The following is a 57,304-nucleotide window of genomic DNA, read 5'->3' as shown; positions in this document are numbered from 1 at the left end:
CGGCGCATCCTTGGGCACCACCAGGGCGTTGGGCACCATGGCCGTGCGGGTGATCGGCGCGAAGTCCTTGATGGCGTCATAGGGCATGGATTTGTACAGGCTGGGATTGATGGCGTGCGTGCCGATCGTGCCCATCACCAGCGTGTAGCCGTCGGGCGCGGCGCGCGCCACCTGCGCGGTGCCGATGTTGCCGCCCGCCCCCGGCTTGTTTTCGACCACCACGGACACGCCCCAACGCTCGCCCAGGCGCTGGCCGATCACGCGCGCCAGGATGTCCGTCGTGCCGCCGGCGGAGAACGGAACGCTGATGGTGACCGGTTTGCTTGGATAGCCCTGCGCGCCTTGGGCCGCGGCCACGTTCGCGGTGCCCAAGAGGGCGGCCAGGCCCAGCGCCGCCCAGGCCTTCAGTGATTTGTTTCGCGCCTGGGATGCGGACGCGTCGCTATGGTTTGTATTGAACATTGTCTCCTCGCTCGTTGTCGGTTTTTCTTGGAGCGGCCCGCTTCAATCCAGCAATGCGAGCTCTTGCCCCTCTCCCACCTCGTCTCCGACCGCCACCAGGACCCTGGCGATACGGCCGTTTGCTTCACTTTCGACGGGAATCTCCATTTTCATGGACTCGACCTTGAACGCCTCGTCGCCCGTCGCGACTTGCGCGCCCTCTTCCACGCAACAAGCCACGATGCGGCCCGCCACGCTAGACACAATCTTCTTCATGCTCGCTCCTTCGATGCCTGTGTTGAGATCAATGCCTGCAGACCATCCACGGTCATGGCGCCCGCCCCGAACCGCTCGGACCGCAGCACCTGCAGGATCATCGGGATATTGGTCTTGATGCCTTCCACCCGCGTGGCATCCAGCGCGTCGATCAGAGCCCGCGTGGCGTCTTCGCGGGTATCGGCGTGCGCAATGATCTTCGCGACCATGGGATCGTAGTGGCTGGAAACCCGGTTGCCCGCCGCATAGCCGGTCTCTATCCGCAGGCCCGGCGCCGCGTCCGGCAGATCGAAGACTTTCAGCACGCCGGGCGACGGCAGGAAGCGCACCGGATCCTCCGCGCACACGCGCGCCTCGATGGCATGCCCCGCCAAAGCCGGCTTCCGCCCAACCACGGAGGACAGCGTCTCGCCCGCGGCCAGGCGGATCTGAGCCTGCACGATGTCCACGCCCGTGACCGCCTCGGAAATGGCATGCTCGACCTGCAGGCGGGTATTGACCTCCAGGAACGAAAAGCCGCTTTCTGGCGTATAGAGCATCTCCACGGTGCCGATGACGTCGTAGCCGATCTCGCCCAGAATCGCCGACAGCCTGCCCGCCATGTCCGCGACGGCCTTGCGGTCGATCGCGGGCGCGGGCGCCTCCTCGATCACCTTCTGGTAGCGGCGCTGCGTGGAGCAATCCCGCTCGAAGAGAGACAGCACGTTTCCGTAGCGGTCCGCCAGGAACTGGAATTCGATATGCCTGGGCGCCTTGATGAACCGTTCCAGATAAAGGGACGCGTCGCCGAACGCCTTTTCAGCCATGCCCCTGGCGCGTTCCCAGCAAGCCGGCAAGGACTGGGCGTCCTCGGCTGGGACCATGCCTATGCCGCCGCCTCCTCCCGCCGGTTTGATCAGGACCGGAAAACCCAGCGCCTCGGCCGCGCGGCAGACGGCGGCCATGTCGTCTCCCGGCAGAACGCCCGTGCTGCCGCCCGCAGGCAGCCCATGCCGCTGCATCAGCGCGCGCGCCGCGGCCTTGTTGCCCAGGGCGTCGATCCACTTGGCGGACGGCCCGATGAAGCAATGCCCGGCAGCCTCGACACGGCGGGCGAACTCCGCGTTCTCCGAAAGGAATCCATAGCCCGGGTGCAGCGCGTCGGCGCCGCAGCGCGCCATGACGCCGAGCAGCGCGTCCTGGTTGAGATAGCTGTCGCGGGCAGGGGCCGGACCGATGCAGACGCTTTCGTCGGCCTGCCGCACATAGGGCAGATCCGCGTCGGCCTCGGAATGCACCACGACGGACTGCAGGCCCAGCGCCTTCACGGCGCGCAGGACGCGCGCGGCGGCAGCCCCGCGGTTGGCGATCAGTATTTTCTTCATGGTTGGCGTCTCATGGCCGGAATCCGGTGTTCACCTGGCCCGGCTGGCGCAGCGGCGCGGCCAGGTTGGCAAACTCCACCAGCCGCGCGCGCGTGGCTGCCGGATCGATGATGTCCTCGATCACGAAGGCCTCGGCGCTGCGGAACGGCGACGTCAGGCTGCGCACCCTGGCTTCGATTTCCGCGCGCTTGGCCTCGGGGTCGCTGGACGCTTCGATCTCCGAGCGGTATGCCACTTCCAGGCCGCCCTCGATAGGCAGCGACCCCCACTGGGCCGAGGGCCAGGCATAACGGAAATTGAAGCGGCTGGAGTTCTGATGTCCGCCCGCGGCAACCCCGAAGGCGCGCCGCATGATGAGCGAGAACCACGGCACCGTCGATTGCGAAACAGCGGTCAGCGCGCGCACGCCGGCGCGCATCACGCCGTCCTTCTCCGCCTCCAGGCCAATCTGGAAACCCGCGATGTCCACCAGGTTCACGACCGGCAGATGGAAGGCCTCGGCCAAGTCCACCAGGCGGATGAATTTCTCGGCGGTATGCCGGTCCCAGCCGCCGCCGTAATGGTAGGGATTGCTGGCTGCGAACAGCACCGGCCACCCGTCGATCCGCGCCAGGCCGCCGACGATCGCCTTGCCCCAGTGCCGCCCGATCTCGAACAGGCTGCCGGGATCGAACAGGGTTTCCAGTATGGGCCTGATCTTGTAGACCTTGCGCGTGTCCTTGGGAATGGCCGTGCGCAGCCATTCCTGGTCCGCCGCGGCGGCGGGAATCGCGCCCCGCGGCGCCAGCTCGTATACCGAGGGCGGCAGATAGGACAGGAAGCGGCGGGCGGCGCGAAATGCGTCGTCCTCGGAATCCACCTCGTCGTCCACCACGCCGTTGCGCGTGTGGATGGCGCTTCCGCCCAGCTCGTTCTTGCTCAGATGCTGGCCGATCTTGGCCACCACTGGCGGCCCGGCGATGAACAGCTGCGACGTGTCCTTCACCATCACCGAATAATGACTGCCCGCAACCCGCGCCGCGCCCTGGCCCGCCACCGAGCCCAGCGCCAGCGACACCACCGGCACCTGGGTCAGGTTGCGCGCCACATAGGGCCAGATCTTCATCTTGGGCAGCAGAGCGTGCCCCATTTTCTCGATGTTCTTGACCGACCCGCCGCCGCCGGTGCCGTCGATCAGGCGCACCAGCGGGATGCGCAAGTCGTACGCCATCTGTTCGGCGAACATCATCTTGTCGCCGACGGCTCCATCGTTCGCCCCGCCCCGCACGGTGAAGTCGTCGCCCACCACCACGACGTTCTTACGGTCCAGCGTGGCGCGCCCCATGATCACGTTCGACGGCACCACGTTCGTGAGCCGGCCCTGCTCGTCGTACTCGCCGCTGCCCGCCAGCCCGCCCACTTCCAGGAAAGAACCTTCGTCGACCAGCCGTTCGACGCGCTGGCGGATGTCCAGTTTTCCCGCGTCGTGCTGGCGCTTTATCTTTTCCGGACCGCCCATGCGCAGGGAATACTCCCTGCGGCGCTCCAACTCTTCCAACTCATGAGTCCAACTCATTACCGCCTCCAATAGCGGCGCCCGCCTGTCGGCTCAGGGCGCCAATTCGATCCATGCATCGTCCAGCGTCAAGGCCACGGCGGTCCGCTCCTGCAGCGCGGCGAAATCCAGCCCCCGCGCCATCGCCTTCACGCGCAGGCCGTCCGGCGTCACGTCGATGATGGCCAGGTCGCTGTAGATCCGGTCGACCACGGCCTTGCCGGTAAGCGGATAAGTGCATTGCGGCACGATCTTCGGCCGGCCGTCCCGGTCCACGTGCTGCATCATCACGAAGATGCGCTTGGCGCCCGCCACCAGGTCCATGGCGCCGCCCACCGCGGGAATCGAGTCCTCGCGCCCGGTATCCCAGTTGGCCAGGTCGCCGTCGGCCGAGACCTGGAACGCGCCCAGTACGGTCAGGTCGATATGGCCGCCCCGCATCATGGAAAACGACACGACGTGGTCGGTGATGGACGCTCCCACATCCAGGGCCACCGGGTCCTTGCTGGCGTTGAGCAGGTCTCCGTCGATTTCCTGGCCCGGCGCCAGGCCTCGCATGCCCAGGATGCCGTTCTCGCTGTGCAGGACGACACCGGCCTCCGGCGACAGGTAGTCCGCCACCAGGGTCGGCATGCCGATGCCCAAGTTGACGTAGGATGCCGGCGGAATGTCGGCGGCGACGATCTGCGCCATGCGTTCGCGCGATAAGGTTTCAATTGGCATTGCGGCACTCGACGAGGCGTTGCACGAAGATTCCCGGCGTCATCACATGCTCGGGCGCCAGGGTTCCCAAAGGCACGATCTCATCGACCTGGGCGACGGCTAGCCGGGCGGCCATGCACATCACGGGCCCAAAATTGCGGCTGGCGTAGCGGTAGGTCAGGTTGCCCGCGCTATCGCCGCACTGTGCCTTCACGAACGCGACGTCGCCAGGCAAGGGATCTTCCAGCACGTAACCGCGGCCATTGATGCTGCGGGTTTCCTTGCCCTCCGCCAGGCGGGTGCCATAGGCGGTGGGCGTAAAGAAGGGGCCGATCCCCGCGCCGGCCGCGCGCAGGCGCTCGGCCAGCGTGCCTTGCGGCACGACCTCGAGCTCGATCCGGCCCGCCGCATACCACTCCCCGAACGCGGCGGCGTTCGGCTTTTTGGGATTCGACGAGCGGGCGAAGGAACAGATCACCTTGCGGACCCGTCCGGCGCGGATCAGCTGGCTCAAACCCTGCTCTCCGTTGCCCGCGTTGTTGTTGACGATGGTCAGTTCGCGCGCGCCCGTCTCAAGCAGCGCCTGCAGCAGTTCCGTCGGCACGCCCGACGCTCCGAAGCCGCCGATCAGCAGCGTGGCGCCGTCGGCCACCCCCGCGACCGCCGCCTCCAGGGACGGCACGATTTTGTTCAACATGGATTTCCCCAAGCAATGGATCGTTGGCCGCTACAGCGCGTCCCGGGTACCGAGGATGGCGGTGGACTGGCTGGACAAGGTTCCGCCGTTGCCGTGCACCAGCGCCAGGGCCGGATCCTTGACTTGCCGCGCGCCGCACTCGCCGCGCAGCTGCCGCACCGCCTCTACCATCAGGAACACCCCATACATGCCCGGATGCACGCAAGACAGCCCGCCTCCGTTGGTATTGACGGCCAGGCGTCCGCCCGGCGCGATCGCGCCATCATCGACGAAGGCCCCGCCCTCGCCCTTGCCGCAGAAGCCCAGGTCCTCCAGGAACAAGATCGTGTTGATCGTGAAGGCGTCATACAGCATGGCCAGGTCCATGTCCTTCGCGCCCACGCCGGCCATTTCGTAGCAGCGCCTGCCCGATTCCAATGCGGCGGTCACCGTCAGGTCGTGCATGGACGACACCTGGCGGTTCCACACCGCGGTGGCGTTACCCAGCACGTACACCGGCTGCTTGGCACAGTCCCGCGCCCGGTCCGACCGGGTCATGACGAACGCGCCCGCGCCATCGCTCACCATGCAGCAATCGCGAACCGTGAACGGAGCGCAGACCGGGCGCGCGCCCGCCACGTCTTCCAGCGAAAGCGGATCCCTCATGGTGGCTTCGGGGTTCAGCTGCGCCCATTTGCGAGCCGCCACGGCCACCTCCGACAGCTGCTTGCGCGTCGTGCCGTACTGATGCATGTGGCGGCTTGCCGCCAGCGCGTAGGCCGCCGCCGGCATGGGCGGGTCATACGGCGTTTCGTAGGGCTGCGGATCCAGGACCTTCCGCACCCGGGTCAGATCGGCGCGGTTGAACTTGGCGGTGCGCTGCGTGCTGCCGTAGCACACCAGCACGGCGTTGCATTGCCCGGACGCCAGCGCATGCATCGCCGGCAGCAAATGCGCAACATAGCTGGACCCGCCGATCATGGTGCTGTCCAGGAAGGTGGGACGGATGCCGAGATACTCGGCGACCGACATGCCCCACATGGTCGACAGGGAACTGCAGGTGGTGATCCCGTCGATGTCCCTGAGGCTAAGGCCGGCGTCGGCGATCGCGGCCATCGCCGCCTGCGTGAGAATCTCCTGCTCGGTGTAGCCCTGGGCCTGTCCCAGCCCGGCCTGCCCCACCCCGACGATGGCCGCGCGGCCCCGCAAGTCGCGCAGCGTCATGCCAGCTCCTCCGATGGTTCGAAAACGACTTGGGCGACGTCGCCCACCATTGCGATGCGGGCCGCCACCCGCATGCCGATCCGCACCTGGTCAGGCGCAAGCGACCGGACCTGGCTCATCATCCGCACGCCTTCCTGAAGGTCGACTAGGCACACGTTGTAGTCGCCGCCCTGCTCGGGCTTGCGGTATACGGTGGTGGTGGCGTAGACCACGCCCTTGCCCGAGGGAGCAAACCAGTCCAATGCAGTGCCGCCGCAATGCGGGCACACGCAGCGCGGATAGAAAACAGCCTGATTGCAAGCCGTGCAGCGTTGGATCTCGAACCGGCCCGAAGCCAGCCCGTCCAGGTAAACCTGCTCGGGCCCGGCCTCCGCCCTCGCATTGCTCCGCATCTCCACCCTCTTCTCCTGTTGTGTCCAGCACTGCGGGCCAGTGTAGGGATGCGGATTCCGGAGATAAACGGATCCTAGGGCAAATCACCTTTAACTTTCAGCGACGGAATCGCTAAGATGGCGTGGACTCCCAAGCCCGATCGCCATGTACATACTGATTGACCATCTGAAGCATGTCCTCAATTTCGTGCGCGTCGCGGACAGCGGCAGCTTCACCGCCGCCGCGCATCGGCTCGGCGTATCGCCGGCCGCCGTCAGCAAGAGCGTTACCTTGCTGGAGGGCAAGCTTGGGGTGAAGCTGCTGAACCGCACCACCCGCAGCCTGTCGCTGACCGACGATGGCGAGCTCCTGCTGCAGCGCTGCCGCCTCATCCTGCTGGAGGTCGAAGCCACCGAAGCCGAGGTAACGGGCGCCAGCCTGACGCCCCGCGGCAAGCTGCGCGTGCATGCCCCCGTCGGCATGGGAAGAAAGGTCATCATGCCCGCCCTGCTGTCCTTGACGGCGCGCTATCCGGGCCTGTCGATCAACTCGGATTTCAGCGACCGCGTTCCCAACCTGGCCGAAGAAGGGCTGGACGCCACCATCAGGATCGGCGTCACCGCGGACTCGCGGGTAATCGCCAAGACCCTTTCGCGGCTGCGCTATGTCACCTGCGCAAGCCCCGCGTATCTCGCGGCCCATGGCACGCCGGCCACGCCCGCCGACCTCGAACGGCACAACTGCCTGGCCTACGTCCAATGGCAGACCGGCCGCTACCACGAATGGGATTTCCAGAAAGGGGAAGAGCGCTACACGATCACGCCCGGCGGCAACCTGAACGTGAACCATCCCGAGGCCATCCTGGACGCCGTGGTGGCCGGCGCGGGCATCGCGCGCATGGCCAGCTTCATCGCGGAGTCCGCCGTCCTGGACGGACGCCTCCAGCTCATCCTGACGGACTGGATCGCGCCGGGCACGCCCGTGCAGCTGGTCTACCTGCCCAACCGCCATCTATCGCCGCGCATCCGCGCGTTCGTCGATGCGATGACCGAGGCCTTGCCGCCCAAGCTGCCTTGGGAAACGGCCATGGGCCTGTAGAAATGCCTGGGGCGCCCCGATGGGCGCCCCAACGTCACCAATCCGCGCGGCCGGCTACAGGAGCAGCGGCGAGATCTTGCTGCCGTCCACCGACACGCCGGCCATGAGGCCGCCATTGTTCAGAATGAAGCCGACGATGGGCTGCTGCGCGGTGTTCGTGTCGATGCTGCCGTTGACGCCTACATTGGCCACGGCGACGGTGGCGTCCGCTCCCACCGTCCAGCCGCTGCTTTTACGGAACTGGGCCAGCGCTCCGTCCGTCATGAACAGAAGCACCATGGCCTTGGACTGAGCGCCGGCCTGCAACCCGATGGAGCCCCCGGTGACGCTGTAATAGCCGCTGTCCGCACCTTCCACGCGCAGCACGCCCGTTCCGTGCTGGGCGCCCACGATGAAGCTCGCGCTCAGCACGGCGGGAAACACCAGCACGCCGCGCGCCTGCTCCACCAACTGCTTGGCCTGCGGCGAGGATTCATAGAGCTTGGAGAGCGTGGCGTTGGCCGCGGCGTCCAGTTCCTGCTTTTTCTCGGCGGCCGTGGCCGTCGATCGGGTGGTGGTGGTCGTGCATCCCGCGAACAGCAGGCTGGCGACTCCAAGCACTGCAGCGGCCGCTCCGGCCCGGCGCAGCTTCGTAAACCTGTCAAGCATGTAGCGCTCCTTTCTTGTTATCTATCCTGGCCGCCCCGGCAAGCCGGGCGGGTGCTGCAATCCTACCCGCTTTTCGGCGCCGTACGGTTTCACCGGGCCTGCACTCGCGCCCGATCCCGAGACAGACCTGCGCGCCCATGTGGAGGATTGCGCTCCCGCGCCTGTCATTGCTGCGTCACCGGCGCCAACTATAAAGCAGGCCCCCGAGTCCAATCAGGATGTTTTTGTAATGTCGAAGTTTGATGAAGCCAAGGGCTTGCCGACCGCAGCCGCCCCGAGCGCGCCCACGCGCCGCACCTTCCTGCGTGGCGGCCTGGCTGTGGCCCTGATTCCTGGCGCCGGCCTGCTGACCGCATGCGGTGGCGGAGACGACGATGATGATGACGCCCCCGTCACGGGCGAAACGCCCCAGGAGCCCGGCCCCGCCGAAGATACAAGCAAGGGCTCCCGCTTTGCATTGGCTGTGCTGCCCGACACGCAGTTCTACTCCCGCTATGCCACCCAGGCGGAGAACAGCCAGTACAGCCGGAAGTTCGGCAGCGAGCCCTTCATGGCCCAGACATACTGGATCGCCGCCAATGCCGCCGCGCTGAACATTCCATTCGTGGCGCATCTGGGCGACGTGGTGGACCAGGCGAGCAAGCCGGATCAGTGGAAGGTCGCCGACCAGGCCATGCGGGTCCTGGAAACGGCCAAGGTTCCCTACTCGGTCCTTGCCGGCAACCACGACGTGCTTCAATCGCTCGAATACGTGGACTCCTCCAGCCAGTCCAGCGGAACCGACGCCCAGCGCAACCTTAGCAACGAACCCTATCTGCAATGGTTCAACGCCTCGCGCGCCAAGCGCATGTCGACCTTCGGCGGCCGGGACGCCAGCGGCTTCCACGAGTACCACGTCTTCGAGGCGGAAGGACAGAAGTTCATGGTCCTGTCGCTCTCCTGGCGCATCTCGGACGACGGCATCGCCTGGGCGCGCCGCATCATCAGCGAAAACCCCGGCCTGCCCGTCATCCTCACCAACCACCAGCTTCTCAATATCGACCGCGATGGCGTCAGCCCGCTGGACACCGAATACGGCAACATGCTGTGGGAGCGCCTGATCCGGGACAACGACCAGATCTTCCTGACACTCAACGGCCATCACCATGGCGCCGCCCACAGGACGCGCACCAACGACTTCGGAAACAAGGTCGAGCTGATGGTCGTGGATTATCAGATGGCCTACCAGGGCGGAAACGGCCTGATGCGCCTGTACGAGTTCGATCTCACCCACAACAAGATCCATGTCCTGTCGTTCTCGCCCTGGGTCGTGCAGAAGCCACGCGACACCCTGACCCAGTTCGACCAGGCCGTATTGAAGACGCCGAACGAACAGTTCTCCATCGATATGGACTTTGCTTCGCGCTTCTCGGGCTTCAACAAGAAATTCGGGCCCGGCGCCGAATTGAGGACATCGCTGGTCGACGCCGCCAGCGCGATGATTCTTGCCGGCTATACGGAACCCGAAGTGGAGGCTTCCCGCGCTCCCGCGGATACCGAGGATTATCCGAGGGTAGGCAGCACCGTGGCGCACTGGCGTTTCGTAGGCGGCGCGGCCGGACAGGCCGTTGCCGCGGGCCATGTCATCGAAGACCGCGCCGGCATGAACCCGTTGCGCCGCGCCGCCCTGAACTCTGAAACCGGCGTGCAGACGGCGCAGCTGGGCGACCTGCTCTGGACCGACGACAAGCATTTCCTGTCGGCCGCCCCCGGCTCGGTGCGCTTTGCCAACACCGACAAGAATGCCAAGCGTCTCAGCTACTTCCTGACCGACGCCGCCGCGCCGCTCAACGCCATGGACTTCGCGGGCACGGGCTACACGGTAGAGGCGTTCGTGAAGATCGACAAGGACTGGAGCTCCAGCCTGCATGCCTGGATGAACATCATGACGCGCGATGGCCGGCGCGACGCCATCCCGGGCTACTCCGGCGGCGACGGCGAATCGCCGCCCCTGCTGTTCGCGGTGTCCAGCCTCCGCGAGATCCAGTGGGAGGTGGTCACTCCGCAGGCCGGAACCCGCTCTCCCCAGGCCAGCTGGTCGGGCGAGATCATGGCCGACAGCTGGGTGCATATCGCGCTCGTCGCCGATCCGGTGGCGCAGGAAAGCATCATGTATATCGAAGGCGCGCCCGTCCTGCGGAATTCCGGCAACGCCTCGGGCCTGGCTCCGGTAGCGGCCGCCATGCCGTGGGTCGTCGGCGCTGGCTCCTGGGACGGAGAACGCACCGACGGGTTCTTCGGCAATATTGGCGAAATACGGATCGCAAGCGAACCGCTGCCGTCCAGCAAGTGGTTGACCGCCCGCCGCAATTAGCGCGCGTCCAACGAAGCGAGCAACAGCCGCCCTTGATGGCGGCTGTTGCCCTGGCCCCTCCCGCGCCCGCCCTCTTCCCCGCCTTTCGGCAGGCGGGCGCGCACGCTATGCCATCTGCATCGCCCGCCTTGCCTGCTTGTCGGCATACATGAGCTGATCGGCGTCCTTGAGCACGGTTTCCAGTGAGCTGGCGGCCGGATCGGCGCTCACGATGCCGAAGCTCGCGCCTTGATAGTGAAAACTGCACTCGTCAAAGGTATACGTGCCGCTCAGCAGCGGCGCGAGCCGCTTGCGCATCGCTTCGACAATTTCGTCCGGATCATTGGCGCTGGACGATGCCACCAACCCGACTACGACGAACTCGTCTCCGCCCCATCGGCCCAGGATATCGCCTGCCCGCAGGCCGGCCGCCAGGCGCCGGCCCACCTCGATCAAGAATTTGTCGCCCACGTCGTGCCCGTAGGTATCGTTGATCGCCTTGAACCCATCCAGGTCGATAAACGCGACCAACACGGACCGCTGCGTCCGCTTCGCCGGGGAAAAATAGCGGTCCAGCTCGGCCAGGACAGCCCGCCGGTTCAGCAAGCCGGTCAATGCGTCATGGTTCGCCGCGTGCCGTTCGTCCTGGCGGCGCATCACCAGTTGCCCCATCGCGTGGCTGGAAAGAAAGATCAGGACCAGGCCCAACATGGCCACCAGCGCGGCCGCCAGAATGTGCTGCCTGCGCATCGGAGCCACTTCGTCCAAAGAGGCGAGCGCAAGCAACTGATACTGGGAATTCGACAGCGGCTGGCGCCGCACCAGATACGGCTTGCCGTCGATCAACCATTGATCCGCGTGGCTGGAATCCGCAATAGCGCGCACATCCATCGGATCACCCGGATCTTCGTCTCCATCCGAAGGCAGTACCGTATCTGGCGGCAGAAGCGCCGCCACATTGCGCAGCATGAAGGGCGCGGAAGAGGCCGTCGTTACTCGCCCCTGGCGATTCACGACCAATGCGATATGCCGCCCGGCCAGATATAGCGCGACATCTGGCGCATCGAACTTGACGGTTACCGAGCCTTGCGGCACATCGTCCGCATCCTCGATACGGCTGGCCACGAAATAGGATGGGCTCTTGTTGAGACGGGCGATGCCGAAGTAGCTGCCGTTGCCGTTTTGCAATGCGTCGGTAAGGTAAGCCCGGCCCGAGTAGATCATGCCCACGATGCTGTCGTCCTCGGCCCAGTTGCTGGCCGTCACCGTATCGTCGGACATATTGTTCATGTAAATACGGGCGTATCGCAGATCGGTGGCCAGCAGGTTCATGAAGTCGCCGACTTTGCGCACCAACGGGTCGCGCGTGAACAGTTCGGCCCTCTCTTCCCGAGTCAGCTCGGCGGCGCCGGGAGGATCGGTGCGGTATCGAACGGCAAGCTGGATCACCTGGCCCTGGCGCGCCACCATGTTCGCCACGCTCACCATCTCGGTAAACAAGCGGTCCATGACGCGCGCCGTGATTTTGGCCTCGTATTCGGCACTGGCCGCCAGGCTGCTCAGCCGTGATGCCACGACCTCCTGGGACAGCCATCGAGCAAGGCCGGCCACCAGCACCAACCAAGCCACCGCCAGGCCTAGCGTCGCCCGACGCGCAATGGACCACGCTTGCCGTCCCCGTCGGCCCTGCCGCGGCAAATCGTCGCTCACTCCATCCCCTGGCACAAGACAATTCCTTTAGCGATCATGGGCCCTGACGGCCATTCCGCGCCGCGCAAGCTCCGGCCGGCCGAACAGGCGCAGCGGATGCGCCCGCGGCGCTGCGCCCTATTTCCATTATGCGCAGTTTATTTCAAATAATTCCTGGCGTGTGGCGGCCCAAATGCGAGGGGCGCAAAGAAAAGCCGCCCGATATCACCGAGCGGCCTGGATCGGGTGCGACACGTCAGCGCGCGCTGGAACCCGGCGTGCTCTATCTGGCGGCATCCCGCGCAAGCGCGGCGGCCGGCTGCGCGTCCTCCGGCCCGGCCCCTTGGTAGGGCTCCAGCCTGAAGCCCATATTGAACCCCAGGCTATCAAACGGAAGCACCCACTTGGTCTCGCAGGTCATGCATTGATAGTGCTCCTGATAGCCAGACGGGAGCACTCGCCCCAGCACCCTTTGCAAGGATGCATGGAGCCGTGATTTTGGAGTGCACTCGCAAATCTCGAGGCATGCGGGACAAAGCTTCGAACTTGGAACGTTGAACCTGATGATTTGATTCATGTGTGGCGTCGCGGGATATCCTGATGCCACTCTATGACGATTCGCCCCGAGACAATCATCGTTTGGTCCGATAGTTTGTATTGGCTGGTCGGGCACTGATTGGATGCGCGACACCGCGCGAGAATGCGTCGAGCTCGCATGCGCGAATGGCCGCGCACGCCGAAACGGTCACGTTTTGGTCACAGCAGACGCCGAAAAAGAAACAGCCGCCATTGCTGGCGGCTGTAGGTGCCTGAATTAACAGGACTTTCTTGGTAGGCCCCCCGAGAGTCGAACTCGGCACCAACGGATTATGAGTCCGCTGCTCTAACCAGGCATGAGCTAGAGGCCCAGGAAAACTTACTGCCCTTCCAGGAAGCTCTTCAGCTTGTCGGCCCGGCTGGGGTGACGCAGCTTGCGCAACGCCTTCGCCTCTATTTGGCGGATGCGTTCGCGCGTGACGTCGAACTGCTTGCCCACTTCTTCCAAGGTCTGGTCGGTGCTCATCTCGATACCGAAACGCATGCGCAGAACCTTGGCTTCACGCGGGGTGAGAGAGTCTAGCACTTCCTTGACCACATCGCGCATCGAACCGTGCAACGCCGCATCCGAAGGCGCCAGCGTGGACGTGTCTTCGATGAAATCGCCCAGGTGCGAGTCGTCGTCGTCGCCGATGGGCGTTTCCATGGAGATCGGTTCCTTGGCGATCTTCAGGATCTTGCGGATCTTGTCTTCCGGCATGTCCATCTTCTGCGCCAGGGTCGCGGGATCCGGCTCGGCGCCGGTTTCCTGCAGGATCTGGCGGCTGATCCGGTTCATCTTGTTGATCGTTTCGATCATGTGGACCGGGATACGGATGGTGCGCGCCTGGTCGGCGATGGAACGGGTGATGGCCTGGCGGATCCACCACGTCGCGTAAGTCGAGAACTTGTAGCCGCGGCGGTACTCGAACTTGTCCACGGCCTTCATCAGGCCGATGTTGCCTTCCTGGATCAGGTCCAGGAACTGCAGGCCGCGGTTCGTGTACTTCTTGGCGATGGAAATCACCAGGCGCAGGTTGGCCTCGGTCATTTCACGCTTGGCCTTGCGGGCCTTGGCTTCGCCGGTGGCCATGCGCTTGTTGACGTCCTTCAGGTCCTTCAGTGGCAGCACGACGCGCGTTTGCAGGTCGATGAGCTTCTGCTGCAGTTCCTGCACGGCGGGGATCTGGCGCTCCAGCGTTTCCGCGTACGGATGGCCGGCGGCCACTTCGTCCACGACCCACTGCAGGTTCGTCTCGTTGCCCGGGAAGACCTTGATGAAGTGCGTGCGCGGCATGCCGGCACGGTCCACACACGTATGCAGGACGGCGCGCTCGAGCTGGCGCACTTCCTCGACCTGCTGGCGCAGCGTGTCGGCCAGCTTCTCGACCATCTTGGCGGTGAAGCGGATGCCCATCAGTTCGTTCTGGATGGACTCCTGGGCGCGCACGTAGATGTCCGACTTGTAGCCGTCCTTTTCGTAGGACTGGCGCATCTTGTCGAACTGCTTGCCGACTTCGTCGAACTTGGCCAGGGCCTTGACGCGCAGGTCTTCCAGTTGCTTGCTGGACATGCCGCCGGCGGGGCCGTCGTCGCTTTCGTCTTCGTCCGCGGTCACGCCGGCGCCGGCGTATTCCTCGCCGTCTTCCGGATCGACCAGGCCGTCAACCACTTCGTCGATCTGCGCCTGGCCTTCGCGCACGCGCAGGATATGGGCCAGGATCTCGTTGATCGTGGTCGGGCAGGCCGAAATGGCCATGACCATGTGCTTCAGGCCGTCTTCGATGCGCTTGGCGATTTCGATTTCGCCTTCGCGCGTCAGCAGTTCCACCGAACCCATTTCGCGCATGTACATGCGGACGGGGTCGGTGGTGCGGCCGAAGTCGGAATCCACGGTGGTCAGCGCGGCCTCGGCTTCGTCTTCGACGTCGTCGTCATTGGACGCGACCGGCGCGTTCTCGCTCATCAGCAGCGTTTCGGCGTCGGGGGCCTGGTCGTAGACCGCGATGCCCATGTCGCTGAAGGTGCTGATGATGCCGTCGATCGCTTCCGCGTCGACCAGGTCGTCGGGCAGGTGATCGTTGATTTCGCCGTACGTCAGGTAGCCGCGGTCCTTGCCCAGCTTGATCAGCTGCTTCAGGCGGTTGCGGCGGGCTTCGTATTCTTCCGGGCTCACGGGGCCGCGGGCGATCAGGTCCTTGGGGTCGGCCTTGCCGCGCTTGCCGCCGCGCTTCGGCGGCTTCAGGTCGGGCAGGACTTCGCCTTCGCCGTCCATCGTATCGTCGAAACCGTCGGAATCGTTGTTGGCGTTCTTCGCGGGACGACCCGGGCGGCGGCCGCTGGGCGCCGGGCGCGCGCTGCCGACCAGGTCGGCCAGCTTGTCTTCGGCCTTCTTGGCGCGAGCCTTCGTCACCTTTTCTGGCTTGTCAGCCCCGGCAGCAGTCTTGGCCGCCTTCTTGGCGGCCGTCTTGGCAGCGGGCTTGGCGACCTTCACCGCCGTCTTGGCGGGTGCTTTTTCCGCCGCCATGCTTACCGTGCGCTTGGCCTTCTTGGCCTCGGTTTCGGTCGCATCAATTGCAGAGGAGGATTTGCCGGTGGATTTGGTCATAGTCGCTTCCGTGGTCGTCGCAACCCGATTGGGCATGTTGCACCGCATTAAGCCACCCCGGGCGGTTGCCCAGCGCGGCGGTACTACGGGTAAAACTGGTGAATCGGCAGAGACCACGCGCCTGCGTTGTTCGCAGCGCCGGCTCTTTCGAGCCCGCCTTGCGCCGTTTGCGGTTCATTACCGTCGTGGCGTCTGGCGTGCGTGGCCTCATTCCTCGGCGGATCCCGGGCGCTGGGGGGGCTGCCTGCCTATAAATAGGCGTTGCTTGCTTATAGGGCCATTGCCCCAAGCAGCTCAGTAGACACAGCACCCAAACCACTAACGCTACGCGGAAAAAACCGCCGCCGAACTTGCCTGATTCACCGCTCAGCTATATTAATTAACTATGTAACAAATTTGACGCACGCATCCGCTTTTTATTTCGCGATTTCGCTTGCACTGCTCGGTCGCCGCGCCAAACCCTTACATCGATTAGATTCCGGCTGCCGGAATAGATTCCGCCGGCCGGATGCATTCGTACTGCCAACTTGTCCGCCATGTTCTTGCGGCCCCAGGATTGCCACCAAATTCAGAACGAATCCAGCATCAATCAACTGCAAGCACCACAATCCATAGGCTCACAACTCATAGGCTTGCCGGTATCGGATATCGGATTCAAAATCCGAACTCTACCCCGCGCCCACTACCCCACTACCGCCCCGCGGGAATCAATTGCCAAGGGAAAACCCTCCGCCCCGCGGAAAACCCTTGATTTTAGCGCATTTAGCGTATCCCAGCACCTTTGAGCACGTTCATTCGGCTGGAAAGCTCCAAATAGCGCTTGCGCCCCTCTTCGGTCGCCAAGCCGCCGGCGGCCAGCTTGGCCATCTCGGTCCTGGCGGCGTCGAATTCGATGCGGCGCAGCGCGTCGTCCCACTCGGTCTGCGGATCCGGCAGATCCTCCTGGGACAGGATGTCGGCCCTCAGGCCCTTCAGCACGGTCGCCAGGTCCGAATCGGGATCCGCCGCTTCCAGCAAGGCGCCCACATGGCGCGCGCCGCTGGATTGCGCCAGCATGATCAAGTCCCTTACAAGACCTAGATGGGGTCCGTGGTCGATGACTTCAAGCTGCTGGTCTCCCATGGAGTCCACCAGTTCGGGGTGCGCAAGAAGGAGGCCCAACAGGCGCTTGGCCAGCGACGGCATGGTACGGCGGCCTTCGAATCCGCCGACGTCGTCGTCGCGCCGCCCCTTCCAGCCGCCCTTGCCGCCTTTCCAATCTCCCTTGCCCTTCCAGTCGCCTTTGCCTTTCCAGTCGCCCTTGCCCTTCCATTGCTGGCGGCCCGGCTGCGCGGCGCCGGCACTTCCGGAGTCGCCGTCCTGCGACGGGAAATGGCCATACTCCGGGTACTCGGACTCCTCGGCGGGTATGTCGTGGAAATCGTGCCCGCCGAAGTCATAGCCCATGTCGGGCGGGCCCGCATCCTGGCCCGGCCCATGGCTGGCGGCCGGGGCCCCTTCGCCCGGCCGCGAGGCAGGCGCAAAGGGCTTGGCCGGCTGCTGCGCAAGCACCTGGGCCATTTCCTCGGGCGTCAGCTGCACGAGCTTGGCCATTTCGCGTTCGATCTGCACGCGCAGCGCGCACTCCGGAATGGAGGCCAGCAGCGGCTTGGCTTCGTGCAGGCAGCTTGCCCGCCCTTCCGCCTCGTCCATGTTGTGCCGCGACGCCAGCTCGTCCAGCAGGAAGCGCGACAACGCCACCGCATCGCCCAGACAGGCGCGGAAAGCTTCCGCTCCCAGTTCGCGCACGTACGAATCGGGATCGTGTTCCGACGGCAGGAAGAGGAAACGGATCGCGATGTCGTCGCGCAGCACGGGCAAACAAGCCTGCAGCGCGCGCCAGGCGGCGCGCCGCCCCGCTCCGTCGCCGTCGAAGCTGAATATCACCTTGTCGCTGGCGCGCAGGAGCTTCTTCACGTGATCCGGCGTGGTGGCGGTCCCCAGTGTGGCCACCGCGTTCGCGATGCCCTGCTGCGCCAGGCCGACGACGTCCATGTAGCCTTCGACCACGATCACTTGGCCTTCCTGGCGGATGGCCTGGCGCGCCTCCCACAGCCCATAGAGCTCATGGCCCTTCGAGAAAAGCGGGGTTTCCGGCGAATTGAGGTACTTGGGCTCGCCCTTGCCGATGATGCGGCCGCCGAAGCCGATCAGGCTGCCCCGCGCATTGCGGATCGGGAACATGATGCGTTCCCGGAACCGGTCGTAGCGGCGGCCGTCCTCGGATTCGATGACCAGGCCCGATTCCACAAGAACCGGATCCTCATAGCTGGGAAAGACGTGCGACAGGCCATGGCGGTCCGTGCCGGACCAGCCCAGGCCGAAATGCGCCGCGATCTCGCCGGTCAGGCCGCGCTGCTTCAGGTAGCGGATCGCCGCGGGCGACGCCCGCAACTGCTTCAGGTAATGCGCCTGGGCGGCATCCAGCACCTGCGTATGGCGGGACTCCTCGGCCTTCCGGCGCGCGGACTCCTGCTGCTGGCGTGGACTGCGGTTTTCTTCGGGGACCGTCATTCCCACCGAGGCTGCGAGCGTGCGCACGGCCTCGGGGAAACTGGTGCCCGTGTGTTCCATCAGAAAGGTGATGGCGCTGCCGTGCGCTCCACAGCCAAAGCAGTGATAGAACTGCTTGGTGGGGCTGACAGTGAACGAGGGGCTTTTTTCGTTATGAAAAGGACATAGGCCAAGCAAGTTGGCCCCGCCCTTTCTCAACTGCACGTATCGCCCGACTATGTCGACGACGTCGACTCGGGCGAGCAAATCCTGGATGAATGATTCTGGAATCAATAGATTCGGGAATCAAAGATCAATACAGGCGCGGGGGCAGTTGTTGGCTACGGATGCGCTTGTAGTGACGCTTCACAGCGGCGGCGTGCTTGCGCTTGCGCTCAGCCGTGGGCTTCTCATAGAACTCGCGCGAACGCAGCTCGGTGAGCAAACCGGTCTTTTCGATGGTGCGCTTGAAGCGACGCAGAGCGGCTTCAAACGGTTCGTTTTCCTTCAGTCGAACGATAGGCATAAAGTGATTGGCCTGCTTGTAGGGTAACAAAAGTTGATGACAAACCTGGCTTGCTTACCAGCAACGCTGCACGGATCCAGACACACGAAGACGGCCCTCGATGACATGAAAATCATACCAACAGAGGCCCGTATCGCGAATAGGGAACCGGATTCCAGCTGGCCGTTTCCGTTACCCAAAGACTACCCAAAGAGTAACAAGCCAAGTTCGGTTTAGCGATAACCAGTGATTCTAGCACGGCAGCGGCCATTTTGACTACTGGGGGGACAGTCTGGCGCCAAAGGCCGCCAGGCGCCCCACCCCGCCGGGCCACCGGATTCAGCCCTGGGAACCCTTGCGGATCCAGGCTTCCAGCTGGTGCGGACGCAGGCTGTCGTAATCTTCGAAAGGCTGGTGAATCCAGGGGTTCGTGGGCAGCTTGTCGACGTAATAGTCGGGCGTCGCCTGGGAATGCCCCTTCCACCACAGCACGGCGCTGCGCAGCTCGGTGATGTCGGTGAATTGGCTCTTGAGGTGGTCGTAGACCTTGCTGAAGGTCTTGCCGGTATCGACCATGTCGTCCACCAGCAACACACGCCCGGACAGGGTGCCGCGCGTAATGGTGATGAACTGGGCGATATCCATGTCGCCCTGCTTGGTGCCGGCTGCCTCGCGGTAGCTGCTGGTGGCCAGAATGCCCAAGGGTACGTCAAAAATCCGGGACATAACATCGCCGACGCGCATGCCGCCGCGCGCCAGGCAAAGAATCTTGTCGAACTTCCAACCCGATTGATGCACCTGCAAGGACAGGCGCTCGATCAAGCGGTTGTAGTCGTCCCACGTCACCCACAGATGGCTGTCATCATTGGTCGGCGTGCTCATAGGCAAGCATCTCCTGCTTAATAAATACGAAAAGGCCGCCGCCGGTATGAGACCGGCGGCGGCCTTGCGAATAATAACCCGATGTCAGCCCTTCAGGGGATGACGCAGCACAATGGTTTCGTTGCGGTCGGGGCCGGTCGACACGAGGTCGATGGGCACGCCGCAGACTTCAGCCACGCGCTCCAGGTAGCGACGGGCCGCCTGGGGCAGCTTGTCGTACTCGGTGATGCCGACCGTGGATTCGCTCCAGCCGGGCAGCTCTTCCAGCACCGGCTGCGCCTGCGCCACGGCGTGCGCGCCATAGGGCAGCACGTCGCGGAACTCGCCATTCACGCGGTAGCCGACGCCCAGCTGGATGGTTTCCAGGCCGTCAAGCACGTCCAGCTTGGTAATGCACAGGCCGGTGATGCCGTTCAGGCGGACCGAGCGCTTCAGCGCGGCGCCGTCGAACCAGCCGCAGCGGCGCGGACGGCCGGTGACCGAACCGAATTCCTTGCCGATGGTCGCCAGGCGGGTGCCGATCTCGTCGACCAGTTCCGTGGGGAACGGGCCGGAGCCGACGCGCGTCGTGTAGGCCTTGGTGATGCCCAGGACATAGTCGAGCTGCTGCGGACCGACGCCAGCGCCGGCCGAAGCCGCGCCCGCGACGCAGTTGCTGCTGGTGACGAACGGATAGGTGCCGTGGTCGACGTCCAGCAAAGCGCCCTGCGCGCCTTCGAACAACAGGCGCTGGCCGGCCTGCTGCATGGCGAACAGATTGCTCGACACGTCCTTGACCATCGGGGCAATGGCGGGAGCCAGCGCCATGGCCTGGTCGCGCACTTCATTGGCGGAAACCGCCTCGGCGCCCAGGTACTTGGTCAGCACGAAGTTGTGGTAATCCAGCACTTCGGCGAGCTTCTCGTCGAACAGCTGGGGATTGAACAGGTCCTGCACGCGCAGCGCGCGGCGGGCGACCTTGTCTTCGTAGGCGGGGCCGATGCCGCGGCCGGTCGTGCCGATCTTGCCGTCGCCCTTGCGCGCTTCGCGCGCCTTGTCGATGGCGACGTGGTACGGCAGGATCAGCGGGCAGATTTCGGAAATCTGCAGGCGCGAACGGACGTCCAGGCCGGCCGCCTCAAGCTCTTCGATTTCCTTGAGCAGGGCTTCCGGGGACAGCACGACGCCATTGCCGATGAAGCAGGTGACGCCGGGGTGCATGATGCCCGACGGGATCAGGCGAAGAATCGTCTTCTTGCCATTGATCCACAGCGTATGGCCGGCATTGTGACCGCCTTGGAAGCGGACCACGCCCTGGACGGATTCCGCCAGCCAGTCGACGATCTTGCCCTTGCCCTCGTCACCCCACTGGGTGCCGATTACGACTACGTTCTTGCTCATGTTACGAATCAATATCGAGTTTCTCGGGAAATCCGGAAATCTCCCCGCGGCCCCCTCGTTTCCGAGAGGGAGTTAGTCACAGCGTTCTGACCGTCCAGGCGCCGTCTTCCAGCGCCAGCTCGCGATCGCAAACGAATTCGTCCTGATCCTGCTCGTGGCCGGGCAATACCTGAACGACAATTTCCCCCGACCGGCGCAGGCGGCGAACCGCCTCGGTCAAGGCGGGGGCTTGCCCCCAGGGCGCGCGAACCGCACGCGCCCGTTCCGCCGGCGCCAGACCCGCCGCCAGCTTGCGTAAATCCAGGCTGAAGCCCGTGGCGGGACGCGCCCGGCCGAAGGCCCGGCTGACGTCGTCGTAGCGCCCGCCGCTGACCAGCGCGTCGCGCCAGCCTTCAGCGTACAGCGCGAACTTCACGCCGGAATGGTAGCCATAGCCGCCGACATCCGCGAGGTCGACACCGAACGACACGCTGGGCATCGCATCCACCACGGCCTGCAACGCATCCAGCGCGGCTGCCACGCCGGGCAGCAAGGGCAGATCGCGACGGGCTTCCTGCAACACTTCGGGGCCGCCGTACAGATTGGGCAGCAGCTTCAGGGCCTGCAGCGTTTCGGCACGCATGCCGGGCGCGCGGGCCGACAGCTCGACCAGGCCGGGAACGTCCTTCTCGCGCATCAGGAGAATGACTTCTTCCGACAACGCGGCCAGGGCGGAGTCCGACTCCAGGATGGCGCGGAGCACGCCGGGATGGCAGAGATCCAGCCTCGGGTTGCGCACGCCGGCGATCGCCACCGTTTCCAGCACGAGCTGAATGATTTCCAGGTCGGCTTCGGATCCGGCATGGCCGTAGATCTCGGCGCCGATCTGCAGCAGCTCGCGGCTGGACAGCAGGTCCGCCGGGCGGGCGTGCAGCACGTTGCCGCAATAGCACAGGCGGGTGACCCCCGCGCGGTTCAGCAAGTGCGCGTCGATGCGCGTGACTTGAGGAGTCATGTCCGCGCGCACGCCCAGCGTGCGGCCGGACAGCTGGTCGACCAGCTTGCACGTACGCAGATCCAGATCGCTGCCGGTACCGGACAGCAACGAATCGATGTATTCGACCAGGGGCGGCGCGACCAGCTCGAAGCCGTACGTGCGGTACAGATCGAGAAGTTCGCGGCGCAATTCCTCGATGCGCCGGGCCTCTGCCGGAAGTACGTCGGCAAGGCTCTCGGGCAGCAACCAGTTACCCATGAATGTTTACCTGAATAACGCCAAGTGATGCGTGGGCGTCGCCCAAACGAAAAGCGGCTGAGGGGCGTAAGCCCGCTCAGCCGCTGCGGAATGTTTTCTAGCTTACGCGGTATTGTACATGGTTCAGCGGCGAGCGCCAGCCGGAGTACCCCCCCCTACCAAACCGTCCCCATTACCCGCGCAAGCGCGCCCACCTGCCGGAAAGTGAAAAGCCCCTTGGAAAACCAAGGGGCTTCGCTTACCGCGTTACCGATACCGCCTTACTTGGCCGGCACGGTGACCGGAGCCAAGGCGGCGCCAGCCGGATCCTTCATGAACTGGAAGAAGCTGGAGCTGGGGTCGACCACCAGCACGTCGCCCGGCTTCGAGAACGAAGCGCGATAGGCTTCCAGGCTCTTGTAGTACGTGTAGAACTGCGGGTTCTTGCCGTAGGCCTGCGCGTAGATCGATGCCGCGGCGGCATCGCCCTCGCCCATGATGCCCTGGGCCTTGGCGTAGGCCTGGGCCACGATCACTTCGCGCTGGCGATCGGCTTCGGCGCGGATCTTCTCGCCTTCGGCGGCGCCGATGGAACGCAGCTCGTTGGCGACGCGGGTGCGCTCGGCCTCCATGCGGCGATACACCGATTCCGAGATTTCCGGCGCGAATTCGATGCGGCGCAAGCGCACGTCGACGATCTGCACGCCCAGGGGCTCGGCGCGCTTGGCCACATTGGCCAGGATCTCGGACATGATCTTGTCGCGTTCGGTCGACACCACGTCGCGCACCGTGCGCACGTTGACCGATGCGTTCAGCGCGTCGCGGATCAGCGCCTGCAGGCGCTCTTGCGCCACGCGCTCGTTGCCGCCCGTGGAGACGTAGTATTGCCGGGGATCCGCGATACGCCACTTCACGTAGGAATCGATCAGCAGGTTCTTCTTTTCGGAAGTCTGGATGCGCTCGGCTTCGTTGGTTTCGATGGTCAGAATGCGCTTGTCGAGCGTCACGACATTCTGGAACGGCGGCGGGGCCTTGAAATACAGGCCGGGTTCGCTGATGGTCTTGCGCACTTCACCCAGCGAGAACACGAGGGCGTAGTCGCGCTCGCGCACGACGAAGACGCAGGAAGAAAGGGCGGCCAGCACGATGAGCAGGCCGACCAGGACAGGCATGAGACGTTGCATGATCAGGACTCCTCCGGGTTAGCGCGACGTACGGTCGCGGGGCAGCGTGTTGCTACTGCTGCTGCCGGAAGATTGGGTCACCGGCGCGGCGCCGCCGCGCAGCGGGGGCTGGACGGGCGGGCTGGACAAACCGGACGAACCGGCATTGCCGGCGCTGGACTTGCTGGCGTCCTGGGCAGCCAGATGCATGATCTTGTCCAAGGGCAGGTACAACATATTGTTGTTGCTCTTGGTGTCGACCATGACCTTGCTGGCGCGCGTGAAGATCTCCTGCATGCTTTCGAGATACATGCGCTGGCGCATGACCGCCGGCGCCTTCTCGTACTCGCCGAGAATGCTGGTGAAGCGCGACGTATTACCCTGGGCATCGCCCACGACCTTGGCCTTGTAGCCTTCGGCCTGCTCCAGCATCCGGGATGCCTGGCCGCTGGCCAGCGGCACGACCTGGTTGGCGTAGGCCTGGCCTTCGTTGATCTGGCGCTCGCGGTCCTGGCCTGCCTTGACGGCATCGTCAAACGCCGCCTGCACCTGCTCGGGCGGCTGCACGTTCTGGATGGCGACGGTGCTGATCTGCACGCCGCTCTGGTACCGGTCCAGGATCTGCTGCATCAGCGCCTGCACTTGCGACGCCACGGTGGTACGGCCTTCGTACAGCACGAAGTCCATCGATTGCTTGCCCACGACTTCGCGCATGGCCGTTTCGGAGGCCTGGCGGACGGACTCATCCGGATCGCGGGTCTTGAACAGGTAGTCGGGCGCGCCATCGGCGCGCAGGCGATACTGGACGACGAACTGCATGTCGACGATGTTCTCGTCCGTGGTGAGCATCAGCGCTTCAGGCAGGACCTTGTTGCGCGCGCCGCCCCGGAAGCCGACCTCGAACGTACGCAGCTGCGACACGTTGACCATCTCGTGGCTCTGGATCGGGTAAGGCAGGCGCCACTGGAAGCCGGCTTGGGACGTGCTTTTGTATTTGCCGAACTGGGTCACGACCGCGACCTGGCCTTCCTGCACGATGTAGAAGCCGCTGGCCAGCCAGATGCCGGCCGCGACCAGGGCGACGACGCCCAGGCCGATGCGCGCACCGCGCGGCGAAGGCGGCGTCATGCCGCCCCGGTTGCCGGGGCGGTTGTTGCCGCCCCCGCCCTTGCGGCCGAACAGGGATCCGATGCGATTGTTGAAATCGCGCCAGACCTCGTCCAGGTCGGGAGGACCGTCTCCATTGCCTTGCGGCCGCTTCGGCGGCGGCTCGGAGCCATTGTTGTTCCCACGACCCCAGCCGGGGTCATTCAGATTGAAGAGTTTGATAATTCGCGGCATTGTTTCCCACAATCTGTCCGGTCTCCGCAATTGCCCCGCGCAACGCGTCCAAGCCGGCGCGCTCGGTGGCGCTTACAAATACTCGCGCAATCGTACCATGTGCATCGCGCTCCACCCGGGGTTCCAATCCTGCCCGGTCTATCTTGTTGTATACAAGAATGGTTGGAACCGAGGCTGCGCCGATTTCGGCCAGCACCTTGTTGACCTCGAAAATCTGCTCGTCCCGCTGCGGGCTGGCGGCGTCGACCACATGCAGCAGCAGATCGGCATGCACGGTCTCTTCCAGGGTGGCGCGGAACGCCGCGATCAGGCCGTGGGGCAAGTCGCGGATAAAACCCACCGTATCGGATATCACCACCGACCCGGCGCCTTCGATCCAGATGCGACGCGTCGTCGTATCCAGGGTGGCGAAAAGCTGGTCCGCGGCATAGGCGTCGGCGCGCGTCAGCGCGTTGAACAAGGTGGACTTGCCCGCGTTGGTGTAGCCCACCAGCGATACGGAAAGCGCGCCGCCCCGGGCGCGCGCCCGGCGCTGCGTTACCCGCTGGCGCTCGACCTTGTCCAGCCGCTCGCGCAGCACCTTGACCTTGGCGCCGATCATGCGCCGGTCCATTTCGAGCTGGGATTCGCCCGGCCCCCGCATGCCGATACCGCCGCGCTGACGCTCCAGGTGGGACCACAGGCGGGTCAGGCGCGTGGCCAGATGCTGCAACTGGGCCAGCTCGACCTGTAGTTTGCCCTCGTGGCTCTTGGCGCGCAGGGCGAAGATGTCCAGGATGAGCGCGACGCGATCCACCACGCGCAAATTGAAAGCGCGTTCCAGGTTGCGCTGCTGGGCGGGCGACAAAGGCTGGTCGAACAGGACGATATCGGCCAGCAGCGCCTGGGCCATGGCCACGCCCTCGTCGGCCTTGCCCGAGCCGATGAAGAATTTCGCGTCGGGGCGGTCGCGCCGCGCGGTCAGGGTGCCGACGATCTCGGCGCCAGCGCCCTTGGCCAGCATGGCGAATTCCTCGGCATGGGCCGCGAAGTCTGGGTCACCCAGATCCACGCTGATGATCAAAGCGCGCATACATGCACCATATCGGAGCCAAAGCGAAAATGCCCGCCGACGTCAGCCGTCCGGCGGGCAAAAAAGGATAAAGCTGGAGCGAGATTACTCAGCAGGGACTTCCACCTGAAAATTCACGGCGCGCGCGGGAACGACGGTGGAAATGGCGTGCTTGTAAACCATTTGCGTGACCGTATTGCGCAGCAGCACCACGTACTGGTCGAAGGATTCGATTTGCCCTTGAAGCTTGATACCGTTCACCAGGTAGATCGACACGGGGACATGGTCCTTGCGCAGCGTGTTCAGGAACGGATCTTGCAGAGTTTGCCCTTTATTGCTCATTGGCCAGGCTCCATTTGTTTGTTATTGAATGATGGCGTACTTGTGTACTGGTGGGGTACGCCGAAACATGTACTCTACAGGGTTTTCCCGGCCCGTGCTACTTGACCGGGATGCAAAAGTGACACCAGAGTTTTCCGGCTGAAAACCCCTGGCCGTCACGCTTGCAGGACCTCCGCAAGCGCCGTCAACAACAGCTCGCACTGTGCGTCGGTGCCCACGGTAATGCGCAGAAACTGATCGATGCGCGCTTGGCGGAAATGGCGCACGATGATGCTGCGTTCGCGCAAGGCGGCGGCCAGGTCCGAGGCGTCCTTCGAAGGATGCCGCGCGAACACGAAATTCGCGGAAGAAGGCAGCACCTCGAAGCCCAGCGCCTGCAGGCCCGCCGTCATCCGCGACCGGGTTTCGATCACGGCCTGGCGAGTCTTCTCAAAGTACTCCGTATCTTCCAGCGCCGCTACCGCGCCGGCGGATGCCAGGCGGTCGATGGGATATGAGTTGAAACTGTTCTTTACGCGCTCCAGCCCTTCGATGAGCGCGGCGCTTCCCACCGCAAAACCGACCCGCAGGCCGGCCAGCGAGCGCGACTTGGACAGGGTCTGCACCACCAGCAGATTGTCGTAGCGGGAGACCAGCGGAATGACGGACTCTCCGCCAAAATCCACATAGGCCTCGTCCACCACGACGACGGCGTCGGGATTGCCCGCCAAGATGCGTTCGATCTCGGCGGCATCCAGCGCCCGTCCGGTGGGAGCATTGGGATTGGGGAAGATGATCGCGCCTGCCTGCCCATTGGGGCCGGGCAGGTAATCCTCGACGTCGATACGGAAATCGGACGTCAGCGGCACCGTTTCGTATTCGATTCCGTACAGGCCGCAATAGACCGGATAGAAGCTGTAGGTGATGTCCGGGAAACGCAGCGGACGCTCATGCTTCAGCAACGCCAGGAAAACGTGCGCCAGCACCTCGTCGGAGCCATTGCCCACGAACACCTGCGCGGGCTGCACGCCGGCCGTTTCGGCGATGGCCTGCCGCAGGCGGTCGGAGGAAGGGTCCGGATAGAGCTTGAGCGCGTCATCGCAGGCCGCGCGGATCGCATCGAGCACCTTCGGCGACGGGCCGTAGGGATGCTCGTTGGTATTCAGCTTGACCAGATTCTGAAGTTTGGGCTGCTCGCCCGGGACATACGGACTGAGCGTCCCGACGACGGGACTCCAGAAGCGGCTCATGGATCAGCTTTCCTGCGTATAGGGGTTGTGCGAGGACTTGAATTCGATGCGCAATGGCGTGCCGGCCAGGTCGAACGCGTTGCGGAAGCGCGTTTCCAGGTAACGGCGGTACGAATCCGGAACGGCGTCCAGCGCGTTGCCATGGATGATGACCAGCGGGGGATTCTGCCCGCCCTGGTGCGCATAGCGCATCTTCGGACGGAAAATGCCCTTGCGCGGAGGCGGCTGCTGCTCGACGGCCGCCTGCAATTCGCGCGTCAGCTTGGGCGTGGACAGCTTAGCGAAGGCCGCGGCATGCGCCGCGTTGATGGATTTCAGCAAGGGCTTCACGCCCTGCCCGCGCAGCGCCGAAATGGTGTGCATGCGGGCGAACGACAGGAAGCGCAGCTTGCGCTGGAATTCGCGCTCGATGCGCTCCTTGGCCTCGCCATCCAGGCCGTCCCACTTGTTGATGGCCACGACCACGGCGCGCCCGGTTTCCAGCACGAAACCAGCGATATGGGCGTCCTGCTCGGAGATCTCGGTCTGGGCGTCCAGCATCAGCAGCACGACGTTGCTGGCCTCGATGGCCTGCAACGTCTTGATGACGGAGAATTTCTCGACCGCCTCGAACACCTTGCCGCGCTTGCGCAGGCCGGCGGTGTCGATCAGCGTATAGCGGCGGCCGTCGCGTTCGAAATCGATCTCGATGGCGTCGCGTGTGGTGCCGGGCATGTCGAACGCGATCACGCGCTCTTCGCCCATCAGGGTATTGATGAGCGTGGACTTGCCCACGTTGGGGCGCCCGACGATAGCCAGCTTGATGCGGTGATCGTGCTCGCCCTCTTCTTCCGCTTCCTCTTCGGCAGGCGGGCCGGCCAGGTCGTTGAGGGCCAGCTCGATCAGGTCCACGATGCCGTCGCCGTGCGCCGCCGAGATGGGATAGGGCTGCCCCAGGCCCAGCTCGTGGAATTCGGAAATCGCGGCGCCGGCGCCCATGCCTTCCGCCTTGTTCACGGCGAGCAGCACACGCTGCTGGCCGGACTTGCGCAGCAGCTTGGCGATCTCGTGGTCGTGGGCGTTGATGCCCGCACGCGCGTCCACCAGGAACACCACCACATCGGCCTCGGCGATGGCCTGCCGGGTCTGGCGAGCCATCTCCAGCAGGATGCCGTCCTTGGCGACGGGCTCGAAACCACCGGTATCGATGACGATGAAGGGGGTCTCGCCCACCCTGCCCTCGCCATAGTGGCGATCGCGGGTGAGGCCGGAATAATCGGCCACCAGCGCGGCGCGCGATCGCGTCAGGCGGTTGAAAAGGGTCGACTTTCCCACATTGGGGCGACCGACCAGGGCGACGACAGGCTTGAAAGACACGGTGTAAGGCTTTTCTATAGGATTAGTTGGCGCCGATCAGGACGAGGTTGCCATTGCCCGTCTGGACCAGCACGCCTTGGGGAGTGGTTTGCGGCGGCGAAACGACCGCCCCGCCGCCCACGGACAGGCGGGCCATCAGGCTGCCGTCGCTGCGCGACAGGAAGTGCACATAGCCGTCCAGGTCGCCCACGGCAAGCGCGCCGCCCAGCAAGGCCGGCGCAGTGAGCTGGCGGTTCTTCAGCGCAGCCTGCTTCCAGACGTTGCCGCCGTTGTCCAGGGCAAAAGCGTTGACCACGCCATTCTGGTCCGGCGTATAGGCAAAACGGTCGTCCAGGGTGAGGCCGCTCACGCTGGAAAAGTCCTTGGCCCACAGAGGACGGCCGCCAGCCGTCACGTCGAAGCAGACGATCCGGCCCTGGTAGGCCACGCCGCAAAGCAGGTTGCCCGCGAGGCGAGGCGCGCCGACCACGTCGGTCAGGCGTTCGAGGTCGCTGGCTCCGCGCGGGGTAGCCACGGTGCCTTCCCATTGCACGTTGCCGCTGTTGGAGGCGATGGCCATCAGCTTGCCGCCAGGCAGGCCGGTGATGACCAGGCCTTCGGCCAGGACCATCTGCGACACGCTGCGCAAGGCCAGCGCTGGGCCCGGGCGCTGCACGCTCCAGACCCGCTCGCCGTTGTTGGCGTCGAACGCCTGGATGCGGTAGTCGCCGCTGCGGACCACGACGATGCCGTAGCCCACGACGGGCGGAATGGTCACGTCGCTGGTGGCGCGGACCTTCCATTTCACCTTGCCGGTGTCGTCGAAGGCGATGACGTCGCCGTTCGGCGAGGCCACGGCGGTGGTGGTGCCGTCGCTGCCTGCGCCGGCCGACAACTTGCCGTCGACGCTGGCTTTCCAGATGGAACGGCCGCTCTGCAGGTCGAACTTGCCGACGGAGCCGTCCGGCGTGGCGGCATAGATGGCATCGCCCAGGACCGTGGGCGCGAAGCCCAGGCCGGAACCGCTGCCGATCGACGCCGACCAGATCTGCCGCACGGACATGCCGGCCTTGTATTCGGTCAGGGGCGCGGGATCGTAGCGGCCGTCGTCGCTGGAAAACATGCCGCATCCACCCAGGGCGAGCAGGCCCGCCAGGCAAACGGCGCCACGCCACATACGGCCAGGTGCAAATTTACGCATTACAGTCACGCTCCGCTCAGGGCATCCAGTTTCAGTTGCACAACCTGGGTCAAGGGATTCGCAGTGCCCAGGCCATCGATGGCGCTTTGCCACGCCGCCCGGGCCTCATCACGCTTGCCCTGCGCAGCGAGGATATCGCCGCGGCGATCCGCGTACAAGGCGGCGAAGGCCGCCGGCGGATTGTTGAGCTGCCCCAGCGCGGCATCGTACTGCTTCTGGTCCAGCAGCATGCCGGCCAGGCGCAGGCGCGCCACGGCCTGCATGGACGGAACCTTGCCCTGGCCCGCCAGCCATTCCAGCTGTTCACGGGCACCGGCGTCGTCCTTCAGGGCCTGCAGGGCCTGTGCCGCCACCAGCGCGCCGCGCGTGGCGTAGCCCGTGGCCGGATAATCTTCGCGCAGCGTGGCCGCCGCAGTCTTGATGCGCACGGCCGAATCGGCGCCGCCCAGGCGGGCCGCGTCTTCGAGCGCCTCGAAGTAGCCCATGGCCTGGTTGGCGCGGTGCCCTTGATAGGCCTTCCAGCTCCACCAACCGCCCCAGGCCAGCGCGACCGCCGCCGCCAGCGTGACGACCAGCGTGCCGTAACGGGCCCACCACGCCTTGATTGCGTCGAGTTTTTCCTGTTCTTCCAGATCGTATGCCATGCATTAACCCTTGATGTTCAATACGTCGGCCAACCCCGCCAACGGGACCTGCTGTTGCGCGGCTTCGCCCTGCGCATTGGCGCGCAGGAACTTGACGCTGGCGGTCTGTGCAGCCACTTCTTCGGCGCCAAGAATAACCGCAACCCGGGCGCCGCTGGCGTCGGCGCGCTTGAATTGGGACTTGAAGCTCGCCGTTCCGGCATGCACGATGACCGACAGGCCGGCGTCGCGCAGGTCTTCGCCGACGCGGGCGGCCAGGCGCTGGGCCTCTTCGCCCTGGTGCACGACATAAACCTCGCATTCCGCCGGAACCGGCGCCTGCACGCTCTGTTCCCAGAGGTCGAGCAGGCGCTCCATGCCGATGGCGAAGCCCACCGCGGGCGCCGGCTTGCCGCCCAGCAGCTCGACCAGGCCGTCGTAGCGGCCGCCGCCGCAAACCGTGCCCTGGGAGCCCAGCCGATCGGTCACCCACTCGAACACGGTGAGGTTGTAGTAGTCCAGCCCGCGCACGAGGCGCGGATTCAGGCGGTATTCGATGCCGGCGTCCGCCAGGCGCTGGCACACGCCGTCGAAGTGCGCGCGGGACTCCTCGCCCAGGAAGTCGAACAGGCGGGGCGCGCTGTCGGCCATTTCCTGCATGGCGGGATTCTTCGTATCCAGCACGCGCAGCGGATTGCTGTACATGCGGCGCTGGCCGTCTTCATCCAGGATGTCGCGGTGCTTTTCCAGGTGCTCGATCAGCGCGGCGCGGTGGGCGGCGCGTTCTGCTGGCTGGCCCAGCGAATTCAGTTCGAGGCGCACGTCGGTCAGGCCCAACAGCTTCCACAGGCGGGCCAGCATGACGATCAGCTCCGCGTCCACGTCCGGGCCGGCGTAGCCCAGCGCTTCGACGTCGATCTGGTGGAACTGGCGGTAGCGGCCGCGCTGCGGGCGCTCGTGGCGGAACACGGGGCCGATGGAGTAGACGCGCTGCGGGCGGTCGTAGAGCATATTGTGCTCGATCGAGGCGCGCACGATGCCGGCCGTCATTTCCGGACGCATGGTCAGCGATTCGCCGTTGAGCGCATCGGTGAAGGTGTACATCTCTTTCTCGACGATATCCGTAACTTCGCCGATGCCGCGCGCAAACAGGCGCGTATGCTCAAGCACGGGCGTGCGCACATTGCGGTAGCCGTAGCCGCGCAGCCAGCCGCGCACGATTTCCTCGAATTGCTCCCAGCGGGCGCTCGCCCCGGGCAACAGGTCGTTCATGCCGCGTATGGCGGCGACTTTCTGGAAAGCTTGAGTCATCTTGATCATGCCGCATCGCGCGCCGGCAAGCGCGCTAGCGGCCACACCCTTACTTTAATGAGAAGCGGGCGCGCCATAGCGGCGCGCGACGTAGTCTTCGACGATGGCCTGGAACTCTTCGGCAATATGGTCGCCCTTGAGCGTCACCGTGCGCTCGCCGTCGACGAACACCGGCGCGGCCGGCACCTCGCCGGTGCCAGGCAGGCTGATGCCGATATCGGCATGGCGGCTTTCGCCAGGCCCGTTGACCACACAGCCCATCACGGCGACGTTCATGCTTTCGACCCCGGGATACTGCGCGCGCCAGACCGGCATCTGACGGCGCAGGTATCCCTGGATGCTGTCAGCCAGTTCCTGGAAGAACGTGCTGCTGGTGCGGCCGCAGCCCGGGCACGCAACCACCATCGGCGTGAATGCGCGCAAGCCCATGGTCTGCAGGATTTCCTGCGCCACGACGGCTTCGCGGCTGCGGTCGCCACCGGGTTCGGGCGTGAGGGATATGCGGATGGTGTCGCCGATGCCCTGTTGCAGCAGCACGGCCAGCGCGGCCGTGGACGCCACGATGCCCTTGCTGCCCATGCCGGCTTCGGTCAGGCCGAGATGCAGGGGATAGTCGCAGCGGGCGGACAGGTCGCGGTAGACCGCGATCAGATCCTGCACGTGGCTGACCTTGCACGACAGCACGATGGCGTCGCGGCGCAGGCCGAGCTCCTCGGCGCGCTCCGCGTTGCTGATGGCGGACACGACCAGCGCATCGCGCATCACGGCCTGGGCCTCCCAGGGCTGCGCGCGGCGGCTGTTTTCGTCCATCTTGCGCGCCATCAGTTCGTGATCCAGACTGCCCCAGTTGACCCCGATGCGCACGGGTTTGTCGTAGCGGCAGGCCACTTCGATCATCTGGGCGAAGTTGTCGTCGCGACGCTTGCCGCCGCCCATGTTGCCGGGATTGATCCGGTACTTGGACAGCGCCTGCGCGCATTCGGGAAACTGCGTCAGCAGCTTGTGGCCGTTGTAGTGGAAATCGCCCACCAGCGGCACGTCCACGCCCATGCGGTCGAGTTGATCGCGAATCGCGGCGACCTCGCGGGCCGCCTCGGGCGTGTTCACGGTGATCCGCACGAGCTCGGAGCCGGCCTGGGCCAGCTCCTTGATTTGTATCGCCGTGGCGATGGCGTCGGCCGTGTCGGTGTTGGTCATGGACTGGACCACGACCGGGGCGTCGCCGCCCACGACGACGACGCGATCGCCCCACTTCACCGCCACCGAACGCGTGGCGCGGCGCACTGCGGCCCCCACGGCGGGAGGCGGCGCATCCTGGCAAGGCAGAGAAGATTCTTGCATCGGTGGAACCGGGTTTTACTTGGTCGGCTTCGGCAGCCAGTCGAACGGCAGCCAGTGCTGCGGCAACCAGCCTTGCCAGAAGGCATACGCCACGCCGGCCGCCAGCACCAGCACGATGGCGATGAGCCATCCCCAGGAGGTCGAGGACGAACGGTCGTCGTCGGCGCCGGACTGGGGAATGGAATGCGCCGAATGCAAGGCGCCAGGGCTGAGCTTCACCGGGCCGGTGACGCGGGCCTTGGGGTCCAGCGAGTCGACGATGGCTTGCGAATCCGCGCCCAGCAGGCGCGCATAGTTACGGACCAGGCCACGCAATGAAACGCCGGTGGGCAACGACGCCCACTCTTCGTTTTCCAGGGCTTCGATCTGCTTCGTCGAGAACTTGATGCGGCTGGATACTTCGTCGAGCGACCAGCCCTTGGATTGGCGCAACGCGCGCAATGCCGAGCCCACGCTGCCTGCCGCGCCGGCGGGCGTCTCTGAAACTGCAGAAGCGAAATCCTGCGTCATGCATGCACCTGTTTAATTGGTATGGTCTGGCGCTGTGCGGCGTTGCGCTCGGTGATTCGAGTGCGGTCGCGCACTTCTCCGGCCAGCTGGCCGCAAGCGGCATCGATGTCGTCGCCCCGGGTCTTGCGGACGGTGGTGATGATGCCGGCGTCCATCAGACGCTGGGCAAACACCTTCACCCGCGCCGAGTTCGAGCGCTTCAGGCCGGACTCGGGAAAGGGGTTGAACGGAATCAGATTGAGCTTGCACCGCAGCTGGCGTGCAATGTGGATCAGTTCCTTGGCGTGCTGGTCGGTGTCGTTGATGCCGTCCAGCATGCAATATTCAAAAGTGATGAAGTCGCGCGGCGCGAACGCCAGGTAGCGCTCGCAAGCGGCCAGCAGCTCCTTCAGCGGATACTTCTTGTTCAGCGGCACCAGCTCGTCGCGCAGCGCGTCGTTCGGCGCGTGCAGCGAAACGGCCAGGGCCACGGGGCAATCCTGCGACAGGCGGTCCATCATGGGGACCACGCCGGAAGTGGACACCGTGACGCGGCGGCGCGACAGCCCGTAGGCGTTGTCGTCCAGCATCAGGCGCAAGGCGGGCAGGACCTGATCGTAGTTGAGCAGGGGCTCGCCCATGCCCATCATGACCACATTGCTGACGACGCGGGTGTCTTCGGTGGCCTTGGCGCTTTCCAGGCGGGCGGTGCCGATGTCGGCTTCCAGCACGCGCTTGGCCCACCACAGCTGGCCGATGATCTCGCTCGTCTTGAGGTTGCGGTTGAACCCCTGGTGCCCGGTCGAGCAGAAGCGGCAGTTCACCACGCATCCGGCCTGGCTGGAAATGCATAGCGTGCCGCGGTCGTCCTCGGGGATGAAGACGGTTTCGATGGCGTTGCCCTGCCCCACGTCGAACAGCCACTTGCGGGTGCCGTCGGACGAGCGCTGCTCGGTATTGACGGGCAATGCCTCGATGCGGCAATTCGTTGCAAGCTGGCCGCGGAAATCGCGGGCAAGGTCGGTCATGGCGTCGAACGAATCGGCGCCGCGCTGATGCATCCAGCGCTGCAACTGGCGGGCGCGAAACGGCTTGCCGCCCCACTGCCCCACGAGCTCGGACAGGGCGGAGCCGTCCAGCCCCAGCAGATTGATTCGTTCGGCGGATTCCATGACCTGGGTAAAACTCGAAAAGCTTAGAACAATTCCGCGAAAATCAACGGCTGTGGATGTTCATTTCGGGGAAGAAGAAGGCGATTTCGACGGCAGCCGTTTCCGGAGCGTCCGAACCGTGCACGGCGTTGGCGTCGATGCTGTCGGCGAAGTCGGCGCGGATGGTGCCCGGAGCGGCCTTCTTGGGATCCGTGGCGCCCATCAGGTCGCGGTTCTTCAGGATGGCGTCTTCACCTTCCAGCACTTGCACGAACACCGGGCCCGAGACCATGAAGTCGACCAGGTCCTTGAAGAAGGGGCGTTCCTTGTGCACGGCGTAGAAACGCTCGGCGTCGGCGCGCGACAGCTGGGCCAGGCGGGCGGCGATGACCTTCAGGCCGGCTTGCTCGAAACGGCTGACGATCTGGCCGATGACGTTCTTGGCGACGGCGTCGGGCTTGATGATCGAGAGGGTGCGTTGAATGGACATAAGAACTCCGAAAGCTGATTTCTGACTGGTTTCTAATCAATTGCCTGGCGCGGCTCTGCGCTTGTCGGTGTCACCCTTGAAGCGTCATCGCGCTGTTGGCGCACAGGCGGTCCGAAACGGGGGAATGTTTCGGGCCGGCCTGAACCGCTGGGCCAAGGCAGGGATTCGACACTGCCCACCTGTCGGACTCGACCCGGATTTCCATCGAGGGCCCGGACACGCATTTTCAAGCGCGTGCTTCGGAAGGAATCCTCAATGAATTCAGGGACTTCTAAAAGGTTTACAGTAACCCGGTATTCTAACACGCCGAGAAGACCGCATTACATCTTAAAATGAGCGGTTTGCTGCCCGCATCCCTAGGCCGGGCGCCCCTGTCTGCCGGAACCCTGTAATGACTCAAGCTGCTTCCCCGAACGCCGCGACTCCCGCGAGCGACACCCAGGAACTCTCCAAGAGCTTCGAACCCGCCGAACTGGAATCCCGCTGGTACGCCGAGTGGGAAAAGCGCGGCTATTTCCAGGCGGGCCAGCACGTAAAAACGGGGACGGAAAGCAAACCGTACGTCATCCAGTTTCCGCCCCCCAACGTGACGGGCACCCTCCACATGGGCCACGCGTTCAACCAGACCATCATGGACGGCCTGGTGCGCTACCACCGGATGCTGGGGGACGATACCGTCTTCATCCCCGGCACCGACCACGCCGGCATCGCCACGCAGATCGTCGTTGAGAGACAGCTGGACGCCCAGAAGGTTTCCCGCCACGACCTCGGCCGCGAGAAATTCGTGGAGAAAGTCTGGGAGTGGAAGGAAAAGTCGGGCAACGCCATCACGGGCCAGGTCCGCCGCCTGGGCGCCTCCGCCGACTGGCCGCGCGAATACTTCACCATGGACGACCGCATGTCGCGCGGCGTCATCGAGACGTTCGTCCGTCTGCATAAACAGGGACTGATCTATCGCGGCAAGCGCCTGGTCAACTGGGACCCGAAGCTGCTGACCGCCGTGTCGGACCTGGAAGTCCAATCCGAAGAGACCGATGGCCACATGTGGCACATCCTCTACCCCTTCGTGGACGGCCCGCAGACCATCGTCGACAAAGACGGCCAGACCGTCACGCTGCGCGGCCTGACCATCGCCACCACCCGCCCGGAAACCATGCTGGCGGACGGCGCGCTGTGCGTCCACCCCGAAGATCCCCGCTACCGGCACCTTGTGGGCAAGGAAGTGGAACTGCCCCTGTGCGACCGCAACATCCCCATCATCGCGGACGACTTCGTCGACCCCGAATTCGGCACCGGCTGCGTCAAGATCACCGGCGCGCACGACTTCAACGACTACGCCTGCGCGATGCGCCACGATCTGCCCCTGATCGTGATCTTCACGCTGGACGCGCACATCAATGAAAACGGCCCCAAGCAATTCCAGGGCATGGAGCGCTACGAGGCCCGCAAGGCCGTGGTGGCCCAGCTGGAGGCCGAAGGCTATCTGGTCAAGGTCGAACCGCACAAGATGATGCAGCCCAAGGGCGACCGCACCGGCGTCGTCCTGGAGCCCATGCTGACTGACCAATGGTTCGTGGCCATGAGCAAGCCCGCCCCCGAAGGCACGCTGAACCCGGGCAAGAGCATCACCGAAGTCGCGCTGGAAGTGGTCGCGGACGGCCGCATCCAGTTCTACCCCGACAACTGGACCACCATCTACAACCAGTGGCTGAACAACATCCAGGACTGGTGCATTTCGCGCCAGCTCTGGTGGGGCCACCAGATTCCGGCCTGGTACTCGGACGACGGCCAGGTGTTCGTGGCCCACGACGAAGCCGAAGCCACCGCGCAGGCCCGCGCGGCCGGCGTGACGGGCGAACTCAAGCGCGACCCGGACGTGCTCGACACCTGGTTCTCCTCCGGCCTGGTGCCCTTCACCACGCTGGGCTGGCCGGAAAACACCCCGGACCTGCAGCGCTACCTGCCCTCCAGCGTGCTGGTGACGGGCTTCGACATCATCTTCTTCTGGGTGGCGCGCATGGTCATGCTGACCACGCACCTGACCGGCCAGATCCCGTTCAAGCACGTCTATGTGCACGGCCTGATCCGCGATGCCGACGGCCAGAAGATGAGCAAGTCCAAGGGCAACACCCTGGATCCGGTCGACCTGATCGACGGCATCGACCTGGACGGCCTGGTCGCCAAGCGCACCTACGGCCTGATGAATCCCAAGCAGGCCGGCGCCATCGAAAAGGCCACCCGCCGCCAGTACCCGGACGGCATCCCCGCCTTCGGCACCGATGCGTTGCGCTTCACGATGGCCGCCTACGCCACGCTGGGCCGCAACATCAACTTCGACCTGAAGCGCTGCGAGGGCTACCGCAATTTCTGCAACAAGCTCTGGAACGCCACGCGTTTCGTGCTGATGAACACCGAAGGCCATGACCTGACCGGCCCGGACGCCGGCGAGCTGTCCTTCGTGGACCGCTGGATCGTCAGCCAACTGCAGACGCTGGAAGCGGACGTGGCGCGCGGCTTCGCCGACTACCGCTTCGACAACGTCGCCAACTCGCTCTACCGCTATGTCTGGGACGAGTATTGCGACTGGTACCTGGAACTGGCCAAGGTACAGATCCAGACCGGCACGCCCGCGCAGCAGCTGGGCACGCGCCGCACGCTCATCCGCGTGCTGGAAGGCGTGCTGCGCCTGGCGCACCCCATCATCCCCTTCATCACGGAAGAACTGTGGCAGAAGGTGTCGGTGGTGGCCGGCAAGCGCAAGGAAGGCGTCGCCGACAGCGTCAGCGTCCAGCCCTTCCCGCACGCCAACCCGGAAGCGGTCGACGCCGCCGCCGAAGCCGACGTGGCCGAGCTCAAGGCCCAGGTCGAGGCCGTGCGCGCCCTGCGCGGCGAGATGAACCTGTCGCCGGCCCAGAAGGTGCCGCTGTGCGCCCAGGGCGACGCGCCGGCGCTCAAGCGCAACGCTCCCTACCTGGCGGCGCTGGCCAAGCTGAGCGAAGTCGAAGTGCTGGACGCCCTCCCCGACGCGGGCGCGCCCGTCCAGGTGGTGGGAACCAGCCGCTTGATGCTGCACGTGGAAATCGACGTGGCGGCGGAGCGCGTGCGCCTGGACAAGGAGATCGCGCGCCTGGAAGGCGAAATGGCCAAGGCCAACGGCAAGCTGTCGAACGCCAGCTTCGTCGAACGCGCGCCGGCGGCCGTGGTCGAGCAGGAAAAGGCGCGTCTGGCGCAGTTCAGCGAAACCCTGCAGAAGGTGCAAGAACAACGCTCTAAGCTGGGCGACTGACCCCGCCCCAACCGCAAAAACCCCTCGAACCATCGAGGGGTTTTTTTATCGCCATGCTGCTCCGGGCGCGGCGTGGGAGCTCTCTACACTCCTCCGTCCGTCATGCGGTACCAGGTCACGACCGCATTCACGTACAGTCGGCGCAGGCCGTAGAGCGGAAACGGCACCACCGGCGTAAGCGGAACCGGCAAGGCGTTGGCGTCGCCCGTGGCCACGTACTGCGCCATGGCCCTGCCCATGCTGGTCTGCAGGCCCACGCCGCGCCCCTGGCAGCCTATGTCCACCAGCAGGCCGGGCTCGGGCTCATGCAGGTGCGGAAGATAGTCGCGGGTGACCGCAACCCTGCCGCACCAGCGGTACTCGAACGGCACGCCCGTGACCTGCGGGAACAGTTTCAGCATCACCCGTTCCAGATGCGCCCAGTCCTGCTGTCCCTTGGGTTCCCGGAAAGGGCCGCGCCCGCCCATCAGCAACCGGCCCTGGTGGTCCAGCCGGAAATACAGCAGCAGATTGCGCGTGTCGGAAGTGACATGGCCCTCGGGAAAGATGCCGGCGCGCACCGCCTCCGGCAGCGGCCCGGTGGCCACCTGGAAGGTATTGGCGTCGATGATCGAGGCCTTCAGGCGCGGCAACAGGCCGCCGCCGTAGGCGTTCGTGCACATCACCACGCGATCCGCGGTGATGCTGGGGCCGCGGGCGGTGGCCGCGGTCCACTTGCCTGCCGCGCGCGCCAGACTGGCGACGGGCGAGTCGGTATGGATGCTGGCGCCCGCGTTCAGCGCGGCGCGGGCCAGGCCGCGCGCGTAGCTCAAAGGCTGAATGGCGCCTGCGCGGCGGTCCACCCAGCCGCCCAGGTAGCGGTCGGTGCCGATCAGCCGGGCCACCTGCGCGCGATCCAGGGGCTGGACGTCGGCGCCGAGGCGGGCCCACTGGGCGGCGCGGGCGTGCGCCAACTGCAAGGCCTCGGCGGTATGCGCGCCCTGGATCCAGCCCTTGCGCACGTGCGGCACATCCATCGCATGCCGCTCGATCAGGTTGAACACCGTGTCCGCCGTCGAGCCGGCAAAGCGCACGAGGCGTTCGCCGCGCTCGGCGCCGAACATGGAGATCAGCGCGTCCGGATCGTACTTCAGGCCTGGAATGACCTGGCCGCCATTGCGGCCCGAGCCGCCAAAGCCGATCTCGCGCGCCTCCAGCACCACCACGCGGACGCCGCGTTCCGCCAGATGCAGGGCGGTGCTCAGGCCGGCGTAGCCGCCGCCGATCACCAGCACGTCGGCCTGCGCGGAGGCCTCCAGCGGCTCCGTGGCGGGCGGCGGCGGCGCCGTCGCGGCCCATAACGAAGGGGAAAGCGGAAATGGCGCTTGCGGCATGGTCCTTCCTTACATGGGATGCAGCACGCGGCGCAGGAAATCCTGCGTCCGGGGGTGCTGCGGATGATTCAGCACTTCGCGGGCGGCGCCCTGCTCCACCATGACGCCGCCGTCGAAGAACATGACGCGGTCCGCCACTTCACGGGCGAAACTCATTTCGTGGGTCACGACGACCATCGTCATGCCGGCCTCGGCCAGCTTGCGCATGACGCCCAACACGTCGCCGACCAGTTCCGGGTCCAGCGCGGAAGTCGGCTCGTCGAAGAGGATGGCCTTGGGCCGCATCGCCAGCGCCCGCGCGATCGCCACGCGCTGCTGCTGCCCGCCGGACAGTTGCGGCGGGTGGGCGTTCTCCTTGTCGGCCAGGCCCACGCTGGCCAGCAGTTCGCGGCCTCGCTCCACGGCCTGGGCGCGCGGCTCTTTCTTTACGAAGATCGGGCCCTCGATCACGTTCTCCAATGCCGTGCGATGGGGAAAAAGATTGAAGCGCTGGAACACCATCGCAACCTGGGTGCGGATCGACACGATGGACGGCGAGTCGCAATCGACCAGCTCGCCGTCAACGGTAATGCGTCCGGCGTTGTAGCGCTCCAGCCCGTTGATGCATCGCAGGATGGTGGACTTGCCCGATCCCGAGGGGCCGATCACGCAGACCACCTCGCCTTTCGTGACCTCGGCGTCGATGCCCTTGAGCACTTCGAGCGAACCGAAGCTTTTGCGGACTCCCTGGAGCTGGATCATTTGGCTGCGCTCCTTTTTTCAAGATGGCGGACCAGCAGGATCAGCGGCACGCACATGACCAGGTACATGAGCGCGACCAGCGTGAACACGGTGGCGTTCTTGAAGGTGGACACGGCGATCAGCTTGCCCTGCAAGGCAAGCTCGGCCACCGTGATCGTCGACGCCTGCGAGGAATCCTTGAGCATCATGATCATGATATTGCCGTAGGGCGGCAGCACGATCTTCACCGCCTGCGGCAGCACGACCCGCCGCATCGTCATGCCCCAGCCCATGCCCATGGCCATGGCGGCCTCGATCTGGCCCCGGTCGATGGCCTGGATGCCCGCCCGGAAGTTCTCGGCCTGGTAGGCCGAATACGCAACGCCCAGGCCGATGATGGCCGCCTGCACCGCCGTCAGCGACACGCCCATGTCGGGCATCACGAAGTAGATGTAGAACAGCAGCACGATGATGGGTATGCCGCGCAGCAGATTGATCACCCCGCCGCTGAACTTGGACAGGTAGCGGTTCCCGGAGACGCGCATCAAAGCCCACACCAGGCCCAGCACCGTGGACAGGGCCAGCGACCCTAGCGTCACCAGGATCGTGAGCTTCGCGCCTTGCAGCAATATCGGCAGGTACTCCGCCGCATCCTTGAAGAATTCCGTCATGACTCACCACCCGACAAGACAGCCTGCGGGAACGCCGCATGCATCCGTCCATCCGGCGCGCGACAGGCGGGCCAGACGGACTTGCGCAATGGCGTTCGGTTGCTCGAGACCCGGCCGGCGTCAGGCGCCGGACAGCCCCCACTTTTTAAGGATGGCGTCTATGGCGCCTTCCGCCTTCAGCTTGGTCAGCGCCTTGTTGATCCGGTCGAGCAGCGCGGAGTCTTCCTTGCGCGTCGCCAATCCCAGGCTGCCCATCACCGTTGGCTGATAGGACTGCGCCATCTTCAGGTTGGGATAATTTCCCTGGGTCAGGATGTAGGCGGCGATGGGATAGTCCATGAAGCCGCCCTGGATGCGGCCTGCGTTGGCGTCGCGCATCATGTCCGGCGGGTTGTCGTAGAGCTTGACCTCCTTGAACACGCCGCTTTTCTGTATCGGCTCGACAAAGGCGGTGCCGACCTGCACGCCGACCGTCATGCCTTTCATGTCGGCGAAGGACTTGTATTCCTTGTTGTCGGTCTTGAGCACCATGAGCCCCTCGCCGTAGCGATAAACGGGCTCCGAAAAGCTCACCACCTGCTGGCGCTGCGGCGTGATGAACATGGCCGCCGACACGATATCGATGCGCTTGGACGTCAGCGAGCCGATCAGCGCCGAGAACGCCATGGGTTCGATCTGCACCTCGAATCCCGCCTCTTTGCCAACCGCCTTCACGATATCGACCATCACGCCTTCGATGCTGTTGGTCTTCGTGTCGAGAAACGTAAACGGACTGCCGGTGGGCGTGGACCCAACTTTCAACACCGTTTGGGCTTGGGCGCCCGCGGCCATGGACAATGCAGCCATTACAGAGACAGCCAGAGTCTTGAATTTCATGACATTTCCTCGTCGTGGCAAAGAAAGCCGGGCCGCGCCTGGCGCGCCCGGTGGCGCGACGATCCCCAGCGTCATCGCGCCGCTATGGATGCTGTGCGCTCATGGCGCCTGTTGCTTATCGTCCCCCGCGGCTTGAGTGATGTTGGAAATGGCCCAGATGACCTCGGTCGTCTGCGACCCGGGATTGCGCCAGCGGCGAGGAGTGCTGCTGGCGTAGCAAAAACTGTCGCCCTCGTTGAGCAGCACGACCCGGTCGCCTACCCAGAGTTCCAGCGAACCCTTGACCACCACGCCGATCTGCTCGCCCTGCCCGGTCACGAAGAGTTCGTTGCCGGTGGAGCCGCCCGGCTCGATGGTGGCGCGGCAAAGGTCCATGCTGCGGCAGGCCGGCGGCGTGTATATCTCCTTGCTGATGCCTTTTTCGCTGAGATCGATGTAGCGGTGCGTGCCCGCCCGGGCGACCCTTCCGCCATCCTCGACTTGCGTGTGCTCGGCGTTGCGCAGCAGCGAGTTCACCGACACACGGAACTGGCGGGCCAGCAGATGCAGGATTTTGATGGAAGCCGAACTGAGGCCTCGCTCGATCTGGCTCAGCAGCCCCAGCGAGATGCCGCAGGCGCCAGCCACTTCCGCCAGCGAACGGCCGTGCTGCTTGCGCAGTTGGCGCAGCTGCTGGCCCAGCCACAAGTCAACGGCGGATTCCGGCCGGCCGGGCTGGAGCTTCGCCTGCTGGAGCAGATCGGCTGCGCGGCGCGCGGTCGCAGGCGGGGATCGCTTGGGATCGGAGCGGCTCATATGAAAATTTCATTTCCATGTAATTTTCAATGCTAGGGAGCAGCCCAAGGGCCCACAAGCTAGGAACATCCCTAGCGTCAGCGGGCCGGATCGAGGGGAACGTCAGGATGCGTCCGGCGCCTTGGCGGGACGGGCGGGCCTGCGCCTGCGCTTGGGGGGCTCGGCGGCCGGATCCCACGTACCGGCCAATTCGGCCAGGTAGCGTTCGTCCGCCTTGTCGAGCCAACCCTTGGCGCGGGCGGATTCGATCAGCTCGGGCCGCCGGACGGCCGTCAGCGCAAGCGATCGCTCGCGCCGCCAGCGGGCGATATTGGCATGATGGCCGCTGAGCAGCGCGGGGGGCACCGGCTCGCCCTCATACACTTCGGGGCGCGTGTAGTGGGGGCTGTCCAGCAAGCCGGACAAGGTGTCGTTGAAGGAATCCTGCAAGGCGGAATCGCCGTCGTTCAGCACGCCGGGAAGTAGCCGCACGGCAGCGTCGATCACTGCCAGCGCGGCGATCTCGCCGCCGGACAGCACGAAATCGCCCAGGGAGATTTCCTGCGTGACGCATCGGTCGATGAACCGCTGGTCGACGCCTTCGTAGCGGCCGCAAATGAGGATGATGCCTTCGCTTGCGGCCAGTGACTCCGCGCCGGCCTGGTCATAGCGCCGGCCGACCGGCGCCAGCAAGGCGACGGGCGCGCGGCCCAGGCCTTGCGCGGCGCGCGCTTCCTGGGCGGCATTGACGGCGGCTTCCAGAGGCCCCGCCATCATCACCATTCCGGGGCCGCCGCCGTAAGGGCGGTCGTCCACGGTACGGTGCACGTCATGCGTGAAATCGCGAGGATTCCAGGCATGCAGGGACCACCGGCCCTGGGCATGAGCCCGGCCGGTGACACCCAGGTCCCGCACTACCCCGAACATTTCGGGAAAGAGCGTAACGACGTCGAATCGCATCAAAAATCCGCGGGCCAGTCGCTGTCGATGCGGCGGGCTGCCAGATCGACGGCGTGGATGTGCGCGCGCACGAACGGAACAAGCATTTCGGTGGGTCGGCCCTTGGCGTCCAGGACGGGTTCGGGACCTTGGCCCCCTGCCGTCTGGCGCAGGACCTTCAGGACGGCGTGAGCGCCGTTGTCCAGGACCTCGTCGACCACGCCCAGCAGGGCGGGTTCGCCGTTGGCGCTGGAATACAGCGCGCAACCGATGAGATCGACCCAGTAGTATTCGTCTTCCTCGGTCGCGGGGAAAGCTCCCCGCGGCGCCCGCACGGAACAACCGCGCAGGGCTTCGGCCTGATCGCGGTCGGCAATGCCAGCCAGCTGGGCCACCACGGTGGCCCCTTGCGAACGGGCTTGCACGACCTTGTATGCGACAGGCGCAGACGCGACAGCGCCCCGCGCCAGTTCAGGCACAGGGCGAGTCAACCACCATTGAGATGCTGAGAGCAGCACTTCGGCATTGGCCGAATGTGGCTGCACCTTGACCCAGCCTTTCACGCCGTAGGCTGCACTGATGCGGCCCAGCTCGATCAAATCCGTCGGCGCCGCGTTGGAGGTTGCGGCATCAGGCATGTATCGTGCTCTTGGTAGCTATGAAGCAGCTATGAATGGTAGCTTTAAAGCGCTGTAAAGCTGCAGGGCTGAGGCTTGGCGACGCGGGCAATCAAGCCGCGGCGGAAACCTTGGCCGAGTAGTCTTTGACCAGACGCTCGACAGCGGGCGACAGTTGGGCGCCGTTGCTGGTCCAGTGCTGCACGCGATCCAGCGCGATGCGCAGGTTTTCCGTGCCTTCGCTGGCGACGGGGTTGTAGAAACCCACGCGCTCAATGAAGCGGCCGTCGCGACGGTTACGCGAATCGGTGGCCACCAGGTTGTAAAACGGACGCTTCTTGGACCCACCGCGGGCCAGGCGAATCACCACCATAGGTAATCCCTTGAATTAGTTGTGAAAAACGGGAAATTCTAGCACTTAAACCAGCCAGCTGGCAAATGGGAGTGCGGGAATCTTGCGTAGCGGCGGGATTTATATCCTAAAACACCACATCCAGGTATTCTACAAAAATGGGCCGGAGCCCGCCGCAGTCCAAAGTGTAGCCCTCCGGCCACGCTTGTGCCTGTCCCTGTGCGTTCAAAGTCAGTGCGTTTGAAGAAAAACCCGATTTTGGAGATCGGTTTTATGTCATCGTACGCAAGATCCCGCGCTTTGCTCCACCCCGCCGCGGCACTGCGGCGCCGCTTGCACGCAGTCTTCAAGCCATCCCCCTGAGGGCGGGTCTTCCGCCACTCGCCGCCGTCTCTTCTTCCCTGTGTTTTCCCCCAACTTCCTCTACCGGAGGGTGCAACATCATGAAGAACCGGAATTCTGTCTTCACCCCTGTCGCGCGCCTGGCCCTGGCGGGCCTGCTGGCGGGTTCGCTGGCGATGCCGCTGGCGGCCTCCGCCCGCATCGTCGGCGCGGCCCTGACTACGGCCACGGGCAAGGTCACCGCAGTGGACCCGGCAAGCCGGACCATCACGCTGCAAGGCGAGAACGGCAACACATTGAACATCCTGGCGGGCCCCAACGTCCGGAATTTCCAGCAGATCAAGCCCGGCGACACGCTGACGCTCGACTACTATGAATCCGTGGCGGTGGCCGTGCGCCCAGCCGGTTCGGGCGCGCCCGAGGTCGTGACGGAAACGGCTGGCACCCGCAGCCCCAAGGGCGGCATGCCCGCCGGCGCGGCCGGCCGCCAGACCACGATCACCGCCGAAATCTGGCACATCAACAAGAGCGCCAACCTGGTTACGCTGAAGGGCCCGCAGGGCGGCATGCGCACCATCCAGGTGCAGGACCCCGCCCTGCAGGCGCGGCTCCAGCAATTGAAGGAAGGCGATCTCGTCGACTTCACGATCACGCAGGCCGTGGCTGCCGCCGTCCGCAAATAGCCCTCCGGACGACCAAAACAAAAAGGCCCGCCGGAAGGCGGGCCTTTTTGTTCTTGCGCCCTGGCCTCAGGCCGGTCAACGCCGCCGCAGGAAATGCACCCCGCGGCCGTCGACCTCCTGCTGCGCGACCAGGGTATTGCCGGTCTGGCGGGCGAAGGCCTGGAAGTCCCGGATCGCGTTGCGGTCCGTGGTGATGACCCGCAGCACCTCGCCGCTCGCCATCTGCGCCAAGGCCTTCTTGGCGCGCAGAATGGGCAAGGGGCAGGTCAGGCCGCTGGCGTCGACCTCTTGCTCGAAGGACGGCGCTTGCGCGCTGGCATCGGGGCCGTTCATCACAGACGCTCGTCAACCCACTTCTGCACGCTGGCGATCGCCGCGGGCAAGGCGCTGACGTCGGTGCCGCCGCCCATGGCCATATCCGGACGGCCACCGCCCTTGCCGCCAACCTGCGCGGCCACGAAACCGACCAGATCGCCCGCCTTGATGCGGTCGGTCAGGTCGGCGGTGACGCCGCCCACCACGCTGATCTTGCCATCAGCGGAACCCGTGGCCAGCAGCACCACCGCCGGCTTCAGACGATCCTTCAGGTTGTCGACCATGCCGCGCAGCGCCTTGGGATCCACATCGCCGATGCCGGCGGCCAGGACCTTGATGCCCTTGACGTCGACCGCGGCGCTGGAGGCCAGGTCATTGCCCGCGCTGGCGGCGAGCTTGCTGCGCGATTGCTCGAGGTCTTTCTCGAGCGCCTTGACCTGCTCCTGCACCTGCGCGATGCGCGCCGGCAGGTCCGCGGGCGTGGAGCGCAGCATGCCCGCGACTTGCGTCAGCAAGGCATTCTGGCTCTGCACCCAGGCCAGGGCGTTGTCGCCGGTGATGGCCTCGACGCGGCGTACGCCAGCGGCCACGCCGCCTTCGGAAACGATCTTGAACAGGCCGATATCGCCGGTGCGGGCGACGTGAGTGCCGCCGCAAAGCTCGCGCGAGAAGCCGATGTCGAGCACGCGGACCGTATCGCCGTACTTTTCGCCGAACAGCGCCATGGCGCCGCCCTTGACGGCGTCGTCATAGGGCATGACCTGCGCCACGGTGGGCTGGTTGGCGAGGATTTCCGCATTGACGATGGCCTCGACGCGGGCAATCTGCTCGGCCGTCAGCGGCGCATCCTGGGCGAAGTCGAAACGGGTCTTGTCAGGATCCACCAGCGAGCCGCGCTGCTGCACGTGGGCGCCCAGCACTTGGCGCAGGGCCTTGTGCATGAGATGGGTGGCCGAGTGGTTGCGCACCGTGCGGGCGCGGCGTACCGCGTCCACGCGCGCCAGCAGCGTGTCGCCCACGGACAGGGAGCCCGATTCCAGCAGGCCGTGATGGCCGAAGACGCCGGCCTGGATCTTCAGGGTGTCGGCGACGGCGAACCGCAGGCCGTCGGCCTCGAGCAGGCCCGTATCGCCCACCTGGCCGCCCGACTCCGCGTAGAACGGCGTGGCGTCGAGCACGACGACCGCGTTCTGGCCGGCCTTGACCTGCTGGACCTGCGTACCGTCCACGTACAGGGCCGTGACCTTGACGCCGTCGAGTTCGAGCTTTTCATAGCCTTCGAAACGCGTATCCGCGCCTTCGTAGCTCAGGCCCTCGGCCATCTTGAATTTTCCGGCGGCGCGCGCCTGGTCGCGCTGGCGTTCCATGGCGACCTCGAAGCCGGCCATGTCCACGTCCACTTCGCGTTCGCGGCAGATGTCGGCGGTAAGGTCCACCGGGAAGCCGTAGGTGTCGTACAGCGTGAACAGCGTGGTGCCGTCCAGCTGGCCGCCCTTGGGCACGCTGGCCAGGGCGGAATCCAGGATGCGCATGCCGTGTTCGAGCGTTTCGCCGAAACGCTCTTCTTCCTGCTTGAGCACCTGCGCCACGCGCTCGGCGGTGGCGGCCAGTTCCGGATAGGCGTCGCCCATCTCGGCGACCAGGTCGGGCACCAGACGGTGGAAGAACGGCTTGGTCTGACCCAGCTTGTAGCCATGGCGCAGCGCGCGGCGCACGATGCGGCGCAGCACGTAGCCGCGGCCTTCGTTGCTGGGAATCACGCCGTCGACGATCAGGAACGAGCAGGCGCGGATGTGGTCGGCGATGACCTTGAGCGAATTGTCTTCCAGGTCCTTGATGCCGGTTTCGCGCGCGGCGGCGGCGATCAGGTGCTGGAACAGGTCGATTTCATAGTTGGAATGCACGCCTTGCAGCACGGCGGCGATACGCTCCAGGCCCATGCCGGTATCGACACAGGGACGCGGCAGGCGCGGCATGTTGCCGGCGGCATCGCGTTCGAACTGCATGAACACCAGGTTCCAGATCTCGATGTAGCGGTCGCCGTCTTCCTCGGGCGATCCCGGGGGGCCGCCCCAGATCTCGGGGCCGTGGTCGTAGAAGATTTCCGAACAAGGACCGCAGGGGCCGGTATCGGCCATCTGCCAGAAGTTGTCCGACGCGTAGCGCGCGCCCTTGTTGTCGCCGATGCGGATGATGCGCTCGGCCGGCACCCCGACTTCCTTGGCCCAGATGTCGTAGGCCTCGTCGTCTTCCTGGTACACGGTGACCCAGAGCTTCTCGGCCGGCAGCTTGTAGACCTGGGTCAGCAGCTCCCAGGCGTACTGGATGGCATCGCGCTTGAAATAGTCGCCAAAGCTGAAGTTGCCCAGCATTTCGAAGAACGTATGGTGGCGGGCGGTGTAGCCCACGTTCTCCAGGTCATTGTGCTTGCCGCCGGCGCGCACGCTGCGCTGCGACGAAGTGGCACGCGTGTAGGACCGCGATTCCTTGCCCGTGAAGACGTCCTTGAACTGGACCATGCCCGAATTGGTGAAGAGCAAAGTCGGGTCGTTGCCGGGGACGAGCGACGACGAAGGGACGATGGTGTGACCCTTGGACTTGAAGAATTGCAGGAACTGCTGGCGAATCTCGGAGGATTTCATCGTGGATGAAGCAGGATTTAGGCGAATTTTTGATTATAGAGGGTTGGCGGGAATACGCGGCAACGGACGGAAGCCGGCTCAGCGCACGCAGACATAGCCGGTGGTCCAGCCCTCCGTCTGGGTCCATTTGCCGCCCGCGGATACGATCACCGCGCTGTAGCCCCACGGGCACGAGCAACTGCCCGTGCGCGGGTTGGCCGTGGACACGCCGGAGTAATGGTAGCAACCCAGGGGGTGGTTCACGCTGAACGCGCCCCCAAAACCGCCGCTGGCCGGGGCCCATACATTGGATTGGCACGTCAGCAGTTCGCCCTGGGCCGAACTGGCCATCGTCCCGTTGGCCACGCCGCAGTACTGCCCCGCGGCCGCCCGGGCTCCGATGGAAAGGTAGGCGCCGACCGAGGCCGACGACCCGACGGTGAGCGTTCCCTGGAGCTGGGGATCGCGCGTGTCGTGGCGCCGCACGAAGCGATCCAGGTCCGGCCCCCCTGCCCCCGCTCCCGCTCCTGCCCATAGCGCCAGGGTGCCGGGGGCATATACCGGCACGCCCGCCGTCGGGGGATTCGCGAAATCGAATGCCGCCCCGCGCAGCCGCCGCGGCGAACCTGGCCACACGGCGCCGCCATAGCCGCCCGCAGCCTCGATGACGGCCGCCATGCCCACCAGGTCCGGAATATACGTCCCTGTTTTCAGGAGCGGCTGGGCGCTGTAGACCAGCCCGTCCAGCCGGCATTGCGCGCCCGGGCATGCTGGGGCGCGGACAACCCGGACGTGGGCCGCAAAACCCAGGGCGGACCGTTCTGGAAAGCCTGGGGGGAGGAACCCCGCGGCGCGCAGCTCGCCCAGGGCGGGCGCCCAGGGGTCGGCGAACAACGGCGCCCCTTGGGCATCTCGCGGCGCCTCCCCTTTTGCCAGCGCCGTGAAATGGCTGGCCAGCACCTGGTCCACGGCCAGCCGGATCTGCGTGAGCCATATGCCCGCGGAACGCGCCGCCGCGTCCTCGACCCGCTGCACCAGTTGGTTGGAGGCCCAGATGGCGGCCATGACGGTCAGGGCCAGAGCAAGCGCCAGCCCCAGCATCGAGAATCCGCGTTGGTTGCGCGGAGGCGCGAGCCGCTTCATTTGGCGGTGAATACAAAGGTGTTGACGTCGCCCTGGCTGCACTGCGCCTGGGCCAGGGCGGCCCGGTACGGCACGCTGGGCGTGGCCAGCGCATTCTTCACGATCCGGGCTCCGCCCTGGCCGCCGATGGAGATGATCTCGGACATCCGCTGCAATACCGAGGCCAAGGCCGGGCACGCCGCATGGCTGACGTTGGTCAGCGTGATGGAAAATGCAGAGCCCAGCCCCGCGCTGCCGAACGTGGCCGCCGCCACTTCTATGACGCCATTGCTGCCCACGCCGTTGCCGCCCAGGCCGTGCACGATGCGCGCCCCCGCGCCCGTGCCCTGCACGGACAGGACGCTGGAATCCCGCAAGGCGTTGGCCATGGCGCCCGTGTCCAGGCCCGCATAGGGAGTGAGGCCGCCGCCCAAGCCGTTGATCTTCATGCTGGCGATGAAACGCTGCAACTCTTCGCCGACCTTGGGCACCTTGTTTTCGATGACATAGGCGCCGATGGCCGGAATGCCGACGATCGCGATCAGCAGGACGATGGCGGTGACGATGGATACTTCCATCAGCGAAAAACCCCGTTGCCGGATGGCGCTGGCGTGGAACTCATTGGAAAGCCGCATGCTTGTCTCCTGGGTGATGAAGCGCCGGCGGCGTAACGAGCCGCCGGCGCCTGCCGCCTACCGGCTGGCATAGAAATTGGTAAGCGCCTGGCGCAATTCGTCGATCACGCCGTAATGCCAGAGCGCGATCCCCAACACCGCCGCGACCGATGCAATCAGCAGCAGCCAGCGCAGTGCCGACGCCTGCCGCCGCACATGCGCGAGCAGGCGCCCCTCCACACGCTGGCGGGCCCGGGCCAGGCCGGCCTCCATGCCCAGCGCGTCGATCATGTCGGCCATGTACCACCAGGTTTCCGCCTCGAGCAGGCCCGTGCCGAATATTTCCGGGCCGGTCAGGCCGGCGTCGATCCGCGCCAGCATGTCCTGGAGGTGCGCCAGCAGCCAGGGCGGCGCGCCGCGCGCCTGCACCGCCAGCGCTCGCCGCAGGCGGGTATCGGCGGAGCCGTGCTGCCTGACCAGCACCGCCAACAGGGAAAGAAAGCGGATGGCATGGAAATCGCGGTACAGCCGCCAGAGCAGCCAGCGGTCGAGCCGCGCCCTGACCGGCCCGGTGAAGTGCGGCAGCGACCAGAAACCCAGCGCGGCCAGACCGAACACCAGCACCAGCCACAATGGCAGCCATGCCTTCAGGCCCTCGGCGAGCGCGAACAAGGCGCGGGTCAGGGCGGCGTAGTCTTCCGCCGGCACGGCCTGGAACACGCGCTGCAAGCGCGGTACGGTGAAGAACGGAATGGCGCATAACAACGCAAAGGCGACGGCAGCAGCCAACACGCCCGCCGCCGCCGCCGACGCGAGAGCCAGCCAGGCGTCCGCGGCCTGCCGCGCCGCGCGCGCCAGATCCCGCAGCGCGGCGGCGAGGTCCCCGCCTTCGTCCTGCACGCAACTGAGCAACAGGCATTCGCCGGCTGGCAGCGTGCCGGCCCAGGCGGCGCCCAGGTCGCCGCCCGCATCCTGGTATGCGGCCGCCCACTGCTGCGAGAGGCGCCCGCGCACGGTGTCCTGGCCGTATCGCCGCGCATCGTCCTCGAAGATGTCGCGCAGGCTCTTGCGCCCTTGCGTGCCCTCGACCAGATCCGCCAGATACTCGTAGTAGTCCGCGCGGCGGGAGCGAAAGCGCGCCGCGTCCAGGCGCAACAGCGCAGCGCTGCCAAGCGGCCGGCGCCAGGCCGGCGCCTTCGGGTCGAGCGATTCATCCATGGGTGGCTCCGACGGATCCCGCATCCGTTCCTGGCATGCCCGCCGGGAGGTCGAAGCGGCGCAACAGCGAGCGCGGATCGATTTCGCCAAGACTGGCCCGGTACAAGGCGCTGCCGAGCGCCTGCCCGCCGCGCGTGGCGTCATCGCGCCAGGCGGCCGGACCGGCCGCCCGGGCCTGCCGCATGAGGCCCAGGTTGTCGCGCGCGCGCACCCGTTCGAGGAAGCCGTCCACACGTTCGGGTTCGACCATCTCGGCCGCGACGCAGCGGCCCGCCGTTCCGTTGAGCTCGGGCAGGTGGGGACGCCTGCAATCCGGGCAACCCATGGGGTTCCGGACCCTGAGCACGCTTGAGTCCAGCTGGAACGTTGCGGCCATGCGCTCGATCCATCCCCGCCAATCGACTGCGGCTCCGGCTCCGGGCGATCCGGCGGACGGCGCCCACAGGCTGTCCGCCGGCAGCGCGCAGCGGGCGCACAGGCGCGGCAGCAAAGTCTGATAGACCAGCAGCTTGAGTATGCCGGGCGAAGCCAGGAAATCCCGCGATACGCCGATCGCGTCCGAGGCCAGCCGTTCCGGGATCATCACGGCGCACGCCGCGTGAGTGGTGGTGTACAGGCTGATCCCGGAACTGGCCAGATCCATGAAGGCGCGGCCGGTATCGCTATCGCGGATCTCGCCGATCAGCAGGTCGTTCATCGCGGAACGCTTGATGGTCTTGAGCTTGGCGTCGAACGCCGGCCAGGCGGACTCCGCCAAGGCGCCGCCCAGGGTGTTCTGCAAGGCGTTTCCAATGCGGTATTCCACCGGATCCTCGAGGGTAATGACCTTGCGGGTGGGGGCGATTCCGCGCATCAGCGCGGCGATGGTGGTGGATTTTCCCGAGCCCACCACGCCGGCGAGCACGATGGCCCCGCCCTCGCGCTCGCGGGCGCGCACCAGGGTTTCCGCTTGCGCGGGCAGATAGCCCAGCGCCAGCAGATCGCCGTCGGCCGTGGCGTCCAGCCGCAGGATCCGCAGGCAGACGGATGGCCCGGCGTCGGCGGCAAGCGAGGCCCAGCGCAGCACGATCGGCGCGCCGTCGATATCCAGCCCGATGCGCCCCTGCTGTTCCTGCGCGGGATCGAAGACCGCGCCATTGCCGCCCCTGACGTCCATCCAGGCCACGGCCAGGACTTCCAGCAGCGTCGCATTGGACAAGCCTGCGAAGCGCTCGGTGCCGACGTACTCGCCGCCGATCGTGTAGCGGATTTCGCAGGCGTCGCGCCGCCGGTCGACGTTGATGTGCACGTCGCTCGCGCCCTGCGCCACGCCCCAGCGCACGATATCCAGGAAAAGCGCGGCGAGCGCGGAGGCGCGCTCTTCCTGCTGGGCCCTGCCCCGCATGGCCAGGCCCGGGGCCGCCAGTTGCCCCCGGGCAACCATCAACAGCAGCGGAGCCGGCAACTGATAGCGCGGCACGCGCGCCAGCCGGTAACCCTCCGCCCTGACCATGCGTTCGATTTCGTCGATCTGGTCGCCCAGCATGTAGTCCTTCACGGCGAAAACCGCGACCTCGCCGGTTTCCAGCAGCACAGGGCAAAGCCTGCCCGCCAAGGCGGCCAGGTCGAACTCACGGCCCAGGGCTCGCACGAAGGCTGGCGCCATGCGGCCGATGTCTTCCGGTGTCCATAGCTCGGGCGGATGCCAGGCCGCGACGGCGGGCAGCAAGGAGGATTCCGTCATGGAGAGGCCCTGCCGAGATCAAGGCAGGCGGTGCGCTCGAGGGCGCCGCGGCGCAGCCGCACGCAGGAATCCTCGATGGCGAGCAACTGGTAGGCCTCCGCCCCTGCGGAACCCGCCACAGGCGCGCTGCGGCCGGACTGGTAGCGCAGCACGGCGCCATTGACGTTGAGATCGACACGCAGGCTTCGGGCGAGCCCGAATATGGCCAGCACGCGAATGTCGTCGTATGGGCGCGCGGAAGCCGCCTGCGGCCCCGCCGATGGCATGGATGCCGCGCCGGCTGGGCAAATGCCCGGCACCCGGCAATCCGCCAATGCTGCGGCGGCGTCGGCGCGCAACAACGTACGCACGGTTTCCGCTTCCGGCCAGGCTTGCGGATCTTCCGCGATGGCCGGCGGAACCTGGGCCTGGACGGACGGAACCAGCGCGGCCGACAACGCAAGGCTGCGGACGAAATGGGCAGCGAGCCCGCGGCGGAGGGCGTCCGCCCTATTCCTGTTCATAGAGTTCTCCGTGCAATTCAGCAATGAGCGTGCTTGAGGCCAGCCCGGGGCTGGGCTGCGGCTGGATCTCGAGCGACAGCTGCGACCACCGCGCCGTCGAGATGGCGTCCGGCAACAAGGCGAACGAACGCAATGGCCCACGCAAGGTAAGGACCCGGCGGCGAATGCCGGGCCGTTCCGGATTCGCGGCAGCTGCGCCATTGGCCCCGGGCGGCGCGGATATCGGCAACGGCGCGGCCGCCGCCAACACGACAGCGGAGAATGCCGGCTGCAATCGCTGCAGGGCGGTGACCAGCTCGGTATCGACCTGGACGCTCGTGGGCAGGGACAAGTCCGCAAGCCAGGCCTGCCTCGACGGTATCCGCCAGAACAGCGTTGCCGCTTCCATCGGCTGGAACGACAGTTCCCAGCCCGCGGGCCGCAGCGCATGCAGCGCCTGGTTCGTGGCGGAAGAATGAGCCCGGACATAGGCCGCCGAACACGTCCAGCGCTGCGCTCCCGCAAGGCAATGCGCGCGGCTCAACGCCCAGCCCCGGACCTGTATGGGCAGCTTGCCTACACCGGCCAGCACGCGGTTCAGTTCGGAGGGGACATGGGCCGCGGTGGTTTGCAGCAAGACGAGATAGGGATCCGGCGGAGGCGCCGCACCGTCGAGGCTGCCTGGCGCGGATGCTTCGCGCGCGTGCCATCGCGGCGCCAGGGCATCCCAGAGCGCAGGCGCGACGGCCGATACCCCCACGCAGGCCAGGAACAGCCGCAAGGCGAGCGGCACCTCGGCCCAGCGGCTCGGCAGCACGGCCAACTGGGAGGCGGGGTCCGCCGCCTGCAGCAGCGCCGCCCAGGCTGCGTCGGGCTCCCGCGCAGGCAAGGCAGGCCGCTGGGACAGCAGCAGCGCCTGCTCGCGCAGGGCCTCGTCCCGGGACGCGAACAGCCTGTCGGTCTGCGACAGCACCGTGCCACGCTGGGCCGCCACCAGCCAGAGCCTGCCGTCAGGCAGGCGGATCAGGCTGTGCCCGCCATCTGGGTACAGCAAGGCGTAGAGTTGTGCCGCGGCCTGGATAAGGGGCGCGCCGCTTCCACGCGCCCGTTCGGCGGGCCAGCCGCCCAGCCGCCGCGGCCGCAACCGGCCATAGCCCGCCATCGCCGCGGGCGCTCCGCCCACCACGTAGTGGCTGGCCCGCAGACGCCGCCCCCGTGAACGTGCCAGCGCGGGCACGTTGGAGCCGATCAGCGCGAACCAGCGCAAGCCGAACGCCAGCGCCCTGCCGGTACCCGGACAATCGAGCAGCAACGAGTGGGGAACGCGCTCCATGCTCAGTACCCCTCTTCGACCTGGGCCGTCACCAGCATCAGCGTCGTCATGCGTTCCGAGGCGCCGCTGTCCTGGCCGCCCGCGACCAGCGGCGCCCCGGGCGCAAGCCGCAGACGTTCGTGCTGGTCCTGGCTGCGGTCGAAGCCGGAAACGATGATGGGCTGCCCGGGCCGCAGTTCGATCTGCTGCACGGTGCCATTGCCGTCGATCGTGATCTGCTGGACCTGGACCTGGTTGCCGCGCTCGCCGAAAGAGATAGTCTTCAAGGGCTGCGCGACCGCGTTGTCGTAGGCGAGCGACAGCAGGATCTGGCCGTCTTCCTGGATGTCGGGCAGCAGCGTGAGGAACGAGCCGACCGTTTCTTCCTTCTGGCTGATGGACACCGCGGGCAGCGTGCCGTTGGCGCCGCCCGTGGTGGTTCCGGGGACGGCGGTGCTTTGCACCCGGTCGATATAGGAAAACGTGGTTCTGATGGCATGGGTGACTGGCCTGCGATTCAGTGTCAGGACGGGAACCTTGCTGTGCCGCACGACGGCGCCCATCGCGCTGAGCGCGGAGACGATGGCCTGCGACCCCTGGAAAGGGCCGCTGCGCACCGCGGCGTCGAGCACTGCGTCGCCACCGCCCGGCAGCGCCAGCCGGGCCGTGGCCCCGGCGGCGGCGTACACGGCATTCCAGTCGATGCCGCCCGATACCGATTCGTTGGCGATGACGGTGATTTCCTCGAAGACCAGCCGGACGCGGCGCGTCAGCGCCTTGTTCTCGCGCTCGAGATAGCGGGCGACGCGCTCCAGCGCCTCGGGGGTGTCCGTGACGACAATGGAGGTGGCCCCTTCGACGGCTTCGGCCATGACGCCGGATCGGGTCAGGAACGGCAGGATGTTGGCGCGCAGGATGGCCAGCGCATTGTGCTGGCCGGCGGACAGCGACGTGTTGGAAGCGCTTTCGAAGCCTTCCCCTTCCCCGCTGCCGGAGCGGCCCAGCCGGATGTCGACCTTGCTGGCGAGCGACAGCGCGCGCAAGTCGAACACCCGGCTTTCGACGCGGTAGAACTCCAGCGCATTGCGCTCATAGCGCCAATGCACGGAATAGCGGGCCGCCAGGGCATCGAGCAGATCGGCCAACGGTTGGCCGCCCGCACGGATCTCGATATTGGCCTGCGCCGGGACGGCCAGCGCGCCGCTGACGGCTAGCCGCGGCAGGAAGAGGTCCAGCGGCAGCAAGGCATCCGGCTGCACCCGAACGGCGATACCCGTCGCGGCGGTCAGGCGCTGCGCCACGGAGGACAGGTCGGCGCCGTCCGCCAGCATCAGCGTGGTGCGCACGTTCTCCTGCAAGGCGGGAGGCAGCAGCACGTCGCGCGCCAGGGGCTGCGGCTTGCCGGCCAGCCAGGGCGCGGCGACCTCTTGCGCGGCCATGCGCGCCTGGCGGTCCGCCAGCCCGTCGGCGAACGCCTGGTGGCGGGCCGTGACGCCGGCCTGCCGCTCGGTGGCGCCGCGGCGGAGATCGGCAACTTGCTGCGATATGGAGCAGCCGCCCAACACACCGGACGCCACGGCGCACAAAAGCAGTTTGCGAGTCATGCGGCGGCCCCTCCCGGCGCGGCGGTGCGCGTGCAGGACTGCGCCAGCGGCACGACGCGCAGCACCTTGTTGCCATAGAAGCAAGGTTGCAGGGGCTTCTCCGCAAGTTCGGTGGCGCCCAGAAGATCACGCACGGCCGATTTGAAGTCGCCTGTGAATTCCGCCGTGGCGGACAAGGGGATGTCGACGTCCACGGCCCAGTGCTGCGGCTGGAACGTCCACCCCGCCATGCCCGCCCAACGCGCGAGCACGGCCCGCAACGTGGCGTCGGGCGGCGCGGCGCGGTACAGCGTGGCGGGATTGCCGGCGCTATCCGGTTCTGGCGGCATGGGCGCGGCGGAGCCGGCTGCGCCGGCATCGGCCGGGCCTGCGGGCTCCGCCGCCACGGCCAGGGGGCCGCCGGCAGCCAGGGCGCCGACGGGCGCTGGAACCGGCTCCGGCCCGATGCGCTGGGCGACGGGCGGCGCGGGCGTCGCGTGTTCGCCCCCGGCCTCGGCAACGGCGTGCATGCGCTGCGCCCGCGCCGTCAGGCGTCCTCCCC

At 65.9% G+C, this 57,304-nt stretch carries 51 protein-coding genes and 1 tRNA gene (2 of these 52 running past the window's edge); 4 read left to right on the top strand and 48 right to left on the bottom strand.

What is annotated here, in order from left to right:
• The 8 genes in view from JL37_RS01505 to JL37_RS01470 are tightly spaced (at most 42 nt apart) and all read right to left on the bottom strand, a layout consistent with a single transcriptional unit that may run on beyond the window.
• Nucleotides 1-462, bottom strand: the beginning of a protein-coding gene (locus tag JL37_RS01505) for a tripartite tricarboxylate transporter substrate binding protein (protein WP_043541488.1). The gene continues 567 nt to the left of window position 1, outside the view; 462 of the gene's 1,029 nt are visible here — the first part of the coding sequence; the start codon lies at nt 460-462; its stop codon lies off the left edge, out of view.
• Between the two features lie 42 nt (nt 463-504).
• A complete protein-coding gene (locus JL37_RS01500) occupies nt 505-717 on the bottom strand; it encodes an acetyl-CoA carboxylase biotin carboxyl carrier protein subunit (protein ID WP_043541486.1) in 213 nt (70 codons plus the stop codon).
• Nucleotides 714-2,081: an acetyl/propionyl/methylcrotonyl-CoA carboxylase subunit alpha gene (locus JL37_RS01495; RefSeq protein WP_043541484.1), complete on the bottom strand. Its 1,368-nt coding sequence runs from the start codon at nt 2,079-2,081 to the stop codon at nt 714-716. Before JL37_RS01495 ends, JL37_RS01500 begins: the two co-directional genes overlap by 4 nt.
• Nucleotides 2,082-2,091: 10 nt before the next feature.
• Nucleotides 2,092-3,636: an acyl-CoA carboxylase subunit beta gene (locus tag JL37_RS01490; RefSeq protein WP_043541483.1), complete on the bottom strand. Its 1,545-nt coding sequence runs from the start codon at nt 3,634-3,636 to the stop codon at nt 2,092-2,094.
• 33 nt (nt 3,637-3,669) lie between these two features.
• Nucleotides 3,670-4,338 (bottom strand): 3-oxoacid CoA-transferase subunit B, encoded by a 669-nt coding sequence (locus tag JL37_RS01485; protein WP_043541482.1) that lies wholly within the window; start codon nt 4,336-4,338, stop codon nt 3,670-3,672.
• A complete protein-coding gene (locus JL37_RS01480) occupies nt 4,328-5,014 on the bottom strand; it encodes a 3-oxoacid CoA-transferase subunit A (protein WP_043541481.1) in 687 nt (228 codons plus the stop codon). The genes JL37_RS01485 and JL37_RS01480 overlap by 11 nt, the downstream gene beginning before the upstream one ends.
• Nucleotides 5,015-5,044: 30 nt before the next feature.
• Nucleotides 5,045-6,217 carry a thiolase gene (locus tag JL37_RS01475; RefSeq protein WP_043541480.1) on the bottom strand — a complete coding sequence of 391 codons (1,173 nt, stop codon included), beginning with the start codon at nt 6,215-6,217 and terminating at the stop codon, nt 5,045-5,047.
• On the bottom strand, nt 6,214-6,609 hold the full coding sequence (locus tag JL37_RS01470; protein ID WP_043541534.1) for a Zn-ribbon domain-containing OB-fold protein: 396 nt from the start codon (nt 6,607-6,609) through the stop codon (nt 6,214-6,216). The genes JL37_RS01475 and JL37_RS01470 overlap by 4 nt, the downstream gene beginning before the upstream one ends.
• 145 nt (nt 6,610-6,754) lie before the next feature.
• Between JL37_RS01470 and JL37_RS01465 the strand changes: the two genes are divergently transcribed.
• Nucleotides 6,755-7,687: a LysR family transcriptional regulator gene (locus tag JL37_RS01465; RefSeq protein WP_043541479.1), complete on the top strand. Its 933-nt coding sequence runs from the start codon at nt 6,755-6,757 to the stop codon at nt 7,685-7,687.
• 54 nt (nt 7,688-7,741) lie between these two features.
• Here JL37_RS01465 and JL37_RS01460 read toward each other — a convergent pair whose 3' ends face one another.
• Nucleotides 7,742-8,335, bottom strand: coding sequence for a YSC84-related protein (locus JL37_RS01460; protein ID WP_043541478.1), 594 nt, complete (start codon nt 8,333-8,335; stop codon nt 7,742-7,744).
• 229 nt (nt 8,336-8,564) lie between these two features.
• Here JL37_RS01460 and JL37_RS01455 point away from each other — a divergent pair, with 229 nt between their 5' ends.
• Nucleotides 8,565-10,688: a LamG-like jellyroll fold domain-containing protein gene (locus JL37_RS01455; RefSeq protein ID WP_043541477.1), complete on the top strand. Its 2,124-nt coding sequence runs from the start codon at nt 8,565-8,567 to the stop codon at nt 10,686-10,688.
• Between the two features lie 105 nt (nt 10,689-10,793).
• Here the strand turns inward: JL37_RS01455 and JL37_RS01450 are convergent, their stop codons facing one another.
• The 21 genes from JL37_RS01450 to ndk all read right to left on the bottom strand — a co-directional run bounded on the left by JL37_RS01450 (nt 10,794) and on the right by ndk (nt 35,119).
• The gene (locus JL37_RS01450; RefSeq protein WP_043541476.1) at nt 10,794-12,377 is read right to left on the bottom strand and encodes a sensor domain-containing diguanylate cyclase; all 1,584 of its coding nucleotides are present in this window, start codon (nt 12,375-12,377) and stop codon (nt 10,794-10,796) included.
• An 808-nt stretch (nt 12,378-13,185) separates the two neighbouring features.
• Nucleotides 13,186-13,264: transfer RNA gene (locus JL37_RS01445), tRNA-Ile, on the bottom strand.
• An 8-nt stretch (nt 13,265-13,272) separates the two neighbouring features.
• Entirely contained in the window at nt 13,273-15,540 is a 2,268-nt protein-coding gene (gene rpoD / locus JL37_RS01440) for an RNA polymerase sigma factor RpoD (protein WP_043541475.1), read from the bottom strand.
• 762 nt (nt 15,541-16,302) lie between these two features.
• On the bottom strand, nt 16,303-18,366 hold the full coding sequence (gene dnaG, locus JL37_RS01435) for a DNA primase (protein WP_043541474.1): 2,064 nt from the start codon (nt 18,364-18,366) through the stop codon (nt 16,303-16,305).
• A 19-nt stretch (nt 18,367-18,385) separates the two neighbouring features.
• Entirely contained in the window at nt 18,386-18,598 is a 213-nt protein-coding gene (gene rpsU / locus JL37_RS01430) for a 30S ribosomal protein S21 (RefSeq protein WP_006218592.1), read from the bottom strand.
• A gap of 318 nt (nt 18,599-18,916) precedes the next feature.
• Nucleotides 18,917-19,459, bottom strand: a complete 543-nt coding sequence (locus JL37_RS01425; RefSeq protein WP_043541473.1) for a phosphoribosyltransferase — start codon at nt 19,457-19,459, stop codon at nt 18,917-18,919.
• A gap of 84 nt (nt 19,460-19,543) precedes the next feature.
• Nucleotides 19,544-20,839 (bottom strand): adenylosuccinate synthase, encoded by a 1,296-nt coding sequence (locus JL37_RS01420; protein WP_043541472.1) that lies wholly within the window; start codon nt 20,837-20,839, stop codon nt 19,544-19,546.
• Nucleotides 20,840-20,915: 76 nt separating this feature from the next.
• A complete protein-coding gene (locus JL37_RS01415; RefSeq protein ID WP_043541471.1) occupies nt 20,916-22,073 on the bottom strand; it encodes an ATP phosphoribosyltransferase regulatory subunit in 1,158 nt (385 codons plus the stop codon).
• A gap of 260 nt (nt 22,074-22,333) precedes the next feature.
• Nucleotides 22,334-23,236, bottom strand: a complete 903-nt coding sequence (hflC, locus tag JL37_RS01410; RefSeq protein WP_043541469.1) for a protease modulator HflC — start codon at nt 23,234-23,236, stop codon at nt 22,334-22,336.
• Nucleotides 23,237-23,254: 18 nt separating this feature from the next.
• A complete protein-coding gene (hflK, locus tag JL37_RS01405) occupies nt 23,255-24,556 on the bottom strand; it encodes an FtsH protease activity modulator HflK (RefSeq protein ID WP_043541468.1) in 1,302 nt (433 codons plus the stop codon).
• A complete protein-coding gene (gene hflX, locus JL37_RS01400; protein WP_043541532.1) occupies nt 24,522-25,628 on the bottom strand; it encodes a GTPase HflX in 1,107 nt (368 codons plus the stop codon). The genes hflK and hflX overlap by 35 nt, the downstream gene beginning before the upstream one ends.
• Before the next feature lie 84 nt (nt 25,629-25,712).
• Nucleotides 25,713-25,949 (bottom strand): RNA chaperone Hfq, encoded by a 237-nt coding sequence (hfq, locus tag JL37_RS01395; RefSeq protein WP_006218585.1) that lies wholly within the window; start codon nt 25,947-25,949, stop codon nt 25,713-25,715.
• Nucleotides 25,950-26,104: 155 nt separating this feature from the next.
• Nucleotides 26,105-27,178 (bottom strand): histidinol-phosphate transaminase, encoded by a 1,074-nt coding sequence (gene hisC / locus JL37_RS01390; RefSeq protein WP_043541467.1) that lies wholly within the window; start codon nt 27,176-27,178, stop codon nt 26,105-26,107.
• A gap of 3 nt (nt 27,179-27,181) precedes the next feature.
• Nucleotides 27,182-28,534, bottom strand: a complete 1,353-nt coding sequence (gene der / locus JL37_RS01385; RefSeq protein WP_043541466.1) for a ribosome biogenesis GTPase Der — start codon at nt 28,532-28,534, stop codon at nt 27,182-27,184.
• A gap of 22 nt (nt 28,535-28,556) precedes the next feature.
• Nucleotides 28,557-29,714, bottom strand: a complete 1,158-nt coding sequence (bamB, locus tag JL37_RS01380; RefSeq protein WP_043541465.1) for an outer membrane protein assembly factor BamB — start codon at nt 29,712-29,714, stop codon at nt 28,557-28,559.
• 5 nt (nt 29,715-29,719) lie between these two features.
• The gene (locus JL37_RS01375; protein ID WP_043541464.1) at nt 29,720-30,358 is read right to left on the bottom strand and encodes a tetratricopeptide repeat protein; all 639 of its coding nucleotides are present in this window, start codon (nt 30,356-30,358) and stop codon (nt 29,720-29,722) included.
• Nucleotides 30,359-30,361: 3 nt separating this feature from the next.
• Entirely contained in the window at nt 30,362-31,648 is a 1,287-nt protein-coding gene (gene hisS / locus JL37_RS01370) for a histidine--tRNA ligase (RefSeq protein ID WP_156124188.1), read from the bottom strand.
• Nucleotides 31,649-31,702: 54 nt separating this feature from the next.
• A complete protein-coding gene (gene ispG, locus JL37_RS01365) occupies nt 31,703-32,989 on the bottom strand; it encodes a flavodoxin-dependent (E)-4-hydroxy-3-methylbut-2-enyl-diphosphate synthase (RefSeq protein ID WP_043541461.1) in 1,287 nt (428 codons plus the stop codon).
• Between the two features lie 15 nt (nt 32,990-33,004).
• Nucleotides 33,005-33,499, bottom strand: coding sequence for a RodZ family helix-turn-helix domain-containing protein (locus JL37_RS01360; protein ID WP_043541460.1), 495 nt, complete (start codon nt 33,497-33,499; stop codon nt 33,005-33,007).
• Nucleotides 33,496-34,650: a 23S rRNA (adenine(2503)-C(2))-methyltransferase RlmN gene (gene rlmN / locus JL37_RS01355; protein ID WP_043541459.1), complete on the bottom strand. Its 1,155-nt coding sequence runs from the start codon at nt 34,648-34,650 to the stop codon at nt 33,496-33,498. The genes JL37_RS01360 and rlmN overlap by 4 nt, the downstream gene beginning before the upstream one ends.
• Nucleotides 34,651-34,693: 43 nt before the next feature.
• Entirely contained in the window at nt 34,694-35,119 is a 426-nt protein-coding gene (ndk, locus tag JL37_RS01350) for a nucleoside-diphosphate kinase (RefSeq protein WP_043541457.1), read from the bottom strand.
• A 391-nt stretch (nt 35,120-35,510) separates the two neighbouring features.
• Between ndk and JL37_RS01345 the strand changes: the two genes are divergently transcribed.
• Nucleotides 35,511-38,405 (top strand): valine--tRNA ligase, encoded by a 2,895-nt coding sequence (locus tag JL37_RS01345; protein WP_043541455.1) that lies wholly within the window; start codon nt 35,511-35,513, stop codon nt 38,403-38,405.
• Between the two features lie 83 nt (nt 38,406-38,488).
• Here the strand turns inward: JL37_RS01345 and JL37_RS01340 are convergent, their stop codons facing one another.
• The 8 genes from JL37_RS01340 to rpsP form a co-directional block, all read right to left on the bottom strand.
• Nucleotides 38,489-39,778 (bottom strand): FAD-binding oxidoreductase, encoded by a 1,290-nt coding sequence (locus JL37_RS01340; RefSeq protein WP_043541453.1) that lies wholly within the window; start codon nt 39,776-39,778, stop codon nt 38,489-38,491.
• Between the two features lie 9 nt (nt 39,779-39,787).
• Complete coding sequence (locus JL37_RS01335; protein ID WP_043541452.1) at nt 39,788-40,519, bottom strand: amino acid ABC transporter ATP-binding protein; 732 nt, start codon at nt 40,517-40,519, stop codon at nt 39,788-39,790.
• Nucleotides 40,516-41,169 carry an amino acid ABC transporter permease gene (locus JL37_RS01330; protein WP_043541451.1) on the bottom strand — a complete coding sequence of 218 codons (654 nt, stop codon included), beginning with the start codon at nt 41,167-41,169 and terminating at the stop codon, nt 40,516-40,518. The genes JL37_RS01335 and JL37_RS01330 overlap by 4 nt, the downstream gene beginning before the upstream one ends.
• Nucleotides 41,170-41,289: 120 nt before the next feature.
• Nucleotides 41,290-42,045 carry an ABC transporter substrate-binding protein gene (locus tag JL37_RS01325; RefSeq protein WP_043541450.1) on the bottom strand — a complete coding sequence of 252 codons (756 nt, stop codon included), beginning with the start codon at nt 42,043-42,045 and terminating at the stop codon, nt 41,290-41,292.
• A gap of 99 nt (nt 42,046-42,144) precedes the next feature.
• Nucleotides 42,145-42,840 (bottom strand): helix-turn-helix domain-containing protein, encoded by a 696-nt coding sequence (locus JL37_RS01320; RefSeq protein ID WP_043541449.1) that lies wholly within the window; start codon nt 42,838-42,840, stop codon nt 42,145-42,147.
• 102 nt (nt 42,841-42,942) lie between these two features.
• A complete protein-coding gene (gene trmD, locus JL37_RS01315; protein ID WP_043541448.1) occupies nt 42,943-43,779 on the bottom strand; it encodes a tRNA (guanosine(37)-N1)-methyltransferase TrmD in 837 nt (278 codons plus the stop codon).
• A complete protein-coding gene (rimM, locus tag JL37_RS01310; RefSeq protein WP_043541447.1) occupies nt 43,779-44,396 on the bottom strand; it encodes a ribosome maturation factor RimM in 618 nt (205 codons plus the stop codon). Before rimM ends, trmD begins: the two co-directional genes overlap by 1 nt.
• A gap of 91 nt (nt 44,397-44,487) precedes the next feature.
• On the bottom strand, nt 44,488-44,748 hold the full coding sequence (gene rpsP, locus JL37_RS01305; RefSeq protein WP_043541446.1) for a 30S ribosomal protein S16: 261 nt from the start codon (nt 44,746-44,748) through the stop codon (nt 44,488-44,490).
• A 422-nt stretch (nt 44,749-45,170) separates the two neighbouring features.
• Between rpsP and JL37_RS01300 the strand changes: the two genes are divergently transcribed.
• On the top strand, nt 45,171-45,752 hold the full coding sequence (locus tag JL37_RS01300) for a hypothetical protein (protein ID WP_043541445.1): 582 nt from the start codon (nt 45,171-45,173) through the stop codon (nt 45,750-45,752).
• A 75-nt stretch (nt 45,753-45,827) separates the two neighbouring features.
• On the opposite strand, the gene JL37_RS01295 is transcribed toward JL37_RS01300, so the two are convergent.
• The 10 genes from JL37_RS01295 to JL37_RS01250 form a co-directional block, all read right to left on the bottom strand.
• The gene (locus JL37_RS01295; protein WP_043541444.1) at nt 45,828-46,085 is read right to left on the bottom strand and encodes a sulfurtransferase TusA family protein; all 258 of its coding nucleotides are present in this window, start codon (nt 46,083-46,085) and stop codon (nt 45,828-45,830) included.
• Nucleotides 46,085-48,709, bottom strand: a complete 2,625-nt coding sequence (gene alaS, locus JL37_RS01290; RefSeq protein ID WP_043541443.1) for an alanine--tRNA ligase — start codon at nt 48,707-48,709, stop codon at nt 46,085-46,087. The genes JL37_RS01295 and alaS overlap by 1 nt, the downstream gene beginning before the upstream one ends.
• Before the next feature lie 78 nt (nt 48,710-48,787).
• On the bottom strand, nt 48,788-49,831 hold the full coding sequence (locus JL37_RS01285; protein ID WP_043541441.1) for a hypothetical protein: 1,044 nt from the start codon (nt 49,829-49,831) through the stop codon (nt 48,788-48,790).
• A complete protein-coding gene (locus JL37_RS01280; RefSeq protein WP_043541440.1) occupies nt 49,828-50,445 on the bottom strand; it encodes a type 4 pilus major pilin in 618 nt (205 codons plus the stop codon). The genes JL37_RS01285 and JL37_RS01280 overlap by 4 nt, the downstream gene beginning before the upstream one ends.
• A 57-nt stretch (nt 50,446-50,502) precedes the next feature.
• Nucleotides 50,503-51,642: a general secretion pathway protein gene (locus JL37_RS01275; RefSeq protein WP_231570266.1), complete on the bottom strand. Its 1,140-nt coding sequence runs from the start codon at nt 51,640-51,642 to the stop codon at nt 50,503-50,505.
• Nucleotides 51,635-53,365, bottom strand: coding sequence for an ATPase, T2SS/T4P/T4SS family (locus JL37_RS01270; protein WP_043541439.1), 1,731 nt, complete (start codon nt 53,363-53,365; stop codon nt 51,635-51,637). Before JL37_RS01270 ends, JL37_RS01275 begins: the two co-directional genes overlap by 8 nt.
• Nucleotides 53,362-53,868 (bottom strand): hypothetical protein, encoded by a 507-nt coding sequence (locus tag JL37_RS01265; RefSeq protein WP_043541437.1) that lies wholly within the window; start codon nt 53,866-53,868, stop codon nt 53,362-53,364. The genes JL37_RS01270 and JL37_RS01265 overlap by 4 nt, the downstream gene beginning before the upstream one ends.
• Nucleotides 53,855-55,180 carry a hypothetical protein gene (locus JL37_RS01260; RefSeq protein WP_231570265.1) on the bottom strand — a complete coding sequence of 442 codons (1,326 nt, stop codon included), beginning with the start codon at nt 55,178-55,180 and terminating at the stop codon, nt 53,855-53,857. The genes JL37_RS01265 and JL37_RS01260 overlap by 14 nt, the downstream gene beginning before the upstream one ends.
• A gap of 2 nt (nt 55,181-55,182) precedes the next feature.
• Nucleotides 55,183-56,763 carry a lipoprotein gene (locus JL37_RS01255; protein ID WP_043541436.1) on the bottom strand — a complete coding sequence of 527 codons (1,581 nt, stop codon included), beginning with the start codon at nt 56,761-56,763 and terminating at the stop codon, nt 55,183-55,185.
• Nucleotides 56,760-57,304 carry the 3' portion of a TcpQ domain-containing protein gene (locus tag JL37_RS01250; RefSeq protein ID WP_043541435.1) on the bottom strand. It continues 322 nt past the right edge of the window, so 545 of the gene's 867 nt are visible here — the last part of the coding sequence; its start codon lies off the right edge, out of view — the gene reads right to left on this strand; its stop codon occupies nt 56,760-56,762. The genes JL37_RS01255 and JL37_RS01250 overlap by 4 nt, the downstream gene beginning before the upstream one ends.

Source organism: Achromobacter sp. RTa (assembly GCF_000757485.1).
Taxonomy (GTDB): domain Bacteria; phylum Pseudomonadota; class Gammaproteobacteria; order Burkholderiales; family Burkholderiaceae_B; genus Achromobacter.
Note: the sequence above shows the minus strand (reverse complement) of the source record. Positions and strands in the feature narration are given on the sequence as shown.

Coding starts and splice junctions, on each gene's coding strand:
- JL37_RS01265 (WP_043541437.1), bottom strand. CDS start 53,868: ATGAACAGGAATAGGGCGGACGCCCTCCGCCGCGGGCTCGCTGCCCAT.
- JL37_RS01320 (WP_043541449.1), bottom strand. CDS start 42,840: ATGAGCCGCTCCGATCCCAAGCGATCCCCGCCTGCGACCGCGCGCCGC.
- JL37_RS01335 (WP_043541452.1), bottom strand. CDS start 40,519: ATGATCCAGCTCCAGGGAGTCCGCAAAAGCTTCGGTTCGCTCGAAGTG.
- JL37_RS01325 (WP_043541450.1), bottom strand. CDS start 42,045: ATGAAATTCAAGACTCTGGCTGTCTCTGTAATGGCTGCATTGTCCATG.
- hflK (WP_043541468.1), bottom strand. CDS start 24,556: ATGCCGCGAATTATCAAACTCTTCAATCTGAATGACCCCGGCTGGGGT.
- trmD (WP_043541448.1), bottom strand. CDS start 43,779: ATGCGATTCGACGTCGTTACGCTCTTTCCCGAAATGTTCGGGGTAGTG.
- JL37_RS01475 (WP_043541480.1), bottom strand. CDS start 6,217: ATGACGCTGCGCGACTTGCGGGGCCGCGCGGCCATCGTCGGGGTGGGG.
- rlmN (WP_043541459.1), bottom strand. CDS start 34,650: ATGGAATCCGCCGAACGAATCAATCTGCTGGGGCTGGACGGCTCCGCC.
- ndk (WP_043541457.1), bottom strand. CDS start 35,119: ATGTCCATTCAACGCACCCTCTCGATCATCAAGCCCGACGCCGTCGCC.
- ispG (WP_043541461.1), bottom strand. CDS start 32,989: ATGCAAGAATCTTCTCTGCCTTGCCAGGATGCGCCGCCTCCCGCCGTG.
- bamB (WP_043541465.1), bottom strand. CDS start 29,714: ATGCGTAAATTTGCACCTGGCCGTATGTGGCGTGGCGCCGTTTGCCTG.
- JL37_RS01495 (WP_043541484.1), bottom strand. CDS start 2,081: ATGAAGAAAATACTGATCGCCAACCGCGGGGCTGCCGCCGCGCGCGTC.
- JL37_RS01285 (WP_043541441.1), bottom strand. CDS start 49,831: ATGAAGCGGCTCGCGCCTCCGCGCAACCAACGCGGATTCTCGATGCTG.
- JL37_RS01260 (WP_231570265.1), bottom strand. CDS start 55,180: ATGGAGCGCGTTCCCCACTCGTTGCTGCTCGATTGTCCGGGTACCGGC.
- rpsP (WP_043541446.1), bottom strand. CDS start 44,748: ATGGTGGTGATTCGCCTGGCCCGCGGTGGGTCCAAGAAGCGTCCGTTT.
- hflC (WP_043541469.1), bottom strand. CDS start 23,236: ATGCAACGTCTCATGCCTGTCCTGGTCGGCCTGCTCATCGTGCTGGCC.
- JL37_RS01300 (WP_043541445.1), top strand. CDS start 45,171: ATGAAGAACCGGAATTCTGTCTTCACCCCTGTCGCGCGCCTGGCCCTG.
- JL37_RS01500 (WP_043541486.1), bottom strand. CDS start 717: ATGAAGAAGATTGTGTCTAGCGTGGCGGGCCGCATCGTGGCTTGTTGC.
- hflX (WP_043541532.1), bottom strand. CDS start 25,628: ATGCGCGCTTTGATCATCAGCGTGGATCTGGGTGACCCAGACTTCGCG.
- JL37_RS01465 (WP_043541479.1), top strand. CDS start 6,755: ATGTACATACTGATTGACCATCTGAAGCATGTCCTCAATTTCGTGCGC.
- hisC (WP_043541467.1), bottom strand. CDS start 27,178: ATGAGCCGCTTCTGGAGTCCCGTCGTCGGGACGCTCAGTCCGTATGTC.
- rpsU (WP_006218592.1), bottom strand. CDS start 18,598: ATGCCTATCGTTCGACTGAAGGAAAACGAACCGTTTGAAGCCGCTCTG.
- JL37_RS01415 (WP_043541471.1), bottom strand. CDS start 22,073: ATGGGTAACTGGTTGCTGCCCGAGAGCCTTGCCGACGTACTTCCGGCA.
- JL37_RS01455 (WP_043541477.1), top strand. CDS start 8,565: ATGTCGAAGTTTGATGAAGCCAAGGGCTTGCCGACCGCAGCCGCCCCG.
- JL37_RS01420 (WP_043541472.1), bottom strand. CDS start 20,839: ATGAGCAAGAACGTAGTCGTAATCGGCACCCAGTGGGGTGACGAGGGC.
- JL37_RS01330 (WP_043541451.1), bottom strand. CDS start 41,169: ATGACGGAATTCTTCAAGGATGCGGCGGAGTACCTGCCGATATTGCTG.
- JL37_RS01485 (WP_043541482.1), bottom strand. CDS start 4,338: ATGCCAATTGAAACCTTATCGCGCGAACGCATGGCGCAGATCGTCGCC.
- rimM (WP_043541447.1), bottom strand. CDS start 44,396: ATGCCTGATGCCGCAACCTCCAACGCGGCGCCGACGGATTTGATCGAG.
- hisS (WP_156124188.1), bottom strand. CDS start 31,648: ATGACTCAAGCTTTCCAGAAAGTCGCCGCCATACGCGGCATGAACGAC.
- JL37_RS01280 (WP_043541440.1), bottom strand. CDS start 50,445: ATGCGGCTTTCCAATGAGTTCCACGCCAGCGCCATCCGGCAACGGGGT.
- JL37_RS01270 (WP_043541439.1), bottom strand. CDS start 53,365: ATGACGGAATCCTCCTTGCTGCCCGCCGTCGCGGCCTGGCATCCGCCC.
- JL37_RS01425 (WP_043541473.1), bottom strand. CDS start 19,459: ATGAGCACGCCGACCAATGATGACAGCCATCTGTGGGTGACGTGGGAC.
- JL37_RS01480 (WP_043541481.1), bottom strand. CDS start 5,014: ATGTTGAACAAAATCGTGCCGTCCCTGGAGGCGGCGGTCGCGGGGGTG.
- JL37_RS01460 (WP_043541478.1), bottom strand. CDS start 8,335: ATGCTTGACAGGTTTACGAAGCTGCGCCGGGCCGGAGCGGCCGCTGCA.
- JL37_RS01490 (WP_043541483.1), bottom strand. CDS start 3,636: ATGAGTTGGACTCATGAGTTGGAAGAGTTGGAGCGCCGCAGGGAGTAT.
- JL37_RS01345 (WP_043541455.1), top strand. CDS start 35,511: ATGACTCAAGCTGCTTCCCCGAACGCCGCGACTCCCGCGAGCGACACC.
- JL37_RS01295 (WP_043541444.1), bottom strand. CDS start 46,085: ATGAACGGCCCCGATGCCAGCGCGCAAGCGCCGTCCTTCGAGCAAGAG.
- JL37_RS01470 (WP_043541534.1), bottom strand. CDS start 6,609: ATGCGGAGCAATGCGAGGGCGGAGGCCGGGCCCGAGCAGGTTTACCTG.
- JL37_RS01255 (WP_043541436.1), bottom strand. CDS start 56,763: ATGACTCGCAAACTGCTTTTGTGCGCCGTGGCGTCCGGTGTGTTGGGC.
- JL37_RS01375 (WP_043541464.1), bottom strand. CDS start 30,358: ATGGCATACGATCTGGAAGAACAGGAAAAACTCGACGCAATCAAGGCG.
- alaS (WP_043541443.1), bottom strand. CDS start 48,709: ATGAAATCCTCCGAGATTCGCCAGCAGTTCCTGCAATTCTTCAAGTCC.
- JL37_RS01275 (WP_231570266.1), bottom strand. CDS start 51,642: ATGGATGAATCGCTCGACCCGAAGGCGCCGGCCTGGCGCCGGCCGCTT.
- rpoD (WP_043541475.1), bottom strand. CDS start 15,540: ATGACCAAATCCACCGGCAAATCCTCCTCTGCAATTGATGCGACCGAA.
- JL37_RS01360 (WP_043541460.1), bottom strand. CDS start 33,499: ATGACGCAGGATTTCGCTTCTGCAGTTTCAGAGACGCCCGCCGGCGCG.
- hfq (WP_006218585.1), bottom strand. CDS start 25,949: ATGAGCAATAAAGGGCAAACTCTGCAAGATCCGTTCCTGAACACGCTG.
- JL37_RS01340 (WP_043541453.1), bottom strand. CDS start 39,778: ATGCCGCAAGCGCCATTTCCGCTTTCCCCTTCGTTATGGGCCGCGACG.